This is a genomic window from Pseudomonas sp. P7548 (assembly GCF_013386585.1).
Taxonomy (GTDB): domain Bacteria; phylum Pseudomonadota; class Gammaproteobacteria; order Pseudomonadales; family Pseudomonadaceae; genus Aquipseudomonas.
Map to the genome: position 1 here is coordinate 1 of NZ_JACARO010000022.1, position 57671 is coordinate 57671.

The following is a 57671-nucleotide window of genomic DNA, read 5'->3' on the forward strand; positions in this document are numbered from 1 at the left end:
CCCCCTTCGGGCACAGGATGAAAATCCGGATACTGCTCTCGCCAAGGAGCCCAGAAACCCGGCGCATGGCGCGCGCGATAGCCGCCATAACCGAGCCAATGCAGTTGCATGCCAAAGGCTTTCAGATCGAGAACGGTGGGGGTGTCTTGCGGGTGGCCGCGCAGCAGGCCGACAGTGGGAAACCCAAAGCGTTTCCCCGCTGCCGCCACGGCGTGCAGATGATTGGAGTAAGCGCCGCCCAAGCTGATAAGGCCGCTGGCGGCTTGCGCCTGGGCCAGGTGCCCGGTGAGCTTGAACCACTTGTTGCCGCTGATCAGCGGATCGATGCGGTCCAGGCGCAGCACCGCCAGCTCGACACCTCTGAGCCAGTCCAACTGCAAGGGCTCAAGCGGTGCCTGGGGAAGCCAATCGAACGGACCCATCGGGGAACATCTGCATGAAAAAAGGGGCAGTAGTTTAACACCACCCCTCTTCGGCTTTTACAGCTCGGCGGCGAGGCGCGAGCCCTGGTTGATGGCGCGCTTGGCGTCCAGCTCGGCGGCCACGTCGGCACCGCCGATCAGGTGCACGTTCTGGCCGGCGGCAACCAGGCCATCCTGCAGTTCGCGCAGCGGGTCCTGGCCGGCGCAGATGATGATGTTGTCCACCGCCAGCACCTGGGGCTCGCCTTCGGCGCCGATGCGGATATGCAGGCCTTCGTCGTCGATCTTCAGGTATTCGACGCTGTTGAGCATCTGCACCTGTTTGTTCTTGAGGCCGGTGCGGTGGATCCAGCCGGTGGTCTTGCCCAGGCCATCACCCACCTTGGAGGTCTTACGTTGCAGCAAGAACACCTCACGCGCCGGTGCGTGCGGCTGCGGCTTGATGCCGGCCACGCCGCCACGGGCCTGCAGTTGGGTGTCGATGCCCCACTCTTTCCAGAACGCGTCACGGTCCAGGCTGGTGGAGACGCCCTGGTGCACGAGGAACTCCGACACGTCAAAACCGATACCGCCAGCGCCGATCACGGCCACGCGCTTGCCCACGGGCTTGCGCTCCAGGATCACGTCCAGGTAGCTCAGCACCTTGGCGTTCTCGATACCCGGGATCGCCGGCGTTCGCGGGGCAATACCGGTGGCCAGGATGATTTCGTCATACCCACCGGCCGCCAATTGCTCCACATCCACGCGGGTGTTGAGGCACAGCTCGACATGGGTAGTCTGCAATTTGCGCTTGAAATACCGCAAGGTTTCAAAGAACTCCTCCTTGCCCGGCACGCGCTTGGCGATGTTGAACTGGCCGCCGATTTCGCTGGCCGAATCGAACAACGTCACCTGGTGACCGCGCTCCGCTGCCACCGTCGCCGCCGCCAGGCCCGCAGGCCCCGCACCGACCACCGCGATTTTCTTGATCTGCTTGACCGGCAGGTAGTTCAGCTCGGTCTCGTAGCACGCCCGAGGGTTGACCAGGCAGGTGGTCAGCTTGCCGCCGAAGGTGTGGTCCAGGCAGGCCTGGTTGCAGCCGATGCAGGTGTTGATTTCATCGGCACGCCCGGCCGCCGCCTTGTTGACGAACGCCGGGTCGGCGAGGAACGGCCGCGCCATGGACACCATGTCGGCGTCGCCCTCGGCGAGGATCTGCTCGGCGATTTCCGGGGTGTTGATACGGTTGGTGGTGATCAAAGGGATCTGCACCGCACCGCGCAACTTGGCGGTGACTTTGCTGAATGCGCCACGCGGCACCTTGGTGGCGATGGTCGGGATTCGCGCTTCGTGCCAGCCGATGCCGGTGTTGATGATCGTCGCGCCGGCGCCCTCGATGGCCTTGGCCAACTGCACGATCTCTTCCCAGGTGCTGCCACCCTCCACCAGGTCGAGCATCGACAGGCGGAAAATGATGATGAAATTCGGGCCCACGGCCTCGCGCACGCGGCGCACGATTTCCACCGCCAGGCGCATGCGATTTTCGTAGCTGCCGCCCCAACGGTCGGTGCGATGGTTGGTGTGGGCGGCGAGGAACTGGTTAATGAAATAGCCTTCGGAGCCCATGATTTCGACGCCGTCGTACTCGGCCACCTGGGCCAGCAACGAGCAGGTGACGAAATCCTGGATCTGCTTCTCGATGCCCTCCTCGTCCAGCTCCTTGGGCTTGAACGGGTTGATCGGCGCCTGGATCGCGCTGGGCGCCACCTGCTTGGGGCTGTAGGCATAACGGCCGGCGTGGAGGATCTGCATGCAGATCGTGCCGCCTGCCTCGTGCACGGCCTGGGTCACGATCTTGTGCTTCTGCGCTTCTGCGTCGGTGGTGAGCTTGGCCGCACCGGCGTACACCCCGCCCTCATCGTTCGGGCCAATGCCACCGGTGACCATCAGGCCGACTCCGCCACGGGCGCGCTCGGCAAAGTAGGCGGCCATGCGTTCGAAACCACCGGGTTTTTCTTCCAGGCCGGTGTGCATCGAGCCCATCAGGGTACGGTTGCGCAGGGTGGTGAAACCCAGGTCCAACGGGGCCAGCAGGTGCGGATAGGCAGCAGCGGTCATGGTCAAGCTCCACAACGGATCATCACGGGACGTGACAGGCTCGAATGGCCTGCCATCGGTTTATGTCCCACAGACTAAGAGGCGCTGGACGACGGCTCAATGACTGAAACTGACAAGTTATTGATCCAAATGCACAGCGCCCCTTGGCAAGCCCTGCCATGGGCCCTACCCTAGTCGGCGAACCCTATACACGGTCTGTTGTCTGTTGCCCCATGCGTAAACTTCTTGCCTTCACCGTCACCATGGCCCTGGTTGCCGCCGTCGCCGCGTATCTGGTCTGGACCCAGGAGCGCCCCGTGGCGCATTACCTGTCGGACCTGCGCATTACCCTGGCCGTGAATGAAGGCCTACCGGCCGATCGGGGCAACTTGCTGGGCATCCAGCCGGAGCTGTTCCCGGCCGACTACCAGAGCCTTGAACGCTTGCACCTGAAGCTCGCGGCTTATCTGCAAAAGGCCCGGGACCAGGGGCTGATCAATCAGAAAACCATCGTGGTGCTGCCCGAGCACATCGGCACCTGGCTGATGCTCAGCGGCGAGAAAAACGAGCTGTACCAGGCCACCCACCTTAAAGATGCAATGAACTGGCTGTCGGCCAGCAACCCGTTCCTGTTTGCCCGTGCCTGGATCGGCGCCACCGGCGATAACCGTACCGACGACGCCTACCTGCGCATGAAGGCCAAGGGCATGGCCCGCGACTACCAGGCGCTGTTCGGCGGCCTGGCCAAGGAATTTGGCGTGACCCTGGTGGCCGGCTCCATCGCTTTGCCCAACCCAAGTGTTCAAGACGGCCAACTGCATGTGGGCCATGGCGCGCTGTACAACGCCAGCCTGGTGTTCGGTACCGACGGCCTGCCCGTTGGCCAGCCGCAGCGCCAGCTCTACCCGATCTACGACGAGCGCGGGTTTATCGAACCGGGTGATGAAAACATCGTCAGCGTGGTCGATACGCCGGCCGGTCGCCTGGGCGTGCTGATTGGCAGCGACAGCTGGTATCCGGACAACTACCGCAAGCTCAACGAGCAAGGCGCGCAATTGGTGGCAGTGCCGGCGTTCGTCACCGGCCGCGACACCTGGGACCGCCCGTGGCGCGGCTTCAAGAGTGTCTCGACCCCCACCGAAATCAGCCTCAAGCCCGAGGAACTCAGCGAAGGCGAAGCCTGGCGCCGCCTGACCCTGATCAGCCAACAGCCGGTCAGCCAAGCCACCGCCGGCATGAGCGTGTTCCTGCGCGGACAATTCTGGGACCTGGGCACCGCCGGCCACAGCTTCCTGAGCAGCAACGGGCAAGTCACCGCCGACAGCGGCACCCGTGGCGCACGCTTGCTGAATATCTGGTTGTGACACCGTGAAGCCCGTACGCCTGGGGGATCTGTCGGTCGGCTTCGTGCAGGCCCTGGCCGATGCCGTCCACAGCCATGGCCTGGACCCACAACCGCTGCTGCTGCAATACGGCCTCGACCCGGCGCGCCTCGCCGAAGCCGGCGCGCGTTTGTCGATCCCGCGCTACATGCGCCTGGGCCATGCGGCCATCCAGCTCACCGGCGCTCCCAGCCTGGGTTTGCGCATGGGCCAGCTCAGCCGCCTGAGCCAGGCTGGCCTGGCGGGTGTAACGGCCGCCCAGGCGCCCAACGTGCGGGAGGCGGCACGTGCCCTGACCCGTTTCGAGGCGTTGTACGGCTCCAACTATCGCGGGCAATCGAGCTTTCATGAGGATGCCGAAGGCGCCTGGCTGCGCTTCTATTCCATCAGCCCCTACAACGCCTACAACCGCTTTGTGGTGGACTCGATCATCGCCGGCTGGCTAAACCAGTTGTCGAGCCTGGCCCAGCAGCCAGTGCAGGCACAGCGCATTGATATCGAGTTTGAAGCGCCAGACTACAGCGAAGACTACAGCGTGCTGGGCGATGGTCCGCTGCACTTCGGTGCCGAGGCCAACCAACTGCGCCTCAGCCAGCACACCCTGGCCATGCGCAACCCCCAGCACTGCCCCAGTACCTGGCAGATGCTGCTGCAATTATGTGAACGGGAATTGGAGCAGTTGACCCGCACCCGCAGCCTGCGCGAGCGCATTATCCGGTTGCTCGGGCCGATGCTCAATGGCGGCCGGGAACCCGACCTGGAAGAGGTGGCGGCACGCTTGAAGCTGCCAACCTGGACGCTGCGCCGCAAACTGGCCGAAGAAGGCACTCAGTTTCGCGCAATTCTCAACGATACCCGCCGCGACCTGGCCATGACCTACATTCGCGACACGGAACTGGCGTTCGGCGAGATCGCCTACTTGCTCGGCTTTGCCTCGGCCCAGGCGTTTCAACGGGCGTTCAGGCGGTGGAACAACCAGACCCCAGGGGAATTTCGCCGCAGTCAGCGGCATTCCGCCTGAAGTCGGTCTTACAGCTCGGTGGCGTCGTCGGCTGGATCCAGTGGATCCATTTCAAACGCGTGGTACTCCAGCAGCTCTTCTTGGTAATCGTCCATGGTGGACTCCTTTTCAGGTTGAAAGCGGTTGCAGATAAATGACCTGCAAACCCAGCCTAAAGTGCCGTGATGACGAAAAAATGTCGACGCCATGACGTTCCTGCACTTCAAGAATAAACGTAGCAGCGTTGGGATGATTTAGCACTCGCGATTTGAGGCGCTATTGCAATCATTGCAATTGCAATCGTATGAGTTTTTCCTTTAGGGTATGAGCATCCACCATCAGGGGCTCGACCCATGCCCGCTTCAACCGCGCTTTCGGCGCTGCTCTGCATCGATGCATTGAATGCTGCCGGGCAGCCGCGCAACTCACCGCTGTCTACCGTCATGGCCATGGCCAATACGTTGGAGTCCAGCCGTCATGCCTGGGTGATTCGCGGCCAGTCACACTCACGCCGTGCGAACAGTTGGCCGGTTTGGTTCGGGCGCAACACCGCGGAAAAACCGCTGTTGTACCTGCACAGTGCCGCGTCTTCTGCGCAGTTGTGCGCACTCTCGGACCAGACGGCGCGGCGTGGCATCCTGTGCAATAGCATCGAGAACCAACTCTCAACCTGGCCCAAAGGCGCACAACCTTCACTGCCGTTGTGGCTCTCTACCCATCCCCATTGCACCCCGTATGACCCGGCTTGCGCAGAAGAAGCCCGCGCGATTGTGCTGGAAGGGCTGCGCCGGCTGTATGTCGACGGCATGCCCGGTTTTTATTACCTGGCGCTGCATGACCATGAGTACTCCATGCCGCTCACTGCCCGGCAGCGCAAGGGCGCACTCAAGGGGATGTACCGGATCACGCCTGACGGCCCGGCTGAGGTGCGACTGCTCGGCGCCGGCCGGGCGCTGGAAGCGGTGATGCACGCTGCGCAATTGCTCAAACAGGATTGGAATATTTCGGCGCAGGTGTGGAGTTGCCCCAGCTATACCCGCCTGGCCCGCGAAGCGGCGGCGGCCGAGCGGTGGAACCGCTTGCATCCTACAGCGCCCAGGCAGGGCTGCCATTTGCGCGATTGCCTTGGTGACAGCCAGGGTCCAGTGATAGCCGTGACCGGCTACCCGCAGGCGATTGTCGATCAGTTGGCCGGGTATGTGGATGCCCGGTTTGTCGCGCTGGGCGCGGGGACGGTACAGGTGTCGGCGCCGAGCCGGTATTGGATCGTGGTGTCGGCGCTTCGGGCGCTGGCGAATGAAGGGTGCATTGATCTTCAGCAGGTGGAAACAGCGATGGCCCGGTATCCCCTCGAATGAACTGGAATGCGGTTAATTGTGGGAGCTGGCTTGCCTGCTCCCACAGTGGATCTCCACCGGGGTCAGGATTTGCGCCGGGTCCTGGGCTGCACACCTGCCTCCATCGCCAACCCCGCCGTGCGCTCCAGGGTGTCGGCAAACAGCTGGCGCTGCTCCGGCTCGATCTGCGAGAGAAACAGCTCATCCACGGTGCTTTCGTAGATCTTCCACATCTTTTTACGCAACACCCGGCCAGCGTCGGTGATCGAGGCAAACGCCGCACGGCCATCACCCTCGGAACGTGAACGCACCACCAGGCCGTCCTTTTCCAGGCGGTCTACCAGCCGGGTCAGGTTATAGCGCTCGATCGCCAGCACATCGGCCAATTCGTGCATGCGGCGGGTGCCGTCGGGGCCGCTTTCCAGGCCCCACAAGGCGTCATACCAGGCATAGGGCGGCAGGCCAGCCTCGGCCAGGCGGCGTTCGATCTCACGGATGACCGTCCTGTGGGCCCTGACAAAACGAAACCAGACATCAGGCTCTTTCGACGACATGCAACACCATCCGGGGGTTTTCAAGAAGGTTGCAATAGTACCTCATCCCGCGCTAGATTCCGGCATGTAGTTGCAATTGCAATTACTTTTGCAGCACTCCCACAAAGAGCCTGCCGCTTGAAATCTGCCTACCCTGGAGCCGCACATGACCACGAATCACGCAGTAAGACCGGACAACGATCCACAGGAAACCCGCGAATGGCTGGAGTCCATCGAATCGGTGCTGTCCACCGAAGGCCGCCCGCGTGCGCACTACCTGATTGATCAGTTGCTGGATTTCGACGTAGCGCGGCATGGCGACTTCCACGGGCGGGTGACCACGCCCTACGTCAACACCATCGCGCTCGAACGCCAACTGCCCTACCCCGGCAACCTGGCCATCGAGCGCCGTACCAACGCGTTTATCCGCTGGAACGCCATGGCCATGGTGTTGCGCGCTGGCAAACACTCAGGCGTGGGTGGGCATATCGCGACCTACGCGTCAGCCGCCGTGCTGTACGACGTAGGCTTTGACCATTTCTTCCGTGGCCGCACCGACACGTTCGACGGCGACCTGGTGTATATCCAGGGCCACTCCTCCCCAGGCATTTACGGACGCGCGTACCTTGAGGGGCGCATCAGCGAGGCACAGCTGGATAACTTCCGCCGCGAAGCCGGTGGCGAGGGCTTGTCGTCCTACCCTCACCCTCGGCTGATGCCGGACTTCTGGCAGTTCCCCACCGTGTCCATGGGCCTGGGGCCGATCACTGCGGCGTACCAGGCGCGCTTCATGCGCTACCTGGAACTGCGTGCGCTCAAGCCGCACCAGGGCCGCAAGGTGTGGGCCTTCCTCGGTGACGGCGAAATGGACCAGCCGGAATCCCTGGCCGCCATCTCCCTGGCCGGGCGCGAGAAACTCGACAACCTGATCTTCGTGGTCAACTGCAACCTGCAACGCCTGGACGGCCCCGTGCGCGGCAATGCCAAGGTGATCCAGGAGTTCGAAAGCCTGTACCGCGCCGCCGGCTGGAATGTGATCAAGGTGATCTGGGGCGGCGGCTGGGATGCGCTGCTGGAAAAGGACAAGAGCGGCCTGCTGCGCCAACGCATGATGGAATGCGTCGACGGCGACTATCAGAACTACAAGTCGCAGAACGGCGCTTATGTGCGCGAACATTTCTTCGGCAAATACCCCGAGTTGCTGGCACTGGTCGCCGATATGTCCGACGACGATATCTGGAAGCTCTCACGGGGCGGGCATGACCCGGACAAGGTCTACAACGCCTACGCGGCTGCCATGCGCCACAAAGGCCAGCCGACGGTGATCCTGGCGAAAACGGTCAAGGGCTTCGGCATGGGCGAAGCCGGCGAAGGCCAGAACATCAACCACCAGCTCAAGAAGATGGGCGCCGACGCCGTCAGGGCCTTTCGCGACCGCTTCGACCTGGACGTGGCGGACGACCAGCTCGACCAGATCCCCTACCTCAAGCCAGCGCCCGACAGCGAAGAAGCGCGCTACTTCGCGGCACGCCGCCAGGCGTTGGGTGGCTACGTACCGGCGCGTCATAGCGCCGTCGAGCCGTTGCAGATTCCCGAACTGAGCGCGTTCACCACCCAACTCAAGGACACCGGCGAACGCGCGATCTCCACCACCATGGCGTTTGTGCGCATCCTCGGCACCCTGCTCAAAGACCCCAGCCTGGGCAAGCTGATCGTGCCCATCGTGCCGGATGAATCGCGTACCTTCGGCATGGAAAGCCTGTTCCGCCAGATCGGCATCCATTCTGCCGTCGGCCAGCTCTACACCCCACAAGACGCCGGGCAACTGAGCTACTACAAAGAGAGCAAAGACGGGCAGATCATGCAGGAAGGCCTGAACGAGTCCGGCGCCATTTCCTCGTGGATCGCAGCGAGTACGTCCTACAGCAACCACGGCCTGATGACCGTGCCGTTCTACATTTTCTATTCGATGTTCGGCTTCCAGCGTGTCGGCGACCTGGCCTGGGCGGCCGGTGACGCACGGGCCCGTGGCTTCCTGCTGGGGGCCACGGCCGGGCGTACCACGCTGATGGGCGAAGGCTTGCAGCATGACGACGGCCACAGCCATATCCTGTCGTCGGTGATTCCGTGCTGCGTGTCCTATGACCCGACCTATGCCTACGAGCTGGCGGTGATCATTCGCGAAGGCATGCGGCGCATGTACGTCGAACAGGAGGACATTTACTACTACATCACCCTGCTCAACGAGAACTACCCACACCCGGCCATGCCCGAAGGTGTCGAGGAAGGCATCCTCAAGGGTATGTACAGGCTGACAGCCAGCCAACAGCCACAGGTGCAGTTGATGGGCAGCGGCTCGATTCTGCGGGAGGTGATCGCCGCCGCCGAATTGCTCGAAAAGGATTTTGCCGTACGCAGCAATGTGTGGAGCGTGACCAGCCTTACCGAGTTACGCCGTGACGGGCACCAGGTGGAACGTTGGAACCTGCTGCACCCGCACAGCGAGCCGCGTGCGAGTTACGTGGAGCAGTGCCTGGCCGGCCAGCCTGGGCCGGTGGTGGTGGCGACGGACTACATGAAGCTGTTCGTCGACCAGATTCGCCCCTTCGTCAACGGCCGCCGATTTGTGGCGCTGGGCACCGACGGTTTCGGGCAATCAGACACCCGGGAAACCTTGCGCGCGTTCTTTGAAGTGGACCGGCACTTCATCGTGCTGGCGGCGCTGAAGGCCCTGGCGGATGACGGCGTGATTGGCCGGGATAAGGTGGGTGAAGCCATCAGCCGCTACGGGATCGACGTCGACAAGGCCGACCCCGTAGCGGTCTGAGTCACTGCCCAGGCGTTGGCAGGGGCGGAATCGCTTCTGTCGGCGCCGGCAGGCTTGGATTGGTCGGCGCGGGTGCCGGAGCAGGCTCCTCGTGAGGCACCACGGGTGCCGGCTCGGCAGGCGGCACCACGGGCTCGGACGCAGCAGGAGCAGCCGGTGCGGCGGGTTCTTCCTTCGGCGCCTCGACCTTCTCGGCAACTGGAGCAGCCTTGGGTTCCGGCACGCCCAGGTCGGCCTTGGGCTTCTCGGGAATATGTTCGGCCTGCTTCACTTCCTGCGGCAGGAACACATCCACCAGGGCGAAGTAACGTTCGTAGAACTTCGGCGCGGAGACAGTCTCGCTCGCCACTTTCACCATCGAATCATCGGTGGAGCCGATCGGCATCGACACCGACCCCAACACGCCGACGCCCAGGCTCGCGGAGTTGTTGACCTTCTTCAGGGCATAACGGTCCTGCAGGGCGTTGGCAAACATCGTCGAGTGATTGTTGCCCTTGCCATCATTGGCGCACACCACGTTGAAACTGATCTGCAGGTGGGTTTCGCCGGTCTGCTGGAAGCTCTTGTTACCCACCACCAACTTCGGATCGCTGCTGGTGATGATGTAACCCTGGCTCAACAGCGCACGACGCGCCGCCTCACAGGCAGCCGCATCGCTGACCGGGTAATCACGGGAGAACGTGCCGGAGTCGTCGAAATTCTCATGTTCATAAATAGCGGTCTTGGGTGACGAGCAGCCCGCGGCGCCCGCCAGCACCAGCGCCAACCCGAGGTTACGCAAGTGAAATGATGTCGACATCGAAAATCCTGAGAAAAACAGTCCGGCCGGTATTGTGCAACAGAACGAGGCCTTGGCGCGCGGATTCCTGTCGGTAAAACGTCACAGACCTACGCACCGGTGCCTGCAGGAAATAACCCTGCGCACATATGCTCAATAAACACGCGCAGTTTGACCGAGGCATGACGGCTGGAGGGCCAGAGCATCCAGAAGCTGCCGCGATGTTCCAGGTAATCGTCCAGTACCCGCTGCAGGCGCCCCTCCGCCACGGCTTGCTTGACCATATAGTCCGGCAGGCAGGCGATGCCCAAGCCTTCGTGTACTACATGGTTGAGTGACTCGACGGTGGTACTGACCAACGGCGCGCGCAACACCGGCTCTGCGGCGCCAGGCTCGAGGCGCAAGGGCCAGGGCTCCAGTTTGCCGGTCGCGCAGAACTTGTGGCGCAGGCAGGCATGGCTGTTCAAATCCTGGGGCTGCTGCGGCATGCCGTGCTCACGAAAGTAGGCCGGGGTGCCCACCAGCACCAATTGATAGTGCCCCAGGTGACGGGCCATCAGTCGGGAGTCTTCGGGCTTGCCGGTGCGAATCACCGCATCGAACCCTTCTTCGATCACGTCCACCATGCGGTCAGAGAAATCCACATCCAGTTCGATCTGCGGATAGGCGCGCATGAAATCGCTGAGTACCGGCATCAACAGGCCGCGCACTTGCGGCACGCTGATGCGCAATTTGCCGCGGGGTGTGGCGCTGGCCTCCGTGAGCTCACGCTCGGCAGCCTCGACCTCTGCCAGGATGCGCCGCGAGCGCTCCAGGAACAACGCGCCCTCCCCGGTCAGGGTGATGCTGCGCGTGCTGCGATGAAACAAACGCACACCCAAGCGTTCTTCCATACGCGCGATGGTTTTGCCGATGGCCGAGGACGACACACCCAGCACACGCCCGGCGACGGTAAAACTGCGAGTCTCGGCCACCTGCACGAAGACCGAAAGGCTGCCCAGACTGTCCATGACAGGGTCCTTATTGATTGCGGACATCGGCGTCCGATAAGTTCGGAACCTTAGCCTGTTTTTCCGTTGACCACAGCCCCCTACTCTGCCGCCTTGCCTTTTGCTTGGATAGAGCGCGATGACCTCACTGACCGAATCTCCCGTGACCACCCAGCGGGACACGTTGCCATTGGGCGGCCTGCTCGCCCTGGCGAGCGCCGGGTTTATCACCATCCTCACCGAAGCCATGCCTGCAGGGCTGCTGCCGCAGATGGGCGACGGCCTCGGCGTGTCGCCCGCGCTGGTCGGCCAACTGGTCACCCTGTATGCCCTTGGATCACTGCTGGCGGCCATCCCGTTGACACTGCTGACCCGAAGCTGGCGACGCCGGCCGTTACTGCTGGTGGCCATCGGCGGCTTTGCATTGGTTAACAGCGTCACTGCGCTTTCCAGTCACTACGGGCTGACCCTGGTGGCGCGCTTCTTCGCGGGTGTGTTTGCCGGGCTGCTGTGGGCGCTGCTGGCCGGATATGCCAGCCGGATGGTGGCGCCCCACCTGCAAGGCCGCGCAATTGCGGTAGCGATGCTCGGCGCTCCGTTGGCGCTGTCGCTGGGGGTGCCCGCTGGCACCTTTCTCGGCGCGGCCGTGGGTTGGCGCTTGAGTTTTGCAATCATGACCGGGCTCACGCTACTGCTGCTGATCTGGGCGCGCCTGCAACTTCCGGACTTCGCCGGCGAACAGGCGGGTAAACGCCTGGGACTGCATCAGGTAGTGGCGTTGCCGGGTATTCGTCCGGTGTTGTGGGTGACCTTTACCTACGTGCTGGCGCACAACATTCTCTACACCTACATCGCCCCGCTGCTGGTGCCTGCGGGCATTGCCGCCGATGTCGACCGGGTGCTGCTGGTGTTCGGCCTCGCCGCGTTGTTAAGCATCTGGCTGGCCGGTGTGTTGATTGATCGATGGCTGCGCACGCTGCTGTTGATCAGTTGCACACTGTTTGGCCTGATCGCCTTGGCGCTGGCGTTCTGGATCAAGCAGCCGGTGATCATCTACCTCGCCGTGGCGCTGTGGGGCCTGGCATTCGGCGGGCTGCCGGCCCTGCTGCAAACGGCACTGGCCAAATCGGCCGGCGAGTCGGCGGATGCCGCGCAATCGATGCTGGTGACCGTGTGGAACCTGGGCATTGCAGGTGGCGGGTTGGCGGGCGGTGTGTTGCTGCAGGGCTGGGGCGTCTCGGCCTTTGCCTGGGCGGTGGTGTTGCTGATGTTATTGGCCTTTGCAGGCGCGCTGAAGACCGCGCGACGCCCATAAAAAAGCCCCCGGTCTTTTCAGGCCGGGGGCTTCTTGTTCAGGCGTGCATCAGAACTTCTTGATGTCAGCCTTGGCTTCCAACTGCTTGCGGTACGCCGCGAAGTCTTGCTGGCCAATACGGGAGGCGAGGAAGCGGCGGTATTGCGCTTTCTCTTCGTCCGTAGGAGCAGCCGCTTCGTTGACGCCGTTCAAGCGTACGATCACCAGGCTACCGTCAGCCAGGGTCACGGTGGTGAAGGTCGGCTTGTCCTTGGCCGCAGGCTTGGGCATGCGGAACAGGGCTTGCAGCACGGCCGGGTCAATCGCTTCCTGGTTGCGGGTAGCCGCTTCGGTAACCTTCCAGGCCTGGCCGTCGATCGGCTGGTTCAGCGGGGTCTTGCCATCACGCAGGCTGGCGATCAACTCGTCAGCATGGGTCTTGGCCGCCGCGCTGGCGCGCTCCTTGGTCATCTGGGTGCGGATTGCCGCAGAGACGCTTTCCAGCGGCAGCTGCGTTGGCTTCAAGTGCTCTTTGGCACGCAGCACGATGATGGTTTCCGGGTCCAGCTCGATGGCCGAGCTGTTGGCACCTTCATCCAGCACTTCCGGGCTGAACGCTGCGGTCACCACGGCACGGTTGGCCGCAACACCTTCGCCACCTTCACGGCCGAATGGCGCGGAGGTGTGCACAGTCAGTTTCAGGTCAGCAGCGGGCTGCGCCAGGTCGGAGGCTTCGAATGCCGCGTCTTCCAATTGCTTGGTCGCTTCGACATAACGCTGTTCAACCTGTTGGGTCTTGAGCTCGCGGGTCAGCTTGTCTTTCAGGCTGGCGAACGTTGGCACTTGCGGTGCCTCAACGCCGAGCAACTTGATCAGGTGCCAGCCGAACGAGGTGCGTACCGGTGCCGATACCTGGTCCTTGTTCAAGGCATACAGGGCAGTTTCGAAGTCCGGGTCGTAGACGCCAGGGCCGGCAAAACCGAGGTCACCGCCATTGTTGGCCGAACCCGGGTCCTGGGAGAATTCCTTGGCCAGGGCTTCGAACTTCTCACCCTTGGCCAGGCGTGCCTGGATCTCTTCGATCTTGGCCTTGGCTTGCGCCTCGGTGACCTTGTCGTTGACTTCAATCAGGATGTGCGCGGCACGACGCTGTTCAGCGAGGTTGGCGGTTTCTTTCTGATAGGCCGCTTGCAGTTCATCGTCCTTGACGGTGACCTGGTCGAAGAAGGAAGACTTCTTCAGCTCCAGATAGTCGATGACCACCTGGTCCGGGGTCATAAACTCTTTGGCGTGCTGGTCGTAGTAAGCCTTGACCTCATCGTCGGTGAGTTTCACCGCGGCAGGGTTGGCCTTGAGATTGACGGTAGCGAAATCGCGGGTCTGTTTTTCCAGACGGGCGAATGCAAGCACTTCGGCGTCAGTCACAAAACCACTGCCGGCGATGCCTGCGCGAACCTGGCCGATCAGCATTTCCTGGGTCATCATCTGACGGAACTGCATACGGCTGTAACCCAGCTGACGGATCACCTGGTCAAAGCGTTCGGCGTTGAACTTGCCGTCCACCTGGAATTCCGGAGTCTGCAGGATCACCTGGTCCAGTGCCGCTTCAGAGAAGCCGAACTTGGAATCCGCCGCGCCTTGCAGCAACAGTTTGCGATCGATCAGGCCCTTGAGGGCCGCGTCGCGCAGCAACTTTTCGTCCAGCAGGGAGGCATCGAAATCCTTGCCCAGCTGTTGCATCAGCTGACGGCGTTGCATATCGACAGCGTTGCTCAGTTCGGTCTGGGTGATCTCTTCACCGTTGACCTTGGCCACGTCCTGCTTGTTGTTGGTCGAAGCCTGGAAAATGGCCTCGATACCGGTAAACGCCATCAATGCGACGATGATCCCGATAATGGTCTTGGCAATCCAGCCTTGTGAATTGTCCCTGATATTCTGCAGCATGCGTCCCCCAGAAACGGTTGAACTTCAAAAATTAGGCAACCGTGGAGCGTGGGTAGAGTCCGGATAGAAGAAAGGCGCATCCGAGGATGCGCCTTCTCGTAACTGGCGGAGCGGACGGGGGTTTGAACCCACACCCCCGGCGTGGCGACCCGATGGATACTTGGGTCAGCTGCCGCTCCGCTGCCAGGCCGGACCTTCGTCCGACCCGGGTAGGTAAGGCTTGAGCGAAGCTTAGTTAACGGCTTCTTTCAGGGCTTTACCGGCTTTGAAACCTGGTTTCTTGGCAGCAGCGATTTGCAGTGCTTTGCCAGTCTGTGGGTTACGGCCAGTGCGAGCTGGGCGATCAGTCACAGAGAAAGTACCGAAGCCTACCAGTACCACGGAGTCGCCGGCCTTCAGAGCGCCAGTGACGGATTCGATTACTGCATCCAGCGCACGGCCAGCAGCAGCTTTCGGGATATCAGCGGATGCAGCGATAGCATCAATCAGTTCCGACTTGTTCACTCTAAGTCCCCTTATATATCTATTGAGTATGATTCTAAGTTTTTTGGTGAAAGCAAAAACCAGTGCTGAATGGCCTACAGACACTTAAGAGCCGCTTTATAACAAGGGCTCTAAAAAGCTGTCAAGGAAGCCACCAGGCTTAATCGCATTAATGCGTGCTAATTCTTTCCTTGGAATCAGACTCGCGTTTTTCGTCCTTTGTGACTATCTCCGGAGCCACATCCGGCAAGGGCTCCGGCGCGTATTGCAGCGCAATTTGCAGGACCTCGTCAATCCATTTAACCGGTTTAATCTGAAGATCCTGCTTGATGTTGTCAGGAATTTCCTTCAAGTCGCGAACATTCTCTTCCGGAATGATCACGGTCTTGATACCGCCCCGATGTGCAGCCAGCAATTTCTCTTTCAAACCACCGATCGCCAGTACCTGACCACGCAGGGTAATTTCACCCGTCATGGCCACGTCAGCGCGTACCGGAATGCCGGTCAATGCCGACACCAGGGCCGTGCACATGCCTACGCCAGCGCTAGGGCCGTCTTTCGGGGTAGCCCCTTCCGGCATGTGGATGTGAGTGTCGTGCTTCTCGTGGAAGTCCAGGGGGATCCCCAGGCTCTTCGCGCGGCTGCGCACCACGGTCTGCGCGGCGGTAATGGATTCGACCATCACATCACCCAGTGAACCGGTCTTGATCAGTTGGCCTTTGCCAGGGATCACTGCCGCTTCGATAGTCAGCAATTCGCCGCCCACCTGGGTCCACGCCAGGCCAGTGACCTGCCCTACCTGATCCTGCTGTTCGGCCAGGCCGTAGCGGAATTTGCGCACGCCAAGGAAGTGCTCCAGCGAGTCGGCTGTCACCTTCACCGAGAAGCGTTTTTCCAGTGCGTGTTCCTTGACCGCCTTGCGGCAGATTTTCGCGATCTGGCGCTCCAGGCCCCGTACACCGGCCTCACGGGTGTAGTAGCGCACGATGTCGCGAATGGTCTCGACCTCAAATTCGATCTCGCCCTTCTTCAGGCCATTGGCCGAAATCTGCTTGGGCGCGAGGTATTTGACGGCGATGTTGATCTTCTCGTCTTCGGTGTAACCCGGCAGACGAATCACCTCCATCCGGTCCAGCAGTGCTGGCGGAATGTTCATGGAGTTGGAGGTGCACAGGAACATCACGTCGGAAAGGTCGTAGTCGACTTCCAGGTAATGGTCGTTGAAATTGTGGTTCTGCTCAGGATCGAGCACTTCCAGCAACGCCGACGCTGGATCGCCACGCATGTCGCTGCCCATCTTGTCGATTTCATCGAGCAGGAACAGCGGGTTGCGCACGCCAACCTTTGTCATCTTTTGAATCAATCTTCCTGGCATCGAACCGATGTAAGTACGGCGATGACCACGAATTTCCGCTTCATCACGCACACCACCCAGGGCCATGCGCACGAATTTGCGGTTGGTGGCGTTGGCAATGGACTCGGCCAGGGAAGTTTTACCCACACCCGGCGGACCCACCAGGCACAATACCGGGCCACGAATCTTCTTCACGCGCTTTTGCACGGCGAGGTATTCGAGGATGCGTTCTTTGACTTCTTCAAGGCCGTAGTGATCGGCGTCGAGAATATCCTCGGCACGCGCCAGGTCCAGGCGCACCTTGGTCTGGGCCTTCCACGGCACCTGCACCAGCCAGTCGATGTAGGAGCGCACCACGGTGGCTTCGGCCGACATCGGCGACATTTGCTTGAGCTTATTCAGCTCGGCGGTGGCCTTGGTCAGGGCGTCTTTGGGCAGGCCCGCGGCATCGATGCGCTTTTTCAGCTCTTCGATTTCGTTGTGGCCTTCCTCGCTGTCGCCGAGTTCCTTCTGAATGGCCTTCATCTGCTCATTCAGGTAGTACTCGCGCTGGCTGCGTTCCATTTGTTTCTTGACGCGACCACGGATGCGCTTCTCAACCTGCAGCAGGTCGATTTCGGCATCCAGCAAGGCCAGCACGTGCTCGACACGGGCCGACAGGTCGATGATTTCGAGGATGTCTTGCTTCTGCTCGATCTTCAGCGCCATGTGCGCGGCCATGGTGTCGACCAGGCGGCTTGGTTCATCGATGCTGTTGAGGGAGGACAGGACTTCAGCCGGGACTTTCTTGCCCAACTGCACATACTGCTCGAACTGCGAGAGCAGGCTGCGAACAAACACTTCGGATTCGCGCTCAGGGGCTTCGACTTCGTCGATCAGCGCCACCTCGGCGCGCAGGTGGCCATCCACCTCCATGAAACGCTCCACGGCGCCCCGCTGCTCGCCTTCTACCAGCACCTTGACGGTGCCATCAGGCAGCTTGAGCAATTGCAGGACAGTGGCAATGGTGCCGACGCGATACAAGGCGTCTTCGCCTGGATCATCATCAGCAGGATTCTTCTGGGCCAACAGCAGGATCTGCTTGTCGCCCGTCATCGCGGCCTCGAGGGCTTCGATAGACTTCTCGCGCCCCACGAACAGCGGGATAACCATGTGCGGATAGACGACGACATCACGCAACGGCAGGAGAGGCAATTCGATGGTGGTCTTCATGATTTCGCCTCTATGACAGATGAAAAATAAGCTTGAAACCAAGATGGGGGCTGCATGCAAAAAAAACAAGCGCAATGCCAGCAGTTAAACGCATGAATCAACGCTAATTAAAAAACCGCCCCAAAAAACAAGGGGCCCCGAAAGGCCCCTTGCTTGCTCTGCGACTGCAAAACGCTTACGCGTCCGGTGCAGCCTTGGCAGCCGGCTCACTGTTTTCGTAGATATACAGTGGCTTGGACTTGCCTTCTATAACGCTTTCGTCGATCACCACTTTACTCACCTCGGACTGCGAGGGGATTTCGTACATGGTGTCGAGCAAAACGCCTTCGAGGATCGAACGCAGGCCACGTGCACCGGTCTTGCGCTCCAGCGCCCGCTTGGCCACGGACTTCAGGGCGTCGGTGCGGAACTCGAGGTCCACGCCTTCCATCTCGAACAGCTTGGCATATTGCTTGGTCAGGGCGTTTTTCGGCTCGGTGAGGATCTGGATCAAAGCCGCCTCATCCAATTCGTCCAACGTGGCCAGGACCGGCAGACGGCCAACGAATTCCGGGATCAGACCGAACTTGACCAGATCGTCAGGCTCGACTTCACGCAGGGACTCGCCCACCTTCTTGCCTTCTTCCTTGCTGCGCACTTCGGCACTGAAGCCGATGCCACCCCGGGTGGAGCGCTGCTGGATAACTTTTTCCAGACCCGAGAACGCACCGCCACAGATGAACAGGATGTTGCGTGTATCAACCTGAAGGAATTCCTGCTGCGGGTGCTTGCGGCCGCCTTGTGGCGGTACGGAAGCGACCGTGCCTTCGATCAGTTTCAACAGGGCTTGCTGCACGCCTTCACCGGAAACGTCCCGGGTGATCGACGGGTTGTCGGACTTGCGCGAGATCTTGTCGATTTCGTCGATGTAGACAATACCCATCTGGGCCTTCTCTACGTCGTAGTCGCACTTCTGCAGCAGCTTCTGAATGATGTTCTCGACGTCCTCACCCACGTAGCCAGCCTCGGTGAGGGTGGTGGCGTCGGCGATGGTAAACGGAACGTTCAGCAGGCGAGCGAGGGTTTCTGCAAGCAGGGTTTTACCCGAGCCTGTAGGACCGATCAGCAAGATGTTGCTCTTGCCGAGTTCAACTTCGTCGCCTTTCTTGTCACGCTGGTTCAGGCGCTTGTAGTGGTTGTACACCGCTACGGCCAGAACCTTCTTTGCACGCTCTTGACCAATGACATACTGGTCAAGGATGCCGCTGATTTCTTTAGGCGAAGGCAATTTATGCGCACTGCTCTCGGCCTGGGCTTCCTGCACCTCCTCACGGATGATGTCATTGCACAGGTCGACGCACTCGTCGCAGATAAACACCGAGGGGCCGGCAATCAATTTGCGTACTTCATGCTGGCTTTTGCCGCAGAAGGAGCAATAGAGCAGCTTGCCGTTGTCCTCGCCGTTGCGGGTGTCAGTCATTCGTTCGATCCAAATCCGATAGGCTTGCAACACAAGATGAAGGCTTATGCGGGCTTTTTCAAGCCCGCCAGTGGTCGGACACGCCGACCAGCCCTATTTTGAGCGGCTTATATTAAGCGGGGCGCTGGGTAATCACTTCATCGATCAGGCCGTATGCCTTGGCAGCTTCGGCACTCATGAAGTTGTCGCGATTGGTGTCGCGCTCGATTTCTTCCAGGGTGCGCCCGCTGTGCTTGGCCATCAATGTATTGAGGCGCTCGCGGATGAACAGGATTTCCTTGGCGTGGATCTCGATGTCCGACGCCTGCCCCTGGAAACCGCCCAGTGGCTGGTGAATCATCACGCGCGAGTTGGGCAGACAGAAACGCTTGCCTTCGGCACCTGCGGTCAGCAGGAATGCGCCCATGCTGCACGCCTGGCCGATGCAGGTGGTCGACACGTTCGGCTTGATGAACTGCATGGTGTCGTAGATCGACATGCCTGCAGTGACCGAACCGCCTGGGGAGTTGATGTAGAGATGGATGTCCTTGTCCGGGTTTTCGGCTTCAAGGAACAGCAGCTGCGCACAGATCAGGTTGGCCATGTAGTCCTCTACGGGGCCAACCAGAAAGATCACTCGCTCCTTGAGCAGGCGCGAGTAGATGTCGTAGGCGCGTTCGCCACGAGCGGACTGCTCTACAACCATCGGGACCAGGCCGCCAGCGGCCTGGATATCAGAGTTCTGCTGAATATAGGAATTACGGAACATGCTCTGCAGTTACTCCCAAATAGTCATGTCTTGAAAACGCATAAGCCAGCGCGAGGCTGGCTTATGGTTGAATTTCCAACGAGTTGGACAATCAGTCGGCTTGTGCTGCTTCCGCCGGTTTGACTGCTTCTTCGTAAGAGACCGCTTTATCGGTCACCTTAGCCTTCTGCAGAACAGTATCCACAACTTGTTCTTCCAGCACAACCGAACGTACTTCGTTCAGTTGCTGGTCGTTCTTGTAGTACCAAGCCACGACCTGCTCAGGCTCCTGATAGGCCGAAGCCATTTCCTGGATCATTTCGCGAACGCGATCTTCGTCAGGCTTGAGGTCGAATTGCTTGACCACTTCAGCCACGACCAGGCCCAGCACAACGCGGCGCTTGGCTTGCTCTTCGAACAGCTCGGCCGGCAGTTGGTCAGGCTTGATGTTGCCACCGAACTGCTGAACCGCTTGAACGCGCAGGCGATCCACTTCGTTGGACAGCAGGGCCTTAGGCACTTCGATCGGGTTGGCGGCCAGCAGACCGTCCATGACCTGGTTCTTGACCTTGGACTTGATGGCCTGGCGCAGCTCGCGCTCCATGTTCTTGCGAACTTCGGTGCGGAAGCCTTCGATACCGGTTTCCTTGATGCCGAATTGAGCGAAGAACTCTTCGTTCAGCTCAGGCAGCTTAGGCTCGGAAACGCTGTTGACGGTCACGGTGAACTCGGCGGCTTTGCCAGCCAGGTCCAGGTTCTGGTAGTCAGCTGGGAAAGTCAGGTTCAGAACGCGCTCTTCGCCGGCTTTGGCGCCAAGCAGGCCGTCTTCGAAGCCAGGGATCATGCGGTTGGAACCCAGCACCAGTTGAGTGCCCTTGGCGGAGCCGCCAGCGAATGCTTCGCCGTCAACCTTGCCAACGAAATCGATGTTCAGCTGGTCTTCGTTCTGGGCAGCACGGTCGGCCACTTCAAAACGGGTGTTCTGCTTGCGCAGGATTTCCAGCATGTTGTCCAGGTCCGAATCAGCTACGTCAGCGCTCAGGCGCTCTACGGCGATACCGTCGAAACCGGCAACTTCGAACTCTGGGAACACTTCGAATACGGCAACGTATTCCAGGTCCTTGCCAGCTTCCAGGGACTTAGGCTCGATCGAAGGCGAGCCAGCCGGGTTCAGCTTCTGCTCGACAACGGCTTCGTAGAAGGAAGCCTGGATCACGTCACCAATCGCTTCCTGGCGCGCATCGGCACCGAAACGGCGCTTGATTTCGGTCATTGGCACTTTGCCTGGACGGAAACCAGCGATCTTGGCCTTTTGGGCAGTCTGCTGCAGACGCTTGTTGACCGCAGTCTCAATACGCTCTGCCGGAACGGTGATGCTCAGGCGGCGCTCGATGGCAGTAGTATTTTCAACAGAAACTTGCATGGATATTCCTCGTTGCACAGACGTTAGCCGGCCGTTTCCGACCCCAGAATCAAGGGCATGCATTCTAGTGGGTCAAACTCAAGAAGTCACCCTACTGAAAACGGGTAGAAAAACAGCAGGCCATTTATAGGTTCAAGTGCACGCATGCACCTCATCCCGTTAGCAAATACAGCTCATCACGCCAGGGCTCTGCCTCAACCCTTCTATATATAGAAGAGCCTGGAAACACGCCCCTGGCCGCTGGACTTGCACGCAAGGCCAGCGGGTACGGCGGCAGCATCGAGACACACAAATACGACGAAGCGCCCTACCCTGAAAACTCGAAACACTTAAACAAAAACGGCACAGCCCCGTTTCCAGGTACTGTGCCGTCTTCGCTATTAAATAGCTGTACTGATCCGGAAATAGCCCTGAATCAGTTCCACACGCTCAAAACCGGCAACGATTCTAACGCCAAGGCATTGAGAATGCTTGTTTTTTTCTGGACGTCAATCACCACCTGACAGGAATCCAGGCCCATACAAGGACATTCCCACCTCTGTAAGCACGACAGAGCCTTTTCGGGACGCAAAAAAAAGCGCCAGATCATTGACCTGGCGCTTTTCCGAATATGGGGTGGACGATGGGGATCGAACCCACGACAACAGGAGTCACAATCCTGTGCTCTACCAACTGAGCTACGCCCACCATATTGCATCAACAAAGAACTCGAACAGCTTCCTTGTCTGGCCCTACCCTGCCCGAAGGCCAAGTAAAGCTTGATTGGTGCGGATGAAGAGACTCGAACTCTTACGCCTCGCGGCGCTGGAACCTAAATCCAGTGTGTCTACCAATTCCACCACATCCGCGCTTGAAGCTCTTAAAGCAAAGGCGCCAGATGTTTAATCTGGCGCCTTTCGAAATATGGGGTGGACGATGGGGATCGAACCCACGACAACAGGAGTCACAATCCTGTGCTCTACCAACTGAGCTACGCCCACCATATTGCGCTACTTGTGCCAAAGCTGCCTAATGGCGCACCCGGCAGGACTCGAACCTGCGACCATCCGCTTAGAAGGCGGATGCTCTATCCAGCTGAGCTACGGGCGCCTTATTAATCTGTACTCTTGGAGGATTACAAACTAAGTGCTTCCAGCCTTGCAGAACAACCATTCTGCTCGACCTTCTTAACCAGTGCTAGGCTGTGCCCGACAAGTGCGACGAATAGTATAGAGGGCCTGGAAACCCGTCAAATCTTTTTTGAAAAAAATTCATTTTATTTAAGGGGTTAGGGCAATTTGCTGACCAAGCGCCTTTGCCCTCACGTCCTGGCATGCGAGAATGCGCGCACTTTTCTTCCCCCTCTCGATGGTTAATCACGCGTAATGACTGCACAACTTATCGACGGCAAATCAATCGCCGCCAGCCTGCGCCAGCAGATCGCCAAACGCGTCACCGAGCGTAGCCAGCAAGGCCTGCGTACGCCCGGCCTCGCGGTGATCCTGGTCGGCAGCGATCCTGCCTCTCAGGTTTATGTCTCGCACAAGCGTAAAGACTGTGAAGAGGTCGGCTTTATCTCCAAGGCTTACGACTTGCCTTCCGAGACCACCCAACAGGCCCTCACCGACCTGATCGACGGCCTCAACGATGACCCGGCCATCGACGGCATCCTGCTGCAACTGCCGCTGCCCGAACACCTGGACGCCTCCAAGCTGCTGGAGCGCATTCGCCCCGACAAAGACGTGGACGGCTTCCACCCTTATAACGTCGGCCGCCTGGCCCAGCGTATCCCGCTGCTGCGCCCGTGCACCCCTAAAGGCATCATGACCTTGCTGGAAAGCACCGGTGTCGACCTCTACGGTCTCGACGCCGTCGTGGTCGGCGCCTCCAACATCGTCGGTCGCCCAATGGCCATGGAGCTGCTGCTGGCCGGCTGCACCGTGACCGTCACCCACCGCTTCACCAAGGACCTGGCGGGCCACGTCGGCCGCGCTGACCTGGTGGTCGTGGCCGCCGGCAAGCCGGGCCTGGTCAAGGGTGAGTGGATCAAGGAAGGCGCCATCGTGATCGACGTGGGCATCAACCGCCAGGAAGACGGCAAGCTGGTTGGCGACGTGGTGTACGAAACTGCCCTGCCCCGTGCCGGCTGGATCACGCCGGTACCCGGCGGCGTTGGCCCGATGACCCGTGCCTGCCTGCTGGAAAACACCCTGTATGCCGCAGAGACCCTGCACGGTTAATAACCAGGCGTACTGAAAAAGCCCTGCCTTATCGCAGGGCTTTTTATTGCCCGCAGGAAACCCTGTTTTTTCTTAGTTTTTAAGAACTTTCGTCCGGTTCTAGAAGAACATTCGACAGTTTCTGATCCATACTCCTAAAATGTAACGGCATTTATCAAAAACCCGTTCCCGAACGGTATTTCCTTACTTTTTTAGCGAGTTCATCCGCGTGAAAATTCGTCTCTCTCTCGTCAGCCTATTTTTTGCGTTTACAGGCACCTTTGCACACGCCGCCGAAACCACCCTGGCGCCGCGTGATACTTCCAAACTGCAAATCGCCTCCGGCAGCGCCATGCTCGTGGACCTGCAGACCAACAAGGTTATCTATTCCAGCAACCCGGATGTGGTGGTGCCCATCGCCTCGGTGAGCAAATTGATGACGGGCCTGGTGGTGCTGGACGCCAAGCAGAACATGGATGAGTACATCGACATCAACATCAAGGACACGCCGGAAATGAAAGGCGTGTTCTCCCGCGTGAAAATCGGCAGCGAAATGCCGCGCAAGGAAATGCTGCTGATCGCCCTGATGTCCTCGGAAAACCGCGCCGCCGCCAGCCTCGCCCACCACTACCCGGGCGGCTACCCGGCGTTTATCGCGGCGATGAACGCCAAGGCCAAGGCGCTGGGCATGACCAGCACCCACTACGTGGAGCCCACCGGCCTGTCGATCCACAACGTGTCCACCGCCCGCGACTTGAGCAAGCTGCTGGCCGCTGCGCGCCACTATCCGCTGTTGAGCCAGTTGAGCACCACCAAGGAAAAAACCGTGTCGTTCCGCAAACCCAACTACACCTTGGGTTTCTCCAACACCGACCACCTGATCAACCGCGCCAACTGGGACATCAAGCTGACCAAGACCGGTTTCACCAACCAGGCCGGCCACTGCCTGGTGCTGGTGACCAGCATGGGTAACCGCCCGGTGTCGTTGGTGATCCTGGATGCTTTCGGCAAGTTCACTCACTTCGCCGACGCTGGCCGCATCCGCAATTGGGTCGAGACTGGCAAGAGCGGCTCGGTGCCTGACGTAGCATTGCGCTACAAGGCCGACAAGAACCTGAAGAACCGTCCTAACGCTGCAGAAGTGCGCCGCTAAACCCGCTACCTCCCTGTGTGAACACGGGTTTATGTGGGAGCGGGCTTGCTCGCAAAGGCGGAGTGTCAGTCACCGAAAGTAGCGATTGATCCACCGCGTTCGCGAGCAAGCCCGCTCCCACAGGGGTTTGCGACGCTCTGTTGTTTACTTTTTCTCCGCCAACACCTTCAGCGCCTGCGCCGCCGCCTGCTCCTGCCCAGCCTGCGCCGTCGCATTGGCCGCATCACGCCAACGCTGTGCATCCACATTGGCCGGCAACTGGCTCGGGCGCTGGGTCAAGATCCCCCAGTTACCCGCACTCTTCCACGCCGATTCGAAGTCGCTGAAGCTCATCAACAGCCGCCGGTCCATGCCCGATCGCAGCAGCACGGTACTCTTCTGCTGGTTGAACCCCACCACCACGACGTAGCGCGTCCCCGACCAGAAGCTCGAATTGATCCGCGCCATCACCGGGTAACCCGCCGCCACCTGCGCCAGCACCGCCGTCAGCTTGGCATCCACCGGGTACACCATCAGCCCGTACTCGCGCGCCAGCACCTGCATGGTGCGCTCAAGGTTCGCCTCGCCGCCCGGCAAGTGCAGCGGTTTATCCAACAACCCCGGTGTCATGACAATGCCTTGTTGCGACAGCATGCTGGCTAAAGCCGAGGGGCCGCTCTGGTAAGCCTCGCTGCGAAAGGTCGGCACGCCATTGAGTTCGACACGCTCCGGCAGGCCCGCCAGTTTCGACGGCTGCCCGGAACAGGCGCCCAACCCCAGCGCGCAGGCCAGCAACAAGGATGTTTGAAGGTTCGACCGTAACCGCAATTTTCTACTCGCTTGATCAGCTTCCGGTAAGGGCCTTGATCATAGGGCGCCGAGCCACGCCGGTATAGCCCAAGGCCTTAGTAAAACACGCGGGATAGAGCAAAGAAGTTGGACGGACTCGACCATTGGTCAATAGCGGGCAACCGCCAGGTGACTAGACTGTCCATTGAGAAGACTGTGTGTGCCCCGCAGGGGGCGAAAGGAGGCCCGAATGAGCCTTGCAACAACGATTTTCCTATTGATCTGCGGTTGGCTGGCGGTTGCCGGCGCCATGTTGTGGGGGGTCATGCGCGTGACCCGTCGGCACCATCACCCCCACGTCAAACCGGCTGCACCGGCCCAGCCCCATAAGGCTGCGGTGCACCACGCCTAGCCAGGCATGCAACTGAAGTCCTGCGTCGCAGCCACTTCCTTGCCGTGCCCATCTTTGAGGGAGGCGCGCACGGTGGTGCCCAGGCTGGATTCCACCAGGGTGTAGTGCTCACCCGCCTTGAAATGCTTGTAGTCGACCCGACCCTGGCAGTCCTGCTGGTTGTCGTCGCCTGGCTCTTCTTCGAACAGTGTCACGTCCAGGCGATGCTCGCCCGGGGTCACTTCAAAAAAGCGCCCATCATCCACGCGCTTGCCATCCACGCGCTCGGCCATCAGGTCATTCGGTGCTTCTTCCTTCAAACCAATCCAGGCTTCGCTCGGGTCAGCCTTGGGAAGGGGGCCGGCGCAGGCCGACAACAACAGGACAGCACCCAGGGCAGGGATCAACAACAACGGTTTAAGTGACATGGCAGGGCTCCAAAAGGACATCGATAAACGCGGTGGACGGCACTCAACGGTGTCGCGTCCGATGGGTTACAAGCTTGAGGAGCCACCCTTTGTAGAACAAATGAATACATATGAAACGATCTTCAGCCCTTAACTAAATGTTCCTTCACCTCGCTGAAAGGCGCGTGTTAGGTGGGTCGGGCAAGACTGCCGGGGTTTGCAATCCTGCTCCAATGGAGGTTCACGCATGCTCGGGCTGGTAAAGACCGCACTGCAAAAGCCGTACACGTTTATCGTGTTGGCCATATTCATCTGCATCATCGGGCCGATGGCGGCCCTGCGAACCCCTACGGATGTTTTCCCCGATATCGGCATCCCCGTGGTCGCCGTGGTCTGGCAGTACAACGGCCTGTCGCCGGACGCCATGGCCGGTCGGGTGATCTACACCTACGAACGCTCCCTGAGCACCACCGTCAACGACATCGAACACATCGAATCGCAATCGCTGCCCGGCATGGGCATCGTCAAGATCTTCTTCCAACCCGGCGTGGATATCCGCACCGCCAACGCCCAAGTGACGGCCGTTTCACAAACCGTCCTCAAGCAGATGCCACCGGGCATCACGCCGCCGCTGATCCTCAACTACAGCGCCTCCACCGTGCCGATCCTGCAGATGGCGTTCTCCAGCCCCAGCCTGTCGGAAGCCAAGATCCGCGACCTGGTGCAGAACAACATCCGCCTGCCCCTGAGCGCCCTGCCCGGCCTCGCGATGCCCACGCCCATGGGCGGCAAGCAACGCCAGATCACCCTGGACCTCGACCCGCAGGCGCTCGCAGCCAAAGGCTTGTCGGCGCAGGACGTGGGCAACGCACTCGCGCTGCAGAACCAGATCATCCCGGTGGGCACCGCCAAACTCGGCCCCAACGAATACACGATCCTGCTCAACAACAGCCCCAAGGCCATCGATGAACTCAACGACCTGCCGATCAAGACCGTCGACGGTGCGCTGATCACCATCGGCCAGGTGGCCCACGTGCGTGACGGTTCGCCACCGCAGACCAACATCGTGCGCGTCGACGGCCACCGCGCCGTGCTGATGCCGGCGCTGAAAAACGGCAGCATCTCCACCCTGTCGATCATCGACGGCATCCGCCAGATGCTGCCGCGCATCAACGAAACCCTGCCGCCGTCGCTGAAGACCTCGCTGCTGGGTGACGCCTCGGTGTTCGTGAAAGAATCGGTCGGCAGCGTGGCCCAGGAAGGCATCATCGCCGCCCTGCTGACCAGTGCGATGATCCTGCTGTTCCTCGGCAGCTGGCGGTCGACGCTGATCATCGCCGCCTCGATTCCCCTGGCCGTGCTCTCGGCCATCGCCCTGCTGGCCGCCACCGGGCAAACCCTCAACGTCATGACCCTCGGCGGGTTGGCGCTGGCGGTGGGGATTCTGGTGGACGACGCCACGGTGACCATCGAAAACATCAACTGGCACCTGGAACAAGGCAAGGCGGTGAAAACCGCAATCCTCGACGGCGCCGCGCAGATCGTCGGCCCGGCGTTCGTCTCGCTGCTGTGCATCTGCATCGTGTTCGTGCCGATGTTCCTGCTGCAAGGCATCGCCGGCTACCTGTTCCGGCCGATGGCCCTGGCGGTGATCTTTGCCATGGCCAGCTCGTTCATCCTGTCGCGTACGCTGGTGCCAACCCTGGCGATGTTCCTGCTCAAGCCCCATGTGCCGGAGCAAGGGCCGGGGCATCACCCGGAAGATGAGTTCATCAACCATCACGAGGGCGAGCAGCACACCAAACCGCGCAACGCTGTGCTGCAAGCGGTGCTGAATTTCCAGCAGGGTTTCGAGCGCCACTTCTCGAATATCCGCGACACCTACCACGGCCTGCTGACCTTGGCGCTGGCCCACCGCAAGCGCTTTATCGTCGGGTTCCTGGGCTGCGTGCTTGCCTCGTTCCTGCTGCTGCCAAGCCTGGGGCAGGACTTCTTCCCAGCCACCGACGCCGGCGCCCTCGCCCTGCACGTGCGCCTGCCACTCGGCACGCGCATCGAAGAAAGCGCGGCCGCCTTCGACCGCATTGAAGCGCGGATCCGCGAAGTGATCCCGGCCGAAGAACTCGACACCATCGTCGACAACATCGGCATTCCCCTCAGCGGCATCGACATGGCCTACAGCAGCAGCGGCACCATCGGCCCGCAGGACGGCGACATCCAGGTCACCTTGAAAAAAGACCATGCACCGACTGCCGACTACGTGAAGAAACTGCGCGAAGCCCTGCCCGAAAGCTTCCCCGGCAGCCACTTCGCCTTCCTACCCGCCGACATCAGCAGCCAGATCCTCAACTTCGGCGCACCCGCCCCGCTGGACGTAAAAATCTCCGGGCGCAGCGATGAAGAAAACCGCGCCTACGCGGTGGAACTGGAGCGTCGCCTGCAACACGTACCGGGCATCGCCGACCTGCGCATCCAGCAGTCCACTGGCTACCCGTCACTGCAAGTGAACGTGGACCGCATGCGCGCCAATGGCCTGGGCATCACCGAGCGTGACGTGACCAACAGCATGGTCGCTTCCCTCGCCGGCAGCTCCCAAGTGGCACCGACCTTCTGGCTCAACCCGGCCAACGGCGTGTCGTACTCGATCGTCGCCGCCACCCCGCAATACCGCCTCGACAGCCTGCCGACCCTGGAAGCCTTGCCGGTGACCGGTGCCGATGGCCAGTCGCAGATCCTCGGCGGCGTGGCCACCATCTCGCGGGTGCAGAGCCCGGCGGTGGTGACCCACTACAACATCGAACCGACCCTGGACCTGTACGCCAACGTGCAAGGCCGTGACTTGGGCGGCGTCGCCCGCGACGTGCAAAAAGTGCTGGATGACACCGCCTCGATGCGCCCCAAAGGCGCAGTGATCAGCCTGCACGGGCAGATCGATGCGCTGCATGAAGCCTTCAGCGGCCTGAGCTTCGGCCTGCTCGGTGCGGTGGTGCTGATCTACCTGCTGATCGTGGTCAACTTCCAGTCCTGGGCCGACCCGTTTGTGATCATCACCGCACTGCCCGCTGCATTGGCTGGCATCGTGTGGATGCTGTTCCTCAGTGGTACATCGTTGTCAGTGCCGGCCCTCACCGGGGCCATCCTGTGCATGGGCGTGGCCACGGCCAACTCGATCCTGGTGGTGAGCTTCTGCCGTGAGCGCCTGGCCGAACACGGCGACGCACTGAAGGCTGCGATGGAAGCCGGCTATACGCGCTTTCGCCCGGTGTGCATGACCGCCCTGGCCATGATCATCGGCATGCTGCCACTGGCGATTTCCCAAGAACAAAACGCCCCCCTCGGCCGGGCGGTGATCGGTGGCTTGATCTTCGCCACCGTCGCCACCCTGCTGTTTGTTCCCGTGGTCTTCAGCCTGGTCCACGGGCGTCATCCTACTCGCGCTGTTGCTGGAGAAACTTCACATGTCGTCTGATCACAAACCCTCGCGCAAGCGTCTGATGCTCATGGGTGTCGGCGGCCTGACTCTGGCCGCCCTGTTGGTCGCCAACGGCCTGCACGCCCGCACGATGCACGAACAATCGGTGACCGCCTGGACGGAAACGGCCGCCATCCCCCAGGTGATGGTGTTCCAGCCCAAGCAAAATGCGGCCGGTGACACGCTGCGCTTGCCGGCGCACCTGGAAGCCTGGAGCAAGGCGCCGATCCACGCCCGGGTCAGCGGCTACCTCAAGGACTGGAAAGCCGACATCGGCACCCAGGTCAAAGCCGGGCAAGTCCTCGCCGAAATCGACAGCCCTGACCTGGACCAGCAACTGGCGCAAACCCACGCCCGGCTGATGCAGGAACAAGCCAATGCGCGCCTGGCACAAACCACCGCCACGCGCTGGCAAAACCTGTTGGCCAGCCATTCAGTGTCGCGCCAGGAGGCCGATGAAAAGACCTCCAACGCCGCCGCGGCCAAAGCCAATGCCGAAGCCGCCGCTGCCGACTACGCACGGTTGTCGGCACTGGAAAGCTACAAGACCATCCGCGCGCCATTCGCCGGCACCATCACCGCGCGCAACACCGATATCGGCCAGTTGATCAAGGCCGATACCGACAGCGACCCGGAGCTGTTCAACATCGCCGACACCCACCAACTGCGCCTGTACGTGCCGGTGCCGCAGAACTATGCAGCAGTGATCCACCCGGGCCTCGAAGCTGAGCTGACCGTGCCCGAGCACCCGGGCGAGCTCTTCAAGGCGCGCCTGATCGGCGACTCCACTGCCATCGACCGCCGCTCCGGCACCCTGCTCGCGCAGTTCGTGGCCGACAACCCCAACGGTGAGTTACTGCCCGGTGACTACGCCGAAGCCACCTTGCCGATCCCGGCCGACACCCATGGCGTGAGCATCCCGGCCAGCGCGCTGATCTTCCGCGCCCAAGGCACCCAAGTGGCGGTACTGGACGCGCAGAACCACGTGCACCTGCAAAACATCCACATCGGCCTCGACCTCGGCGAACGCCTGGTGATCGACCAGGGCCTCAAGCCCGCCGACCGCATCGTCGACAACCCGCCCGATGCCCTGCGCGAAGGTGACCCGGTGCAACTGGCCGATGCCGCAGGAGGTGCGCATGCGCCCAAGGCTTAAGCCCCTCGCGGCCCTGATGCTGCTGGCGCTGCAAGGCTGCTCGATGGCGCCCACCTACACGGTGCCAAGCGTGGACCTGCCCGCCGGCTATCGCGAACAGACCAGCGACGGCCCGTGGCACAGCGCGCAGCCGTCCGACCAGTTGGCACCCGAATGGTGGAAGCTCTACAACGACCCGCGCCTGAGCGCGTTGCAACAACAGCTGCTCAAAGCCAACCCCGACCTGGCCGCAGCGTTGGCGCACTTTGATGCGTCCCAGGCCTACGCCAGCCAGCTGCATGCCGGCTTGTTCCCGCAGCTCACCGCCAGCGCGCAACCCCTGCGCCAGCGGCAATCGGACACGCGACCGTTGCGTGGCAGCACGCAGCCGTCGGTGTACAACAGCAACACCGCCGGGTTTTCGTTGAGCTATGACCTGGACCTGTGGGGCAAAATCCGCAACCAGGTGGCAGCCGGTGATGCCCAGGCGCAAGCGTCTGGCGATGACCTGGCCGTGGCGCGTTTGAGCCTGCAGCATCAGTTGGCGACCTTGTACGTGCAGCTCAACGGCCTGGATGCCCAGGCGCGGATTCTCAACAGCTCACTGGACGATTTCAGCCAGGCATTGCAACTGACCCGCAGCCGCTACGAAGGCCAGATTGCCTCGGAGCTGGACCTGACCCGCGCGCAAAACCAGCTGGCCGAAGCCAAGGCTCAACTGGATGAAGTACGCGGCCAGCGCAACCTGACGGAGCATGCGATTGGCGAACTGGTGGGGGTAGCCGCCAGCACCTTCACGCTGCCGCCAAGCCAGCAATTAATCGCGTTGCCCGGCATTCCATCGCAGCTGCCGAGCCACCTGCTGCAACGGCGCCCGGACATTGCTGCGGCTGAACGCCGGGTGTTTGCCGCCAACGCCAACATCGGCGTGGCCAAGGCGGCGTGGTACCCGGATTTTAGTTTGACCGGGTTGATTGGTGGGCAGACGCAGGGGGTCGGCAACCTGTTTTCGGCGGGTAATCGTTATTGGGCGCTGGGGCCGTTGGTCAATTTGCCGATCTTCGATGGCGGCCGTTTGAGCGCTAATGAGCGCCAGGCCAAAGCCGAATTCGAAGAAGCTTCGGCGCAGTACCGCAGCCATGTGTTGAAAGCCATCCGCGAGGTGGAAGATAACCTGGCGCAACTGCGAGATCTGCAGCAGGAAGCCCAGGATGAACAAGCCGCGGCGGATGCGGCGCAGCACACCCAGGCGCTGGCGATGAACAGTTACCAGGCGGGGGCAGTGAGTTACCTGGATGTGGTGACCGCGCAGACGGCCGCGTTGCAGGCACAGCGCACGTTGCAAGCGGTGCAGACGCGGCAGTTGCAAGCCAGCGTCGGCTTAGTCACAGCGCTGGGCGGTGGCTGGCAACCCGGCGCCTGATCTAACGCCTTCGCGGGCAAGCCCGCTCCCACATTTGATCGGGTTCACACCGTTCAATGTGGGAGCTGGCTTGTCGGGTCGCCGCATCGCTGCGATGACGGTATTTCAGGCAGCGAGCTTGCCACTGGCAATCGCGGCGGACGCAGCAACCATCGCCCGCAACAACACTGCACACCCCGCCGCCAGATCATCCGGCGCAGCATTCTCGATTTCGTTATGGCTGATGCCGCCCTCGCATGGCACAAAAATCATCCCCGCCGGGCCCAGTTCGGCCACGAAAATCGCGTCGTGCCCTGCCCCGCTGACGATGTCCATGTTCGACAGGCCCAGCCCATTCGCCGCATCGCGCACCGCCTCCACGCAGCCTTTATCGAAGTACAACGGCGGGAAATCCGCTGTGGGCTCCATCTCAAAACTCAAGCCATGTTTGGCGCAGGTCTCATCGATCACCTTGCGCACCTGGGCAATCATCGAGTCCAAACGTGCCGGTTCCAAGTGACGGAAATCCAGGGTCATGCGCACTTCGCCAGGGATGACATTGCGCGACCCCGGGTACGCCTGCAGGCACCCGACGGTGCCACACGCATGCGGCTGATGGCCCAGCGCCGCCGCATTCACCGCGGCCACCACCGCCGCCGCGCCCACCAGGGCATCCTTGCGCAGGTGCATCGGGGTGGGTCCCGCGTGGGCTTCCACGCCGCGCAGTCTCAGGTCGAACCACTTCTGGCCCAGCGCCCCCAGCACCACGCCGATGGTTTTCTGTTCATCCTCAAGGATCGGGCCTTGCTCGATATGCGCCTCGAAGTAAGCACCGACTTTGTGCCCGCTGACGGCGCGCGTTCCCGCATAGCCAATCGCATTCAACGCATCGCCCACGCTGACGCCGTCAGCATCGACCTTGGCCAGGGTATCGGCCAGGGTGAATTTTCCGGCAAACACCCCCGAGCCCATCATGCACGGCGGGAAACGCGAACCCTCTTCATTGGTCCACACCACCACTTCCAGCGGCGCCTCGGTTTCCACGTTGAGGTCGTTGAGGGTGCGCAGCACTTCCACGCCGGCCAGCACACCGAAGCAGCCGTCGAACTTGCCACCGGTGGGCTGAGTGTCGATATGGCTGCCGGTCATCACCGGTGGCAGGTTGGGATTGCGCCCGGGGCGACGGGCAAAAATATTGCCGATACCGTCGACGGTGACCGTGCAGCCCGCCGCTTCGCACCATTGCACGAACAGGTCGCGGGCCTTGCGGTCGAGGTCGGTAAGGGCCAGGCGACACACGCCGCCCTTGGGCGTGGCACCGAGCTTGGCCAGGTCCATCAGGGACTGCCACAAACGGTCGCGGTTGATGTGCTGATGGGTGGATTTCAGAACGTCGAGGGCAGCGTTCATGGGGATCTCCTCAGGCTACATTTTTATAGGTTGAACGAGCGTAACTCGATCAAAAATGTGGGAGCGGGCTTGCTCGCGAAAGCGGTCTTTCAGGCAACACTTTCGATAACTGATGCACCGCATTCGCGAGCAAGCCCGCTCCCACATGTGGATTGCATTCCACTTCGGTTACAGCGGGGATTTGGCGGTCACTGGACGGGCCGCACGCTTGGCATTCAGCCCGTAATACATCAAGCCGCCCAATGCCGAACCGGTGAACCAGCCATAGCTGTAGAACCAACTGAACGCATCACTGCCCAGGGATAGCAACGTCAGCACCACCGGCACGCCGAAGGCAATGAAGCCGCTCCAGTTCCACGCCGGGTACACGTCATCGCGGTACAAACCGGCCAGGTCCAGTTGCTGTTTGCGGGTGATGAAATAGTCCACCACCATGATCCCGGCGATGGGTCCCAGCAGGCTGGAGTAGCCCAGCAACCAGTTGGAATACACGGTCTCCAGGCTCACGTCGGACACGATCAGCCCAAGCTTTTTCAGCAGCTCATGGGCCATCAGCGCCAGCCCCACCAGCCCGGTGAGGATCACCGCCGTGGTGCGGTTGATCAGCTTCGGCGCGATGTTCTGGAAGTCGTTGGTGGGCGAGACAATGTTCGCCGCGGTGTTGGTGGACAAGGTGGCGATGATGATCAGCGCCATGGCAATGGCCACCCACACCGGGCTCTGGATATGCCCGATCAGCGTCACCGGGTCGGACACGCTCACGCCCACCAGTTTCACCGACGCGGCGGTCATGATCACGCCGAGGGCGGCGAACAGGAACATGGTCAGCGGCAGGCCGAAAATCTGCCCGAGGATCTGGTCTTTCTGGCTTTTCGCATAACGACTGAAGTCCGGAATATTCAGCGACAGGGTGGCCCAGAAACCGACCATGGCGGTGAGGCCGGCCATGAAGTAACCGGTGAGGCTCGCGCCTTCGGGACGCTTGGGCGGGATCGCCATCAACTCGCTGATGGACACATTGGGCATCGCCCACACCAGCAGGCCGATGCCCACCGCCACCAGCAGCGGTGCCGAGAGGGTTTCCAGGCGCTTGATCGACTCGGCGCCACGCAGCACCACCCACAGGTTCAGCGTCCAGAAGATCATGAAGCCGATCACCTCGCCGGTGCCGCCGAGGGACTTCCAGCCCTCGAAGATCGAGCCCAGGAACAGGTGGATCGCCAGCCCGCCGAACATCGTCTGGATGCCCAACCAGCCACAAGCCACCAGCGCGCGGATCAGGCACGGCACGTTGGAGCCGAGGATGCCAAAAGAGGACCGCAACAACACCGGGAACGGAATGCCGTACTTGGTGCCGGGGAAGGCGTTGAGGGTCAACGGGATCAGCACCACGATGTTCGCGAGCAAGATCGCCATCAGCGCCTCGCCCACCGACAAGCCGAAATACGCCGTGAGCACCCCGCCCAAGGTGTAGGTGGGCACGCAGATCGACATGCCGACCCACAGGGCGGTGATGTGCCATTTGTTCCAGGTTCGTTCGTGCACCTTGGTCGGTGCCATGTCGTGGTTGTAGCGAGGGCTGTCGAGGACGTCGGGGCCGGCGTCGAGTTCGTACAGGCCGTTGCGCTCAATGACTTGCGATCTGTTCTGTTGCATGGCCGCTCCACGGTTTTTTCGAATTATTTTTGCTCACCCAACGCATCACGCCAGGTGGCCGGAGTACCTCGTAAACAACATGACATCACAGGCCCGGCCAGCCGCCACTGCACTCAATAACCGTGCCGACAACCGTTACCGAAACCGCACCGCTTATATAACGTACTGATGTTTATCAGCTTTCCGATTGGGCCCTGGGTACTTGCTGCGTGACTCAGGCTAAATCACGCGAAAGTTATCCGAACTGTCAGGACTCAATCTGGTGCAACACAATTATTTTTATTTCCCATGCCCGTCAAGGGGCATGTCTCAAGCGTCTGATTTGCAATAAGAAATGTTGCTCAATTTAAGAACCTGTCAAGTGCGTCAAAATGGTGAGACAGCGCTTCATTTTGGTGAAAATCATTTTTAATCCTTACAAATCAATACTTTGAATACGATATAAGCTTATAAAAAATCTTCTTGCCCAATCGAAAAACTCGGGCTAGTTTCTATTCCTGTCACCGATGACAGGAATTAACCGACCATCGGTAAGCAGCATTACAACACTTAGAACTGGCACAAGCCGGTCAAGCCTGTGAGGAACTCGACATGTCGCTGTTGATCCGTGGCGCCACCGTTATTACCCATGATGAAAGTTACCGCGCCGATGTTTTATGCGCAGGCGGTCTAATTCGGGCTATTGGTACGAACCTGGATATTCCCGCCGGCACTGAAGTACTCGATGGCAGCGGCCAATACCTGATGCCGGGCGGCATCGATCCCCACACCCATATGCAACTGCCCTTCATGGGCACCGTGGCCAGCGAAGACTTTTTCAGTGGCACCGCCGCTGGCCTGGCCGGTGGCACTACCTCGATCATCGACTTTGTGATCCCCAACCCGCAGCAGTCGTTGCTGGAGGCGTTTCATCAATGGCGCGGCTGGGCGCAAAAGTCCGCCTCCGACTACGGTTTTCACGTGGCGATCACCTGGTGGAGCGAGCAGGTGCGCGAGGAAATGGCCGAGCTGGTCAGCCACCACGGCATCAACAGCTTCAAGCATTTCATGGCCTACAAGAACGCGATCATGGCGGCCGACGACACCCTGGTGGCTAGCTTCGAACGCTGCCTAGAACTGGGCGCCGTGCCCACCGTGCACGCAGAAAACGGCGAGCTGGTGTATCACCTGCAACGCAAGCTGATGGCCCAGGGCATCACCGGGCCGGAAGCGCACCCGTTGTCGCGTCCCTCGCAAGTTGAGGGCGAAGCGGCCAGCCGGGCGATCCGCATTGCCGAGACCATCGGCACCCCGCTGTACCTGGTGCATGTGTCGACCAAGGAAGCGCTGGATGAAATCACCTACGCCCGCAGCAAAGGCCAGCCGGTCTATGGCGAAGTGCTCGCCGGCCACCTGCTGCTGGACGACAGCGTGTACCAGCACCCCGACTGGCAGACCGCAGCGGGCTATGTGATGAGCCCGCCGTTCCGCCCGCGCGGGCACCAGGAAGCGCTGTGGCATGGCCTGCAATCGGGCAACCTGCACACCACCGCCACCGACCATTGCTGCTTCTGCGCCGAACAAAAAGCCGCTGGCCGGGACGACTTCAGCAAGATCCCCAACGGCACGGCAGGTATCGAAGACCGCATGGCCGTGTTGTGGGACGAAGGCGTCAACAGCGGGCGCTTGTCGATGCAGGAGTTCGTCGCCCTGACCTCCACCAACACCGCCAAGATCTTCAACCTCTACCCCCGCAAAGGTGCGATCCGCGTCGGCGCCGATGCCGACCTGGTGCTGTGGGACCCCGAGGGTACGCGGACCATTTCCGCCAAGACCCACCACCAGCAAGTCGACTTCAACATCTTCGAAGGCAAGACCGTGCGCGGCGTGCCGAGCCACACCATCAGCCAGGGCAAACTGGTGTGGGCCGACGGTGACCTGCGTGCCGAACGCGGGGCCGGGCGGTATGTGGAGCGGCCGGCGTATCCGGCGGTGTTTGAGCAGTTGAGCAAGCGGGCTGAGCTTTCCAGGCCCGTGGCTGTAAACCGCTGATACCGCATTCGCGAGCAAGCCCGCTCCCACATTCGACCGCGTTCCCCCAGACAAAATGGGGTCGAATGTGGGAGCGGGCTTGCTCGCGAAGAGGCCAGTACAGGCAACAAAAAATGCCCACTTAGAGGCAATCCAAAAAAAACCGTGAGGCCAAACCCGTGATCCAGACCCTGACCCACCTCCCCCATCCCCATGAAGACGGGGCAACGCTCGCCAGCCACTTCACCGACCTGGCGCCGCCGCTCAACGCGCGCCAGGCCCAACTGGAAGCCTCGCGCTGCCTGTATTGCTACGACGCGCCGTGTGTGAACGCATGCCCCAGCGAGATCGACATCCCGTCGTTCATCCGCAACATCCACACCGAAAACATCCAAGGCGCCGCGCAGAAGATCCTCTCGGCCAACATCCTCGGCGGCAGTTGTGCGCGGGTGTGCCCCACCGAAATCCTCTGCCAGCAAGCCTGTGTGCGTAACAACGCCGAAGAATGCGCCCCGGTGCTGATCGGCCTGTTGCAGCGCTACGCGGTGGACAACGCACACTTCACCGAGCATCCGTTTCATCGCGCCGCGTCGACCGGCAAGCGCATCGCAGTGATCGGCGCCGGGCCTGCGGGCCTGGCCTGTGCCCACCGCAGTGCGATGCACGGCCATGACGTGGTGATCTTCGAAGCCCGGGAAAAAGCCGGTGGCCTGAATGAATACGGGATCGCCAAGTACAAGCTGGTGGATGACTTCGCCCAGAAGGAGCTGGATTTCCTGCTGCAGATTGGCGGCATCGAGATTCGCCATGGCCAACGCCTGGGCGACCACCTCACCTTGAGCGAACTGCACCAGCAGTTCGACGCGGTGTTCCTCGGCCTCGGCCTGGCCGCCAGCAAACAGCTCGGCCTGCCCCATGAGGACGCCCCCGGCTTGCTCGCCGCCACCGACTACATCCGTGAACTGCGCCAGGCCGATGACCTCACGCAACTGCCCCTGGCCGACCGCTGCATCGTGCTCGGTGCCGGCAACACCGCCATCGACATGGCCGTGCAGATGGCCCGCCTCGGCGCCCGCGACGTCAACCTGGTGTACCGCCGTGGCCTGGCGGACATGGGCGCCACCCACCATGAACAGGAGATCGCCAAGGCCAACCAGGTCCGCCTGCTGACTTGGGCGCAACCCGAAGAAGTGTTGCTGGACGACCATGGCCATGTGCGCGGCATGCGTTTCTTGCGCACGCGCATGGAAAACGGCCGCCTGCACCCCACGGGCGAAACCTTCGAGTTGGCCGCCGATGCGATCTTCAAGGCCATCGGCCAGGGCTTCGACAACGCGGTACTGCACGACCCGCTGGCCCAGCAGCTGCACCGCGTGGGCGAGCGGATCTTCGTCGATGAGCACCTGCAAACCAGCGTTCCAGGGGTGTACGCCGGAGGCGATTGCGTCAGCCTCGGCCAGGACCTCACCGTGCAGGCGGTGCAACACGGCAAGCTGGCCGCCGAGGCCATGCACGCCCAACTCATGCTGACTGTGGAGGCTGCGTAATGGCCGATCTCTCGATTGTATTTGCCGGTATCAAAGCCCCCAACCCCTTCTGGCTGGCCTCTGCGCCGCCCACCGACAAGGCCTACAACGTGGTGCGCGCCTTCGAAGCCGGCTGGGGCGGCGTGGTGTGGAAAACCCTCGGTGAAGACCCGGCGGCGGTCAACGTGTCGTCACGCTATTCAGCCCATTACGGCGCCAACCGTGAAGTGCTGGGCATCAACAACATCGAGCTGATCACCGACCGCTCCCTGGAGATCAACCTGCGGGAAATCACCCAGGTGAAAAAGGATTGGCCGGACCGCGCACTGATCGTGTCGCTGATGGTGCCGTGCGTAGAGGAATCGTGGAAAAACATCCTGCCCCTGGTGGAAGCCACCGGTTGCGATGGCATCGAGCTGAACTTCGGTTGCCCCCATGGCATGCCCGAGCGCGGCATGGGCGCGGCGGTTGGCCAGGTGCCGGAGTATGTGGAACAGGTAACACGCTGGTGCAAGACCTATTGCTCACTGCCGGTGATCGTCAAGCTCACGCCGAACATCACCGATATCCGCGTGGCCGCGCGGGCGGCGTATCGCGGTGGGGCGGATGCGGTGTCGCTGATCAACACCATCAACTCCATCACCAGCGTCGACCTGGAGCGCATGGTCGCCCTGCCGGTGGTCGGCACCCAAAGCACCCACGGCGGCTATTGCGGCTCAGCGGTCAAGCCGATCGCGCTGAACATGGTCGCCGAAATCGCCCGCGACCCGCAGACCCAGGGCCTGCCGATTTGCGGCATTGGCGGCATCGGCAACTGGCGCGATGCGGCGGAATTCGTCGCACTGGGTTGCGGCGCGGTGCAGGTGTGCACGGCGGCGATGCTGCATGGGTTCCGGATTGTCGAGGAGATGAAGGATGGGTTGTCGCGGTGGATGGACAGTCAGGGTTACAACAACCTGCAGGCATTTTCCGGGCGGGCGGTGGGCAACACCACAGACTGGAAGTACCTGGATATCAACTACCAGGTGATCGCCAAGATCGACCAGGAAGCCTGTATTGGTTGTGGGCGTTGCCATATCGCCTGTGAAGACACCTCACACCAGGCCATCGAAAGCGTGAAATTGGCGGATGGCACGCACAAATATGAGGTGATCGATGAGGAATGCGTGGGTTGCAACCTGTGCCAGATCACCTGCCCGGTGGCGGACTGTATCGAGATGGTGCCGATGGACACCGGCAAGCCGTTTTTGAATTGGACGCAGGACCCTAGGAATCCCTACCGGGAGGCGGTGTAGCCCTTTAGACCGCCTTCGCGAGCAAGCCCGCTCCCACATTCGACTGCATTCCTCCCTCTATAACGCGGTCAACTGTGGGAGCGGGCTTGCTCGCGAAGGGGCTCTTAGGTCCACCACAAAAATCAAGGCTCCAACCCAATCCCCCGCAAGATCACACTCGTCACCGTCTGTATCGCCTTCTCGAACTGCATGTCCGACAACGGCTGGTGGTCATTCAGGATCTTCACCTGGTGATCGAAGTCGGCATAGTGCTGGGTCGATGCCCAGATCATATACAGCAGGCTCGACGGCTCCACCGGCAGGATGCGTTTGTCCTCCACCCACTGGCGAATCTTCGCTTCCTTCATCTTGGCCCAGTCGTACAGGCTTTCATCCAGCGCCTCACCGAGCGTCGGCGCGCCATGGATGATCTCGTTGGCCCAGACTTTGGATCCATACGGCCGCGTGCGCGAACGCTGCATCTTGGCGCGGATGTAACTGCTGAGCACCACCCGTGGGTCATCGAAGGTTTCGAAACTCAGGGCGTCCTGCTTCCATACTTCCAGCAAGTCGAACAGCACCGCGCTGTACAGTTCGCTCTTGGTGGTGAAGTAGTAATGCAGGTTGGAACGAGGCAGTTGCACTTCTTCGGCAATGTCGGCCATGGCGGTGCTGCCATAGCCTTTTTCGGCGAAGATTTTCTCCGCCGCCAGCAGGATTTTCTCGACGTTGACTCGACGAATTCCGATCTTGTGATTACCCATAAAGGCTGCAAACCCACTCACTGTCTATGGACGCTTCAAACGGCACGTGCGCCATCACATCATGAACAGACACATTAGGCCACACACCTGCTGCCCCAACTTCGGCTTACGCAGCCGATTGCCCGGACATGCCGTTGATCGACAGATCGACTTTTGCGGCGCAAAGGCTGCAGTTTTCCTCGGCGTCCTGCCTTGTGAACGGGCTATGATCGGCACATCTGAACCGGACCCCTGACCTATGGCCGTTGACCTGCAAGCCCTCTATCCAAAATTGATTCACCTGATGCTGGACACGGTCTTCGTGGTCGAAAGCAACAACCACATCGTATTTGTGAGCGATGCCTGTGAAGCATTGCTCGGTTACCGTGCCGACGAACTGACCGGCACCCTCATCACCGACTACATGCACCCTGAGGACCTGGCGCGCACCCGGGCCTCCATCGTGCGGGTCATGAACGGCAAACCCCATGTCGACTTCCGCAACCGCTATATCCGCAAGGACGGCGGTGTCGTGCACATCCTGTGGGCCGCCTTCTGGTCCGAAGAAGTGGGGGCACGGATCGGCGTTGCACGGGACGTCACGGCCCTCACCCAGGCCGAGGAGGAACTGCGTTTCCTCGCCCATCACGACCCGCTGACGGCGCTGACCAACCGCTCGCTGTTCAATGACGGGCTGGACACGGCCCTTCAGGCCGCGCAACGGCAAAACAGCACCCTGGCGTTGCTGTTTCTGGACGTCAACGACTTCAAGGGCATCAACGACGTGCATGGCCATGGCGTGGGCGATCGGGTGCTCTGCGTGATTGCACGACGGTTGGAACGCTGTGTGCGTGAGGGCGACCTGGTGGCGCGGATGGGCGGGGATGAATTTACGGTGCTGCTGACGGATATCCAGTCCCAGGACGCCGTTTACGCGAAAGTGACCCAGATCCTCGCGGTCATGGCAGAACCGTTGGGCGCAGGCTTCGAAGGGGTCAAGATGCCGTCCTGCAGCATCGGCGTGGCGTTTTATCCAGCGGACGGTGAGGACGCCGATACGCTGCTCAGCCATGCAGACGGTGACATGTACCAGACAAAACGGCGCAGGCTTGCGGCGGAGTGAAGAGCCGCGTGCAAGCCAGGTGAAACTTCCTGTACGAGCCTTTCCCCTGGAAATCGGATTGGTTAGGATCGCGATCCCAATGAAGGATCACTGCCATGACTATTCGACCTCGCGTGGCCGCCGACGACCCAGTGCTGGGAGCACTGTGGGAGCGCTCGGTGCGAGCCACCCATGACTTCCTCCCCGAGGATGACATTCAACGCTTGCTGCCTCTGGTGCGTGATACGTACCTGCCCATGCCCGCCCTCGACGTGTGGGTGTATGAAGACAGCGCCGGCGTCGCCGGTTTTATCGGCACCGGTGGGCACAATGTGGAGATGCTCTTCATCGAGCCTGCGCGCCGTGGCCAGGGTATTGGCCGCCAGCTGCTGGACCACGCCCGCGCCCGCCACGACACCCTGACGGTGGACGTCAACGAACAGAACCCCCAGGCCGTGGGGTTCTACCTGCACTATGGTTTCATCCAGGTCGCGCGTTCGCCGCTGGATGGCGAAGGCAAGCCCTTTCCCTTGCTGCACTTGGCGTTACCGACTCTCTCACCTGAAGGTGCTGAACCATGCTGATCAAGAAAACCCTCACCACTGCCGCGCTGCTCGCCTCCCTGCTGGGAGCCTCGGCAGCGTTCGCCCACGCTCACCTCAAGAGCGCCACCCCTGCCGCCGACAGCACCGTCGCCGCCCCGGCCGACCTGCGCCTGATCTTCAGCGAAGGCGTCGAAGCCACGTTCACCAAGGTCTCCCTGAGCAAGGACGGCACCGAAATCGCCATCAAGGGCCTGGAAACGCCGGACGCCGACAAGAAAGTCTTGGTGGTGACACCGGCCGCCCCGCTGGCTGCCGGCAACTACAAAGTGGTGTGGAACGCTGTCTCGGTCGACACCCACAAGAGCAACGGTGAATACAGCTTCAAGGTCGGCCAATAACCCATGGCGACCCTGCTGGTGCTGTGTCGCTTCCTGCATTTCATCGTCGTGTTGCTGATGTTCGGGGCCTGTGTCTTCAGGCCCTGGCTGCTCGGCGCTGAACCGCAGCCGGCACTGGACCGGCGCCTGCTGCGCATCACCCGCGCCCTGGCCTGGGTCGGGCTGTTTTCTGGCGTAGCGTGGCTACTGTTGATCACCGCCAGCATGGCGGGCAGTTGGGACGCGGCCTTGCAACCGGCCACCGTGCAGTTGGTGCTGGGCAAAACCTTCTTCGGCCAGGTGTGGGCCTGGCACCTGCTGTTCAACCTGCTGCTGGTGCTGGCGCTGATCACACCCTGGCCTGCGCTGCGCCTGCCGTTGATCGCCCTGCTGCTGGTGACACTCGCCCCGGTGGGGCATGGCGCCATGCTCGACGGGCTCAGCGGGCAACTGCTGATCCTCAACCAGGTGGTACACCTGGCGTGTGTCGGCACGTGGCTGGGCGGCCTGCTGGTGCTGGTGTTGATCCTGCGCCAACCGCAGGGCCACCGGCTGGAGCCGATCCTTCGGCGCTTCAGCGGCGTGGGGTATGGCGTGGTCGTCGGGTTGCTGGTGACCGGCCTGATCAACGTGCGCGTGCTGACCGGGCAACTGTGGCCGACGCCTTTGTTCAGTGGGTTTGCCTTGATTCTGCTGATCAAGGTGATGCTGGTGTTGGGGATGCTTGCCCTGGCGTTGCTCAATCGCCTGCGCATCGAACGTTGCGGGGAGCGCCTGGGCAGTTTGAGAGCCAGCGTGATGCTGGAATGGGCGCTGGGTATTGGTGCAGTGGCCGCGGTTTCCTTGCTCGGTACCCTGCCGCCGATGGTCATGGCGGGTTAAAAATCCACGTTGAAATGCCATCACTGTGGGAGCTGCGGTGCGACGGTTCGACTTGCCTGCGAAGGCGGTATGTCTGGCGACTAGGATCGAGTGCATATCCGTTATTTAGGTAACGGCTGATATGGGTTCCGCTCTTACAGCGGGTCACTTTTGGAAAGAGCCGGGATGCCGGCCCAGCCAAAAGTAACCAAAAGGCTCTTGCCCCACCACTCGGCACCTCGCCTAGGCTCGGTGTTCCCTCACTCCGGCCAGCGTGGTTAACGGGGCGCCTAAGATCAAAATCAAGATCAAAAGCAAGAGCACGGCGGCCTGAAAGCCGACCTGAGTGGTTGGATCAAAAGCAGGTACGTGTAGGAGCTGGCTTGCCGGCGATGCAGGCAACTCGGTGAATCAGGCATACCCGGTTGAGGCCATCGCAGCGGTGCGGCGATCCGACAAGCCAGCTCCCACAGAAACCGTGCGCGCGTTTTGATCCGTGCGGCCATAGTCATCGTATAACTTCTGCTTGACACCCCACGAAAACCCCGTAAATATCCGCGCAATGTTGTACGACGACGTACGACAAATAATAAAAACAACAAATAAAAGGGAGTTTCACTGTGAGTCCATTCGCCCGCAATTCCTCCTCGCGTATCGGCCTTCTCGGTCTCGGCAGCCTGGTTTGCACCCTACCCCTGACCACCCACGCCGACGGTTTTATCGACGACGCCACGGCCACGCTCAACCTGCGCAATGCCTACTTCAATCGCAACTTCACCAACCCCACCTACCCCCAGGCCAAGGCCCAGGAGTGGACGCAAAACTTCATCCTCGACGCCCGCTCCGGCTTCACCCAGGGCACGGTCGGGTTTGGCCTGGATGTGCTGGGCCTGTACTCGCAGAAACTCGATGGCGGCAAAGGCACCGGTGGCACCCAATTGTTGCCGATCCACGATGATGGGCGCCCGGCCGACAACTTCGGGCGCTTGGGCGTGGCGCTGAAGACCCGGCTGTCGAAGACCGAATTGAAAGTCGGTGAATGGATGCCGGTGCTGCCGATCCTGCGCTCCGATGACGGCCGTTCCCTGCCACAGACCTTCCGGGGTGGCCAAGTCACTTCCAACGAAATCGCCGGCCTGACCCTCTACGGCGGGCAGTTTCGCGGCAACAGCCCGCGCAACGACGCGAGCATGGAAGACCTGTTCATGAACGGCAAAGCCGCCTTCACCTCCGACCGCTTCAACTTCGGCGGCGGTGAATACAGCTTCAATAACAAGCGCACCCAGGTGGGCGTGTGGTACGCCGAGCTTTCCGACATCTACCAGCAACGCTATTTCAACCTGACCCACAGCCAGCCAGTCGGTGACTGGACCCTGGGCGCCAACCTCGGTTACTTCACCGGCAAGGAAGACGGACGCGCCCTGGCGGGTGATCTCGACAACAAAACCTTTTCCGCGCTGCTCTCGGCCAAATACAAGGGCAATGCCTTTTACGTGGGCCTGCAGAAACTCACCGGCGACAGCGTGTGGATGAAGGTCAACGGCACCAGCGGCGGCACGCTGGCCAACGACAGCTATAACGCCAGCTACGACAACGCCAAGGAAAAATCCTGGCAGGTGCGCCATGATTTCAACTTCGTGGTGCTGGGCATTCCCGGGCTGACCATGATGAACCGCTACATCAGCGGCAGTAACGTGCACACCGGGGCGATCACCGATGGCAAGGAATGGGGCCGTGAATCGGAGCTGGCCTATACCATCCAAAGCGGTACGCTGAAGGACCTGAACCTGCGCTGGAGGAATTCGTCGCTGCGCCGGGACTTCAGCAACAATGAATTTGATGAGAACCGGCTGTTTATCAGCTACCCCCTCTCTCTGCTTTAACGCTTGGCAACGATCTATCAACCGCTGCGAAACCCATGTGGGAGGGGGCTTGCCCCCGATGACAGAGTGTCAGTCAACAGATCGTCCCACTGATCCACCGCCATCGGGGGCAAGCCCCCTCCCACATTTGAATGTCATGCAGAGGTAGGAGCGTTGACAACGTGGGGGATCCGTAAGGATACTTTGGCAAAGTCATACGACAACCTACAACAATAATGGAACGCCCATGACCACCACGACTACTGCACCCGTTCCCTTCAACCGCCTGCTGCTGACCGGCGCTGCCGGTGGCCTGGGTAAAGTCCTGCGCGAACGCCTGCGCCCTTATGCCCAGGTGCTGCGCCTCTCGGACATCGCCGCCATGGCCCCCGCAGCCGGCGCCCATGAAGAAGTGCACACCTGCGACCTCTCCGACAAACAAGCCGTGCACCACCTGGTGGAAGGCGTCGACGCGATCCTGCACTTCGGAGGCGTGTCGGTGGAGCGCCCGTTCGAGGAGATCCTCGGCGCCAATATCAGCGGCATCTTCCACATTTACGAAGCTGCCCGCCGCCATGGCGTCAAGCGCGTGATCTTTGCCAGCTCCAACCATGTGATCGGCTTTCACAAGCAAGGCGAAATCCTCGACGCCCATTCGCCACGCCGCCCAGACAGCTACTACGGCCTCTCCAAGTCCTACGGCGAAGACATGGCCAGCTTCTATTTCGATCGCTACGGCATCCAGACCGTGAGCATCCGCATCGGCTCTTCGTTCCCGGAACCGCAGAACCGCCGCATGATGCACACCTGGTTGAGTTTCGATGACCTCACCCAACTGCTCGAACGCGCGCTGTACACGCCAGACGTCGGCCACACCGTGGTCTACGGCATGTCGGATAACCTAGACACCTGGTGGGACAACCGCTACGCCGCCCACTTGGGCTATGCCCCCAAGGACAACTCCGAAGTGTTCCGCGCACAGGTCGAAACCCAGCCACCGGTGGCCGCCGATGACCCGGCCAAGGTCTACCAGGGCGGCGCCTTCTGCGCGGCCGGCCCGTTCGGCGATTGAGCCATGAGTGCAGAACTGATCGTCGACGCCCGCAACGCGGTGGGCGAATGCCCGGTGTGGGTGCCTGAAGAAAACGCGCTGTACTGGGTGGACATCCCCAACGGCGGCCTGCAACGCTGGAGCGCCGCCACTGGGCATATTGCCGCCTGGAAAGCCCCGCAGATGCTCGCCTGCATTGCCCGTACGCAAACGGGCAATTGGGTGGCCGGGATGGAAAGCGGCTTTTTCCAACTCACGCCGCACAACGATGGCAGCCTCGACACCACCCTGTTGGCCAACGTGCAGCACCCACGCGCCGACATGCGCCTGAACGATGGGCGCTGCGATCGCCAGGGCCGGTTCTGGGCCGGCAGCATGGTGTTGAACATGGGCTTGAACGCGGCCGAAGGCACCCTGTATCGCTATGCCAGCGGCACCGCGCCCCATGCGCAACTGGGCGGGTTCATCACCCTCAACGGCCTGGCGTTCAGCCCGGATGGGCGCACGCTGTACGTGTCGGACTCGCACCCGCTGGTGCAACAGATCTGGGCATTCGACTACGACATCGACACCGGCACGCCGTCCAACCGCCGTGTGTTCGTGGACATGCATGCCTACCCTGGCCGCCCCGACGGCGCAGCGGTGGACGCCGAGGGTTGCTACTGGATCTGCGCCAACGACGCCGGCTTGATCCATCGCTTCACTCCCGACGGTCGCCTCGACCGCTCCCTGGCCGTGCCGGTGAAAAAACCCACTATGTGCGCCTTTGGTGGCAGCCGCCTGGACACCCTGTTCGTCACCTCGATCCGTGATGACCAGAGCGAGCAGTCCGTGTCCGGCGGCGTTTTCGCCCTCAACCCGGGCGTGCAAGGCCTGGCAGAACCGACCTTCGCGCTTTAGGTGGAATGCCGATGCTGATCGAACTCGAAGACGCCCTCACCCACCTCACCCTGGCCCCGGCCGTGGGCGGCAGTATCGTCAACTGGCGGGTGCGCGCCACCGGGCAGCCGTTGTTGCGCCACAGTGGCCAGCAGGCGCTGGACACCGGCTTGCCGGGCAAGCTGGGGTGCTACCCGTTGGCGCCCTGGTCCAACCGGATTGCCGAAGGCGGTTTTGATAACCCGGACGGTTGGCTTGCATTGACGCCTAACAGTCCGCTCGACCCATTGCCGATTCATGGCTCTGCCTGGCAACAGGCGTGGCAGGTGGTCAGCCAGGCCGCCGATGAAGTGGTGTTGGCGGTGGAGTGCGACACGCCATTCGCCTATCGCGCCGAGCAACGGTTTCGGTTGGAGGGTGGCGAACTGATCATCGCATTACGCGTGACCCATCTGGCGGCACAGCCTGCGTGGCATGGTTTGGGATTGCATCCTTACTTGCCGCGCAAACCGGGGACACGGCTGCAGGCAAAGGCGTCACACGTGTGGATGAGTGATGCGTCCAAGCTGCCCACAGGGCTGGCACCGGTGCCTGCCGAGTGGGATTTCCGGCAGTTGAAGGGTTTACCCGAAGGCTTGGTGGACAACGGCTTTTGCCAGTGGGACGGCCACTGCGTGATCGAACAGCCGGAGCTGGGCTACACCCTGGAATGCCAAGCCGAAGGCAGCGACTACTTTTTACTGTACTGCCCACCGGGGCTGGAGTTCTTCTGCATCGAACCGGTGAGCCATCCCGTGAATGCCCACCACCTGCCCGGCAGACCCGGCTTGAAACTGCTGGAACAAGGCCAGTCCAGCCACCTCAACTTCACCCTGAAATACAGCCCCTTGTAGGAATCGGTGTTTGTGGCGAGGGAGCTTGCTCCCGTTGGGTTGCGAAGCAGCCCCAAAAAGCGTGCGGGCGCTTCGCACCCGAGCGGGAGCAAGCTCCCTCGCCACATCAAGCAATCAGCGGTTTGATCCAAAGGGGATCAAGGCGGGCTGTTCTTCAGGCGCCCCGCCGTGTCGATACTCACCACCACCGACAACCCCGGCCGCAACCGTTCGCTCTCGGCCTGGTCCGGATCTACCGTGATCCTCACCGGCACCCGCTGGGCGATCTTCACAAAGTTGCCAGTGGCATTGTCCGCCTGCAACAGACTGAACTCAGAACCTGTGGCCGGGGAAATGTGCTGCACCGTGCCGTGGAATTTGCGGTGGTTCAGCGCATCCACCGTGAAGGTCACCGGTTGGCCGACCTGCACGTTGTCCATCTGGGTTTCCTTCATGTTGGCGATCACCCACAACTGCGGCGGCACCAGCGCCATCAACTGCGCGCCGGAGTTGACGTAGGCCCCCAGGCGCACGCCGATCTGCCCTAGTTGGCCGTCACGGGGTGCGGTGATGCGCGTGTTGGACAGGTCGATCCGCGCCAGCTCCACCGCCGCATCGGCGCTGGCGACGGCCGCTTCCAGGGAGCCGCGATTGACGATCACTGTTTGCAAGTCCTGCTGCGCGATTTCCAGGTTTGCCTGGGCCTGGGCCACGGCGGCGATGGTCTGCGCGTTGGCCGCACGGGTCACGTCCAGCTCGCGCTTGGACACCGAGCCGTCACTGATCAGCTCTTCATTGCGGCGCAAGTCGGCAGTACTTTTGCGCGACTGCGCCTGGCTGTCGGCCAAGGCAGCCTGGCGCAATTTGATCGTGGCTTCGGCGCTGTTGCGCTGCTGCACCACATTGGCCAAGGCGGCCTTTTGCACCGCCAGTTGTGCCAGCGCCTGGTCGAGGCGCTGTTTGTAGATGCGGTCATCCAGGCGCACCAACAGGTCGCCGGCCTTCACGTACTGGAAGTCCTGCACCGGCACTTCGAACACATAGCCGCTCAGTTGCGGCCCGATGATCGTGACCTGACCGCGCACCAGGGCGTTCTCGGTGGTTTCCACCGCGCTGCTGAACGGCGGCAGCTGCCAGGCGTACAGCACGATCAGCACGCCGACGACGGCAATGGCGGCAAAGCCCAGGGACGAAAGAATGCGTACCCGCAACGGCCGCAGCTCGGTGGGCACGGCGCCGGGGGGCGTGCTGCCTTCCGGAGTGGCGGCAATGGCGGTGGTGGTCGTGGTGGAAGGTTCGGTCATGAAGGTGCGCCGCTGGGTTGAACGGGAGTGGCTGCTCGGGTGGTGCTCATCAGCCACAAGCTGCGGATAAAGATCCAGATCATGGTGAGTATCGCGATGATCGCGATCAACATGAAGACATCGTTGTAGGCCATCACGTTCGCTTCACGGGTGGCGGCCGTGGCCAGGCTGCGAATGCCCATGAGGTTGCGCAGCTCGGGATCGGCGATGATGCCGCCGTAGGCCGAGCCGCCACTGTTCACCCGCGCGGCCACACGCGGGTCGAGCAGGGTCAGGTGTTCGACGATCATGCTGGAGTGGAATTTCTCCCGCACAATCTGGAAAGTGCCCAGCAACGCCGCGCCGATCAAGCCGCCGAGGTTCTGGCAAATGCCGAACATCACCGAAAAACTCACCAGATTGCGCGGGTTGGTCAGCACGTTTTTCGTACCCAGCACCATCGTCGGCCCGAGAAAGAAAGTCCCGCCGAAGCCTAGCAGGAACTGGCTGATATACAGGTTTTCCGGGCGGGTCAGGTTGCTGGAAAAACTGTCCATCACCGACCCCACCGCCATCAGCGCCAGGGAGATCACCAACGGCATCAACAGGTGCGCCGGGTTGATGGTCAACGCGCTCACGGCCAGCCCGGCAATCGCCCCGGCCAGCATCACCACGTACAGCGTGTGCATCTGCTGGTAGCTCATGTTCAGCATCTGCATGAAGCCCACCGCGCCGGTGGACTGCTCGGACAGCACCATGCGAATCAGGATCACCGCCAGCGCCAGCCGAATCATCACCCCGCTGCCAAGCCAACGGGTCATCAGCATCGGGTTGCTGCGGTTATGCTCGATGGCCAGGCCGGCCATGATCAGCACCAGGGAACAGGCCGACGCCACGCCGATCCACGGGGCTTCGAGCCACCAGTCGATACGCCCCAGGGACAACACCGCGCACAACAGCGCCACGCCGGTGGCGAGCAAGGCGAAAGTGAGGAAGTCGAGTTTTTCAAAGGTCTTGAAGCGGTCGCCCGGCGGCAACTTGAGCAGGAACACGCAGCCCAGGCAGATCAGCGCCATGCCCAGTTCGAACAGGTACAAGCCGCGCCATTCGGCGATTTGCAGCAGGTCTTCGGAGAACAGCCGGGCCAAAGGCAACGCCAACTGCGCCGTGCCCAGGCCCAGCACCAGCGCCTTCAGGCGCCACTTGGCCGGGAACGCCTGGATCATGTAGTACAAGCCCAGGGAACTGAGCGCCGCGCCCACCATGCCGTGAGCGGCACGCACCGCGATGGCCGAACTCAGGTCGTTGACGAACAAGTGGCCGAAGGTCACCAGGGCATACAGCACCAGGAACACCTCGGTGAATGCACGCAGGCCGAACTGCTGGCGAAACTTCACCAGCAGCAGGTTCATGCACACGTTGGTCATCACATAGGCGGCGGGCAGCCAGGCCATTTCGGCAGTGGTCGCGCCCAGGGCGCCTTGCAGGTATTGCAGGTTGGCAATCACCAGCGCGTTGCCCAAGCCCCCGGTGATTGCCACCAGCACGCCCACCATCGCGAACAGCCAGCGCTTGTGCGTGGGGTGCAACGGCGTCGACGGCGAACCGGGCAGGCTCGGGCGCTCGTGGGGTTCCCAGGCGTGGGGGGTGTATTTGTCCATTTGCAGATCTAGATATCCAAGGCTGGCGATCAGTGTACAGGTAGGAGCCGGCTTGCCGGCGATGACAGTTTTAAGAACAACAATGTTCTCCAGGGCCTCATCGCCGACAAGCCGGCTCCTACAGGGGGGTGATCGTTTTCAAGTGATCAGCGCCAGCCAGAGGGTGGGATCAGAGAGCGGCCTTGATCAACATGCCCGCCGCCACCAGCACACACAGGCCGGCAAAGCCGACTTGCAGGGTGCGCGTGGGGATCAACGCGCACAGGCGCCGACCGGCGAGCATGCCGACGATGCTGGCGCCAATGAACATCCACCCCACCGGTTCGATGCGCACACCGGCATGGAACGCGCCCGCCACACCGATCAACGAGATCAGGCTGATCACCATCAACGAGGTGGCGACAATGCCGCGCATCTGCACGTCGGTGAGCTGCTTGAATGCCGGCACGATCAGAAAGCCCCCGCCCACGCCGAGCAGGCCCGACACGGCACCGGTCACGGCGCCGAGCGCCGCCAGGGTGGCCGTGCATTTGGCGGTCCAGGCCAGGCGCCCGGTCTGCTGGTTGAGCATGCAGTTCTTCTGCCCCCAGGACGCGGCGCCATGGTCACTGGGCCCGGCCTCGGTCTTTTCGCGCTGCAACATGCGCCAGGCCACCAGCACCATCAGCGCGCTGAACAGGCCCATCAGCAGGTATTCCGGCAATTGGTGAGCGAAAAACACCCCCACCGGCGAAAACAACCCGCCCAACACCGCGATCAGCAACGCCGCGCGATAGCGCACCAGGCCATGGCGCAAGCCGTCGACGGCCCCCACCGCTGCCGCCGCACCCACGGCGAGCAGCGACACCGGTGCGGCCTGGGTCATGCTCAGGCCCAAGCCCAGCACCAGCGCCGGCACGCCGAGGATGCCGCCGCCGGCACCGGTCAGGCCCATGACCAGGCCCATCAAGATACCCAACACACTGGCCAGCAGCATTCAGTCCACCTTGCTCAGGCGGGTCAGCCACTCGCGGCCCTTGAGCATGCCGTTCCAGTAGAACCACGGCAGCAGCGTCGCCTTGAGGAACCACATCGAACGGCGTGCCTGGGTCGGGTCCAGAGGGAAAGTCGGCAGCAGCTTGCCACCATAGCCGAACTCGGCCAGCACCACCTTGCCCTTCTCCACCGTCAGCGGGCAGGAGCCATAACCGTCGTACTTGAGGGGCAGCGGCGCCTGTTTGCGCAGGGCCAGCAGGTTTTCGGCGACCACCACGATCTGCTTGCGCACGGCGGCGGCGGTCTTGGCGTTGGTGGTGCCGCACACATCGCCCAGGCCGAAGATATGCGGGTAACGCAGGTGCTGCAGGCTGTGGGGGTTGACCTCGCACCAGCCGGCCGCGTCGGCCAATGCACTGTGGCGGATGAAGTCCGGGGAAACCTGCGGCGGGACCACGTGCAGCAGGTCGAAGCTTTTCTCTTGAACAGTGACGTTGCCCTCGGCGTCCTTCACCTCGAACCAGGCCCTGCGCGCCGGGCCGTCGACCTTGACCAGGTTGGCATTGAACACCAGGCGGGCGTTGTACTTTTCAACGTACTTCATCAACGGCGGCACAAAGGTCGGCACGCCGAACAGCGCGGCACCCGCCAGGTTGAATTCGACATCGATGTTGTTCAGGACGCCCTGCTTGAGCCAGTGATCGCAGGAGAGGTACAGCGCCTTTTGCGGCGCGCCCGCGCATTTGATCGGCATGGCCGGCTGGGTGAAGATCGCCTTGCCACCCTTGAGCTGCTGCACCAATTGCCAGGTGTAGGCGGCGTGTTCGTAACTGTAGTTGGAGGTGACGCCGTTGCGCCCGAGGGTGTCCTGCAGGCCCTCGATTTTCTCCCAGGCCAGGCGCAGGCCCGGGCACACCACCAGGTTTTTCCAGCTGACGCGCTGGCCGCTGTCGAGCACCAACGTCTGCTCATCGGCCAGGATTTCGGTGACCGCGGCCTGTATCCAGGTCACGCCGTTGGGCAGCACATCCGCCAATGGGCGACGGGTCTTCTTCACGTCGTAGGCGCCACCACCCACTAACGTCCAGGCGGGCTGGTAGCTGTGGTGGTCGCTGGGTTCGATGAGGGTGATGTTCAGGTGGGGGTCGCGCTTGAGCAGGCTGGCCAGCAGGCCGATGCCTGCCGAGCCGCCGCCGATGACTACGATGTCGCCACTGATGGTTGGGCCCCAGTGTTGGTCGGTCATGGTCTATCGCCTTTTTTATTCAATGCACACAAGGGTCGCTGCCGGATGGCGTCACGCCCAGCTTTTAATCACCGCGCCGCAGTACAGGCCGGACAGGGTCTTCATCACTTGAATCACTTCATGGCTGGCCAGCCCGTAGAAGATGTATTTGCCTTCCCGACGGGTGGCGACCAACCCTTCGTCGCGCAGGATGCCCAACTGTTGGGACAGTGTGGGCTGGCGCACGCCGGTCATGGTTTCCAGCTCGCCGACGTTGCGCTCGCCCTGGGTCAACTGGCAGAGGATCAACAAACGGTCTTCATTGGCCAGCGCCTTGAGCAAGGAACAGGCCTTGGACGCCGACGCGCGCAGTTGGGCGACTTCGCCTTCACTCAGAGTAGATTCCATTTGCCTCGGGTCCTTTTTGTCACTTAAGCTCAAAACATTATGTGTAAACGTAAACTGATTGTAACGACTTTTTTCTTCAATTGGGGACAGCCGCCATGCCCGCGTTGATTCACGCTTTTTTGGACGAGGCATCGTCGACCTACACCTACATCATCTATGAAGCCGACGGCGGCCCCTGTGCCATCGTCGACTCGGTGCTCAACTACGACCCGGCTTCCGGGCGTACCGACACGGCCCAGGCCGACAAGGTCATCGCCTTTGTCCGTGAACATCACTTGCAGGTGCAATGGCTGCTGGAAACCCACGCTCACGCCGACCACCTGTCTGCCGCACCGTATTTGCGGCGCACCCTGGGCGGCAAGATTGCCATCGGACAGTCCATCAGCACCGTGCAGGGTGTGTTCAAGAACCTGTTCAACCTGGAGCCTGAATTTCGCGTGGATGGCTCGCAGTTCGATCACTTGTTTGCGCCGGATGAGGTGTTTCATATCGGCAACCTGAAGGCCCAGGCGCTGCATGTGCCCGGGCATACGCCGGCCGACATGGCTTACTTGATCGACGACCGGTTGATCCTGGTGGGTGACACGCTGTTCATGCCGGATGTGGGCACGGCGCGCTGTGACTTCCCGGGCGGCGATGCGCGGCAGCTGTATGCGTCAATGCGAAAGTTGCTGGCGTTCCCGTTGGAAACCGAACTGTACGTTTGCCATGACTACCCGCCCGAAGGCCGCACGGCGAAATGCCTGACCACTGTTGCGGAACAACGCGCGGGGAATATCCACGTGCATGACGGTGTGAATGAAGCAGCGTTTGTCGAAATGCGTACCCAACGGGACGCCGGGTTGGGCATGCCGACGCTGTTGCTGCCGGCGATCCAGGTGAATGTGCGGGCGGGAAATATGCCGCCGGCGGAAGACAACGGCGTCGTCTACCTCAAAATCCCCCTCAACAGGCTCTGACATGCTGAATTTGTAGTGAGCGGGCTTGCCCCGCTCACTACAAAGCAAGGCACGTCACTGACCTAGATTGATGCCATTGGCCGGCAACGGCAGCGCCGTTTTATAGCGCACCTGCTTCAACGCAAAGCTCGACCGAATATTCGCCACCCCCGGCACCTTGGTCAAAAAGTCCATCATGAACCGCTCCAGCGACTGGATCGTCGGCACCAGCACCCGGATCAGGTAGTCCGGGTCGCCCGCCATCAGGTAGCACTCCATCACTTCCGGCCGGTCGGCAATTGCGCCTTCGAATTGCTGCAGCGCCAGCTCGTTCTGTTTCTCCAGGCTGACATGGATGAATACGTTGACGTGCAGCCCGAGCAGGTCGGCGTCGAGCAAGGTGACCTGGTCACGGATCAGCCCCAATTCCTCCATCGCCTTCACCCGGTTGAAACACGGCGTGGGCGACAGGTTCACCGAACGCGCCAGGTCGGCGTTGGTGATGCGGGCGTTCTCCTGCAGGGCGTTGAGAATGCCGATATCGGTACGGTCCAGTTTGCGCATGAGACAAAATCACCTGTTTATTATGTTTATGCAGTTTTTTTATCCGCAAATGATCCTGAGCGCAATGAAACACAGATAAATATTCTTCTACGCCCCGCCTATGATTGTTGTAGGACAAGATTTCCCTTACCCAGGGACTGACTGTCAGCTAGCGCGCCCACTACAAGAAATTCACAAGATAGAGCGTAGAAAGCCATGACCCAGCAGTACGAACCACTGCGCCTGCACGTTCCCGAACCCTCGGGCCGCCCAGGCTGCAAGACCGACTTCACGTACCTGCGCCTGACCGACGCTGGTACCGTGCGCAAACCCGCCATCGACGTAGAACCCGCCGACACCGCCGACCTGGCCAAGGGCCTGATCCGCGTGCTCGACGACCAGGGCCAGGCCCTGGGGCCGTGGGCCGAAGGCGTCTGCGTCGAGATCATGCGCCGCGGCATGCGCGCCATGCTCAAGACGCGCATCTTCGACAACCGCATGGTGGTCGCCCAGCGCCAGAAAAAAATGTCGTTCTACATGCAGAGCCTGGGCGAAGAAGCCATCGGCAGCGCCCAGGCCCTGGCCTTGAACATCGACGACATGTGCTTTCCCACCTACCGCCAGCAAAGCATCCTGATGGCCCGCGACGTGCCGCTGGTGGACCTGATCTGCCAGTTGCTGTCCAACGAGCGCGACCCGCTCAAGGGGCGTCAGTTGCCGATCATGTATTCGGTCAAGGACGCCGGCTTCTTCACTATTTCCGGCAACCTCGCCACCCAATTCGTACAAGGCGTGGGCTGGGGCATGGCCTCGGCGATCAAGGGCGATACCAAGATCGCCTCGGCCTGGATCGGCGACGGCGCCACTGCTGAATCCGACTTCCACACCGCCCTCACCTTCGCCCACGTGTACCGTGCGCCGGTGATCCTCAACGTGGTCAACAACCAGTGGGCCATCTCCACCTTCCAGGCCATTGCCGGTGGTGAAGCCACCACCTTCGCCGGACGCGGCGTCGGTTGCGGCATCGCCTCCCTGCGCGTGGACGGCAACGACTTTATCGCGGTGTACGCAGCCTCCGCCTGGGCCGCCGAGCGTGCGCGCCGCAACCTGGGCCCGACACTGATCGAGTGGGTCACCTACCGCGCCGGCCCGCATTCAACCTCCGATGATCCGTCCAAGTACCGCCCCGCCGACGACTGGAGTCACTTCCCCTTGGGCGACCCGATTGCGCGCCTCAAGCAGCACCTGATCAAGATTGGCCAGTGGTCCGAAGAGGAACACGCGGCGGTCAGTGCCGAACTGGAAGCCGAAGTGATCGCCGCGCAGAAAGAAGCCGAACAGTACGGCACCCTGGCCGGTGGCCAGATTCCAAGCGCCGCGACCATGTTCGAAGACGTCTATAAAGAGATGCCGGAGCACTTGAAGCGCCAGCGTCAAGAGTTGGGGATCTGACATGAACGATCACAACAACAGTATTGAAGTGGAAACCGCCATGACCACCACCACCATGACCATGATCCAGGCCCTGCGCTCGGCCATGGATGTGATGCTCGAACGTGACGACAACGTGGTGGTGTTCGGCCAGGACGTGGGTTACTTCGGCGGCGTGTTCCGTTGCACCGAAGGCTTGCAGAACAAGTACGGCAGCTCGCGGGTATTCGACGCCCCGATCTCCGAAAGCGGCATCGTCGGCGTCGCCGTAGGCATGGGCGCCTATGGCCTGCGCCCGGTGGCCGAAATCCAGTTTGCCGACTACGTCTACCCCGCCACCGACCAGATCATCTCCGAAGCGGCGCGCCTGCGTTATCGCTCGGCCGGCCAGTTCACCGCGCCGCTGACCATGCGCATGCCCTGCGGCGGCGGCATCTACGGCGGCCAGACCCACAGCCAGAGCATTGAGGCGGTGTTTACCCAAGTCTGCGGCCTGCGCACCGTCATGCCGTCGAACCCCTATGACGCCAAGGGCCTGCTGATCGCCTCCATCGAAAACGATGACCCGGTGATCTTCCTGGAGCCCAAGCGCCTGTACAACGGCCCGTTCGACGGCCACCACGACCGGCCGGTAACGCCCTGGTCGAAACACCCGCAAGCCCAAGTCCCGGACGGCTACTACACCGTGCCGCTGGACGTGGCCGCCATCGTGCGCCCAGGCTCAGCCGTGACCGTGCTGACCTACGGCACCACCGTGTATGTGTCGCAAGTGGCGGCCGAAGAAACCGGCATCGACGCCGAGGTCATCGACCTGCGCAGCCTGTGGCCGCTGGACCTGGACACCATCGTCAAGTCGGTGAAAAAGACCGGCCG

At 61.4% G+C, this 57671-nt stretch carries 47 protein-coding genes, 4 tRNA genes and 1 pseudogene (1 of these 52 running past the window's edge); 25 read left to right on the plus strand and 27 right to left on the minus strand.

Annotated elements, in window-relative coordinates; genetic code table 11:
- Together HX803_RS12015 and HX803_RS12020 are read right to left on the minus strand one after the other, a co-directional pair.
- Window positions 1-422 (minus strand): annotated as a pseudogene (locus HX803_RS12015) (1-aminocyclopropane-1-carboxylate deaminase); the annotation flags it as partial.
- Window positions 423-479: 57 nt separating this feature from the next.
- Window positions 480-2519: an NADPH-dependent 2,4-dienoyl-CoA reductase gene (locus tag HX803_RS12020; protein WP_178920823.1), complete on the minus strand. Its 2040-nt coding sequence runs from the start codon at window positions 2517-2519 to the stop codon at window positions 480-482.
- Window positions 2520-2731: 212 nt separating this feature from the next.
- Here HX803_RS12020 and HX803_RS12025 point away from each other — a divergent pair, with 212 nt between their 5' ends.
- Together HX803_RS12025 and HX803_RS12030 are read left to right on the plus strand one after the other, a co-directional pair.
- Window positions 2732-3862 (plus strand): carbon-nitrogen hydrolase family protein, encoded by a 1131-nt coding sequence (locus HX803_RS12025; protein WP_178920825.1) that lies wholly within the window; start codon window positions 2732-2734, stop codon window positions 3860-3862.
- Between the two features lie 4 nt (window positions 3863-3866).
- A complete protein-coding gene (locus HX803_RS12030) occupies window positions 3867-4901 on the plus strand; it encodes an AraC family transcriptional regulator (protein WP_178920827.1) in 1035 nt (344 codons plus the stop codon).
- 8 nt (window positions 4902-4909) lie between these two features.
- Here the strand turns inward: HX803_RS12030 and HX803_RS12035 are convergent, their stop codons facing one another.
- Window positions 4910-5089: a hypothetical protein gene (locus HX803_RS12035; RefSeq protein WP_176998793.1), complete on the minus strand. Its 180-nt coding sequence runs from the start codon at window positions 5087-5089 to the stop codon at window positions 4910-4912.
- A gap of 144 nt (window positions 5090-5233) precedes the next feature.
- Here HX803_RS12035 and HX803_RS12040 point away from each other — a divergent pair, with 144 nt between their 5' ends.
- A complete protein-coding gene (locus tag HX803_RS12040; protein ID WP_178920829.1) occupies window positions 5234-6238 on the plus strand; it encodes a pyruvate dehydrogenase in 1005 nt (334 codons plus the stop codon).
- Between the two features lie 62 nt (window positions 6239-6300).
- On the opposite strand, the gene HX803_RS12045 is transcribed toward HX803_RS12040, so the two are convergent.
- Entirely contained in the window at window positions 6301-6771 is a 471-nt protein-coding gene (locus tag HX803_RS12045) for a MarR family winged helix-turn-helix transcriptional regulator (protein ID WP_178920831.1), read from the minus strand.
- 145 nt (window positions 6772-6916) lie between these two features.
- Here HX803_RS12045 and aceE point away from each other — a divergent pair, with 145 nt between their 5' ends.
- Window positions 6917-9577 carry a pyruvate dehydrogenase (acetyl-transferring), homodimeric type gene (aceE, locus tag HX803_RS12050; RefSeq protein ID WP_178920833.1) on the plus strand — a complete coding sequence of 887 codons (2661 nt, stop codon included), beginning with the start codon at window positions 6917-6919 and terminating at the stop codon, window positions 9575-9577.
- Between the two features lies 1 nt (window position 9578).
- On the opposite strand, the gene HX803_RS12055 is transcribed toward aceE, so the two are convergent.
- On the minus strand, window positions 9579-10376 hold the full coding sequence (locus tag HX803_RS12055) for a DUF2242 domain-containing protein (protein WP_178920835.1): 798 nt from the start codon (window positions 10374-10376) through the stop codon (window positions 9579-9581).
- Window positions 10377-10465: 89 nt separating this feature from the next.
- Window positions 10466-11365 carry a LysR substrate-binding domain-containing protein gene (locus HX803_RS12060; RefSeq protein WP_178920837.1) on the minus strand — a complete coding sequence of 300 codons (900 nt, stop codon included), beginning with the start codon at window positions 11363-11365 and terminating at the stop codon, window positions 10466-10468.
- 118 nt (window positions 11366-11483) lie between these two features.
- Between HX803_RS12060 and HX803_RS12065 the strand changes: the two genes are divergently transcribed.
- The gene (locus HX803_RS12065; RefSeq protein WP_178920839.1) at window positions 11484-12659 is read left to right on the plus strand and encodes an MFS transporter; all 1176 of its coding nucleotides are present in this window, start codon (window positions 11484-11486) and stop codon (window positions 12657-12659) included.
- Window positions 12660-12707: 48 nt separating this feature from the next.
- On the opposite strand, the gene HX803_RS12070 is transcribed toward HX803_RS12065, so the two are convergent.
- From HX803_RS12070 to HX803_RS12115, 10 genes are all read right to left on the minus strand, one after another.
- Window positions 12708-14582: a SurA N-terminal domain-containing protein gene (locus HX803_RS12070; protein ID WP_178920841.1), complete on the minus strand. Its 1875-nt coding sequence runs from the start codon at window positions 14580-14582 to the stop codon at window positions 12708-12710.
- 231 nt (window positions 14583-14813) lie between these two features.
- Window positions 14814-15086: an HU family DNA-binding protein gene (locus tag HX803_RS12075; protein WP_003174819.1), complete on the minus strand. Its 273-nt coding sequence runs from the start codon at window positions 15084-15086 to the stop codon at window positions 14814-14816.
- Window positions 15087-15234: 148 nt separating this feature from the next.
- Window positions 15235-17631, minus strand: coding sequence for an endopeptidase La (gene lon / locus HX803_RS12080; RefSeq protein WP_178920843.1), 2397 nt, complete (start codon window positions 17629-17631; stop codon window positions 15235-15237).
- Window positions 17632-17806: 175 nt separating this feature from the next.
- Entirely contained in the window at window positions 17807-19090 is a 1284-nt protein-coding gene (clpX, locus tag HX803_RS12085; RefSeq protein WP_010209414.1) for an ATP-dependent Clp protease ATP-binding subunit ClpX, read from the minus strand.
- A 112-nt stretch (window positions 19091-19202) separates the two neighbouring features.
- A complete protein-coding gene (clpP, locus tag HX803_RS12090) occupies window positions 19203-19838 on the minus strand; it encodes an ATP-dependent Clp endopeptidase proteolytic subunit ClpP (RefSeq protein WP_017129550.1) in 636 nt (211 codons plus the stop codon).
- Window positions 19839-19929: 91 nt separating this feature from the next.
- Entirely contained in the window at window positions 19930-21240 is a 1311-nt protein-coding gene (gene tig, locus HX803_RS12095; protein WP_178920845.1) for a trigger factor, read from the minus strand.
- A 611-nt stretch (window positions 21241-21851) separates the two neighbouring features.
- Window positions 21852-21927 (minus strand) — tRNA-His (locus HX803_RS12100).
- Window positions 21928-22003: 76 nt separating this feature from the next.
- Window positions 22004-22088 (minus strand) — tRNA-Leu (locus tag HX803_RS12105).
- 56 nt (window positions 22089-22144) lie between these two features.
- Window positions 22145-22220 (minus strand) — tRNA-His (locus HX803_RS12110).
- A 32-nt stretch (window positions 22221-22252) separates the two neighbouring features.
- A tRNA-Arg gene (locus HX803_RS12115) sits at window positions 22253-22329 on the minus strand.
- 275 nt (window positions 22330-22604) lie between these two features.
- Between HX803_RS12115 and folD the strand changes: the two genes are divergently transcribed.
- Complete coding sequence (folD, locus tag HX803_RS12120) at window positions 22605-23459, plus strand: bifunctional methylenetetrahydrofolate dehydrogenase/methenyltetrahydrofolate cyclohydrolase FolD (RefSeq protein WP_178920847.1); 855 nt, start codon at window positions 22605-22607, stop codon at window positions 23457-23459.
- A 208-nt stretch (window positions 23460-23667) separates the two neighbouring features.
- The gene (gene pbpG / locus HX803_RS12125) at window positions 23668-24591 is read left to right on the plus strand and encodes a D-alanyl-D-alanine endopeptidase (protein WP_178920849.1); all 924 of its coding nucleotides are present in this window, start codon (window positions 23668-23670) and stop codon (window positions 24589-24591) included.
- 144 nt (window positions 24592-24735) lie between these two features.
- Here the strand turns inward: pbpG and HX803_RS12130 are convergent, their stop codons facing one another.
- Window positions 24736-25398, minus strand: coding sequence for a peptidase C39 family protein (locus HX803_RS12130; RefSeq protein ID WP_178920851.1), 663 nt, complete (start codon window positions 25396-25398; stop codon window positions 24736-24738).
- A gap of 211 nt (window positions 25399-25609) precedes the next feature.
- Here HX803_RS12130 and HX803_RS12135 point away from each other — a divergent pair, with 211 nt between their 5' ends.
- Window positions 25610-25771, plus strand: coding sequence for a hypothetical protein (locus HX803_RS12135; protein ID WP_178920853.1), 162 nt, complete (start codon window positions 25610-25612; stop codon window positions 25769-25771).
- On the opposite strand, the gene HX803_RS12140 is transcribed toward HX803_RS12135, so the two are convergent.
- Window positions 25768-26178: a hypothetical protein gene (locus HX803_RS12140; RefSeq protein WP_178920856.1), complete on the minus strand. Its 411-nt coding sequence runs from the start codon at window positions 26176-26178 to the stop codon at window positions 25768-25770. The genes HX803_RS12135 and HX803_RS12140 overlap by 4 nt on opposite strands.
- Before the next feature lie 226 nt (window positions 26179-26404).
- Between HX803_RS12140 and HX803_RS12145 the strand changes: the two genes are divergently transcribed.
- Genes HX803_RS12145 through HX803_RS12155 form a run of 3 tightly spaced genes read left to right on the plus strand, consistent with a single transcriptional unit; the run spans window position 26405 to window position 32187 of the window.
- Window positions 26405-29626, plus strand: coding sequence for an efflux RND transporter permease subunit (locus HX803_RS12145; RefSeq protein ID WP_178920858.1), 3222 nt, complete (start codon window positions 26405-26407; stop codon window positions 29624-29626).
- A complete protein-coding gene (locus HX803_RS12150) occupies window positions 29616-30785 on the plus strand; it encodes an efflux RND transporter periplasmic adaptor subunit (RefSeq protein ID WP_178920860.1) in 1170 nt (389 codons plus the stop codon). The genes HX803_RS12145 and HX803_RS12150 overlap by 11 nt, the downstream gene beginning before the upstream one ends.
- Entirely contained in the window at window positions 30769-32187 is a 1419-nt protein-coding gene (locus HX803_RS12155; RefSeq protein ID WP_178920862.1) for an efflux transporter outer membrane subunit, read from the plus strand. Before HX803_RS12150 ends, HX803_RS12155 begins: the two co-directional genes overlap by 17 nt.
- Before the next feature lie 105 nt (window positions 32188-32292).
- Here HX803_RS12155 and HX803_RS12160 read toward each other — a convergent pair whose 3' ends face one another.
- Both HX803_RS12160 and HX803_RS12165 read right to left on the minus strand, forming a co-directional pair.
- Complete coding sequence (locus HX803_RS12160; RefSeq protein WP_178920863.1) at window positions 32293-33576, minus strand: Zn-dependent hydrolase; 1284 nt, start codon at window positions 33574-33576, stop codon at window positions 32293-32295.
- A gap of 168 nt (window positions 33577-33744) precedes the next feature.
- Entirely contained in the window at window positions 33745-35232 is a 1488-nt protein-coding gene (locus HX803_RS12165) for an NCS1 family nucleobase:cation symporter-1 (protein ID WP_178920864.1), read from the minus strand.
- Window positions 35233-35823: 591 nt separating this feature from the next.
- Here HX803_RS12165 and hydA point away from each other — a divergent pair.
- The 3 genes from hydA to preA all read left to right on the plus strand — a co-directional run bounded on the left by hydA (window position 35824) and on the right by preA (window position 40063).
- The gene (hydA, locus tag HX803_RS12170; protein ID WP_178920865.1) at window positions 35824-37263 is read left to right on the plus strand and encodes a dihydropyrimidinase; all 1440 of its coding nucleotides are present in this window, start codon (window positions 35824-35826) and stop codon (window positions 37261-37263) included.
- A gap of 158 nt (window positions 37264-37421) precedes the next feature.
- Window positions 37422-38789, plus strand: a complete 1368-nt coding sequence (locus HX803_RS12175; protein WP_178920866.1) for an NAD(P)-dependent oxidoreductase — start codon at window positions 37422-37424, stop codon at window positions 38787-38789.
- Entirely contained in the window at window positions 38789-40063 is a 1275-nt protein-coding gene (gene preA / locus HX803_RS12180) for an NAD-dependent dihydropyrimidine dehydrogenase subunit PreA (RefSeq protein WP_178920867.1), read from the plus strand. Before HX803_RS12175 ends, preA begins: the two co-directional genes overlap by 1 nt.
- Before the next feature lie 122 nt (window positions 40064-40185).
- On the opposite strand, the gene HX803_RS12185 is transcribed toward preA, so the two are convergent.
- Window positions 40186-40806, minus strand: a complete 621-nt coding sequence (locus HX803_RS12185; protein ID WP_025854871.1) for a TetR/AcrR family transcriptional regulator — start codon at window positions 40804-40806, stop codon at window positions 40186-40188.
- 238 nt (window positions 40807-41044) lie between these two features.
- Here HX803_RS12185 and HX803_RS12190 point away from each other — a divergent pair, with 238 nt between their 5' ends.
- The 8 genes from HX803_RS12190 to HX803_RS12225 all read left to right on the plus strand — a co-directional run bounded on the left by HX803_RS12190 (window position 41045) and on the right by HX803_RS12225 (window position 48355).
- Window positions 41045-41908 carry a sensor domain-containing diguanylate cyclase gene (locus HX803_RS12190; RefSeq protein WP_178920868.1) on the plus strand — a complete coding sequence of 288 codons (864 nt, stop codon included), beginning with the start codon at window positions 41045-41047 and terminating at the stop codon, window positions 41906-41908.
- 95 nt (window positions 41909-42003) lie between these two features.
- Window positions 42004-42471: a GNAT family N-acetyltransferase gene (locus HX803_RS12195; RefSeq protein WP_178920869.1), complete on the plus strand. Its 468-nt coding sequence runs from the start codon at window positions 42004-42006 to the stop codon at window positions 42469-42471.
- On the plus strand, window positions 42465-42830 hold the full coding sequence (gene copC / locus HX803_RS12200; protein ID WP_178920870.1) for a copper homeostasis periplasmic binding protein CopC: 366 nt from the start codon (window positions 42465-42467) through the stop codon (window positions 42828-42830). Before HX803_RS12195 ends, copC begins: the two co-directional genes overlap by 7 nt.
- A gap of 3 nt (window positions 42831-42833) precedes the next feature.
- Complete coding sequence (copD, locus tag HX803_RS12205) at window positions 42834-43691, plus strand: copper homeostasis membrane protein CopD (protein ID WP_178920872.1); 858 nt, start codon at window positions 42834-42836, stop codon at window positions 43689-43691.
- A 599-nt stretch (window positions 43692-44290) separates the two neighbouring features.
- Complete coding sequence (locus HX803_RS12210) at window positions 44291-45553, plus strand: OprD family porin (RefSeq protein ID WP_178920874.1); 1263 nt, start codon at window positions 44291-44293, stop codon at window positions 45551-45553.
- A gap of 226 nt (window positions 45554-45779) precedes the next feature.
- The gene (locus tag HX803_RS12215; protein ID WP_178920876.1) at window positions 45780-46604 is read left to right on the plus strand and encodes an NAD(P)-dependent oxidoreductase; all 825 of its coding nucleotides are present in this window, start codon (window positions 45780-45782) and stop codon (window positions 46602-46604) included.
- A gap of 3 nt (window positions 46605-46607) precedes the next feature.
- The gene (locus HX803_RS12220; RefSeq protein ID WP_178920878.1) at window positions 46608-47483 is read left to right on the plus strand and encodes an SMP-30/gluconolactonase/LRE family protein; all 876 of its coding nucleotides are present in this window, start codon (window positions 46608-46610) and stop codon (window positions 47481-47483) included.
- 11 nt (window positions 47484-47494) lie between these two features.
- Window positions 47495-48355 (plus strand): aldose 1-epimerase, encoded by an 861-nt coding sequence (locus HX803_RS12225; RefSeq protein WP_178920880.1) that lies wholly within the window; start codon window positions 47495-47497, stop codon window positions 48353-48355.
- A 137-nt stretch (window positions 48356-48492) separates the two neighbouring features.
- Here HX803_RS12225 and HX803_RS12230 read toward each other — a convergent pair whose 3' ends face one another.
- The 5 genes from HX803_RS12230 to HX803_RS12250 all read right to left on the minus strand — a co-directional run bounded on the left by HX803_RS12230 (window position 48493) and on the right by HX803_RS12250 (window position 53886).
- Entirely contained in the window at window positions 48493-49638 is a 1146-nt protein-coding gene (locus tag HX803_RS12230; RefSeq protein WP_178920882.1) for an HlyD family secretion protein, read from the minus strand.
- The gene (locus HX803_RS12235) at window positions 49635-51278 is read right to left on the minus strand and encodes an MFS transporter (RefSeq protein WP_178920884.1); all 1644 of its coding nucleotides are present in this window, start codon (window positions 51276-51278) and stop codon (window positions 49635-49637) included. Before HX803_RS12235 ends, HX803_RS12230 begins: the two co-directional genes overlap by 4 nt.
- 169 nt (window positions 51279-51447) lie before the next feature.
- Entirely contained in the window at window positions 51448-52254 is an 807-nt protein-coding gene (locus tag HX803_RS12240) for a sulfite exporter TauE/SafE family protein (RefSeq protein WP_178920886.1), read from the minus strand.
- A complete protein-coding gene (locus HX803_RS12245; protein ID WP_178920888.1) occupies window positions 52255-53499 on the minus strand; it encodes an FAD/NAD(P)-binding oxidoreductase in 1245 nt (414 codons plus the stop codon).
- A 51-nt stretch (window positions 53500-53550) separates the two neighbouring features.
- The gene (locus HX803_RS12250; protein ID WP_017136253.1) at window positions 53551-53886 is read right to left on the minus strand and encodes a helix-turn-helix transcriptional regulator; all 336 of its coding nucleotides are present in this window, start codon (window positions 53884-53886) and stop codon (window positions 53551-53553) included.
- Window positions 53887-53981: 95 nt separating this feature from the next.
- Here HX803_RS12250 and HX803_RS12255 point away from each other — a divergent pair, with 95 nt between their 5' ends.
- Complete coding sequence (locus HX803_RS12255; RefSeq protein WP_178920890.1) at window positions 53982-54845, plus strand: MBL fold metallo-hydrolase; 864 nt, start codon at window positions 53982-53984, stop codon at window positions 54843-54845.
- A gap of 54 nt (window positions 54846-54899) precedes the next feature.
- On the opposite strand, the gene bkdR is transcribed toward HX803_RS12255, so the two are convergent.
- Window positions 54900-55388 (minus strand): Bkd operon transcriptional regulator BkdR, encoded by a 489-nt coding sequence (gene bkdR, locus HX803_RS12260; protein WP_178920892.1) that lies wholly within the window; start codon window positions 55386-55388, stop codon window positions 54900-54902.
- Window positions 55389-55583: 195 nt separating this feature from the next.
- Between bkdR and HX803_RS12265 the strand changes: the two genes are divergently transcribed.
- Window positions 55584-56819, plus strand: coding sequence for a 3-methyl-2-oxobutanoate dehydrogenase (2-methylpropanoyl-transferring) subunit alpha (locus HX803_RS12265; protein ID WP_178920894.1), 1236 nt, complete (start codon window positions 55584-55586; stop codon window positions 56817-56819).
- Between the two features lies 1 nt (window position 56820).
- On the plus strand, window positions 56821-57671 hold the 5' portion of the coding sequence (locus HX803_RS12270; RefSeq protein WP_176998931.1) for an alpha-ketoacid dehydrogenase subunit beta. It continues 208 nt past the right edge of the window; 851 of the gene's 1059 nt are visible here — the first part of the coding sequence; it begins with the start codon at window positions 56821-56823; its stop codon lies beyond the right edge, outside the window.

Coding starts and splice junctions, on each gene's coding strand:
- HX803_RS12150 (WP_178920860.1), top strand. CDS start 29,616: ATGTCGTCTGATCACAAACCCTCGCGCAAGCGTCTGATGCTCATGGGT.
- HX803_RS12145 (WP_178920858.1), top strand. CDS start 26,405: ATGCTCGGGCTGGTAAAGACCGCACTGCAAAAGCCGTACACGTTTATC.
- bkdR (WP_178920892.1), bottom strand. CDS start 55,388: ATGCGCAAACTGGACCGTACCGATATCGGCATTCTCAACGCCCTGCAG.
- HX803_RS12250 (WP_017136253.1), bottom strand. CDS start 53,886: ATGGAATCTACTCTGAGTGAAGGCGAAGTCGCCCAACTGCGCGCGTCG.
- HX803_RS12035 (WP_176998793.1), bottom strand. CDS start 5,089: ATGGCGTCGACATTTTTTCGTCATCACGGCACTTTAGGCTGGGTTTGC.
- HX803_RS12045 (WP_178920831.1), bottom strand. CDS start 6,771: ATGTCGTCGAAAGAGCCTGATGTCTGGTTTCGTTTTGTCAGGGCCCAC.
- clpP (WP_017129550.1), bottom strand. CDS start 19,838: ATGTTCCGTAATTCCTATATTCAGCAGAACTCTGATATCCAGGCCGCT.
- HX803_RS12135 (WP_178920853.1), top strand. CDS start 25,610: ATGAGCCTTGCAACAACGATTTTCCTATTGATCTGCGGTTGGCTGGCG.
- HX803_RS12025 (WP_178920825.1), top strand. CDS start 2,732: ATGCGTAAACTTCTTGCCTTCACCGTCACCATGGCCCTGGTTGCCGCC.
- HX803_RS12245 (WP_178920888.1), bottom strand. CDS start 53,499: ATGACCGACCAACACTGGGGCCCAACCATCAGTGGCGACATCGTAGTC.
- HX803_RS12265 (WP_178920894.1), top strand. CDS start 55,584: ATGACCCAGCAGTACGAACCACTGCGCCTGCACGTTCCCGAACCCTCG.
- aceE (WP_178920833.1), top strand. CDS start 6,917: ATGACCACGAATCACGCAGTAAGACCGGACAACGATCCACAGGAAACC.
- preA (WP_178920867.1), top strand. CDS start 38,789: ATGGCCGATCTCTCGATTGTATTTGCCGGTATCAAAGCCCCCAACCCC.
- HX803_RS12190 (WP_178920868.1), top strand. CDS start 41,045: ATGGCCGTTGACCTGCAAGCCCTCTATCCAAAATTGATTCACCTGATG.
- HX803_RS12195 (WP_178920869.1), top strand. CDS start 42,004: ATGACTATTCGACCTCGCGTGGCCGCCGACGACCCAGTGCTGGGAGCA.
- HX803_RS12215 (WP_178920876.1), top strand. CDS start 45,780: ATGACCACCACGACTACTGCACCCGTTCCCTTCAACCGCCTGCTGCTG.
- HX803_RS12230 (WP_178920882.1), bottom strand. CDS start 49,638: ATGACCGAACCTTCCACCACGACCACCACCGCCATTGCCGCCACTCCG.
- HX803_RS12225 (WP_178920880.1), top strand. CDS start 47,495: ATGCTGATCGAACTCGAAGACGCCCTCACCCACCTCACCCTGGCCCCG.
- copC (WP_178920870.1), top strand. CDS start 42,465: ATGCTGATCAAGAAAACCCTCACCACTGCCGCGCTGCTCGCCTCCCTG.
- HX803_RS12235 (WP_178920884.1), bottom strand. CDS start 51,278: ATGGACAAATACACCCCCCACGCCTGGGAACCCCACGAGCGCCCGAGC.
- lon (WP_178920843.1), bottom strand. CDS start 17,631: ATGAAGACCACCATCGAATTGCCTCTCCTGCCGTTGCGTGATGTCGTC.
- folD (WP_178920847.1), top strand. CDS start 22,605: ATGACTGCACAACTTATCGACGGCAAATCAATCGCCGCCAGCCTGCGC.
- HX803_RS12020 (WP_178920823.1), bottom strand. CDS start 2,519: ATGACCGCTGCTGCCTATCCGCACCTGCTGGCCCCGTTGGACCTGGGT.
- HX803_RS12255 (WP_178920890.1), top strand. CDS start 53,982: ATGCCCGCGTTGATTCACGCTTTTTTGGACGAGGCATCGTCGACCTAC.
- HX803_RS12155 (WP_178920862.1), top strand. CDS start 30,769: ATGCGCCCAAGGCTTAAGCCCCTCGCGGCCCTGATGCTGCTGGCGCTG.
- HX803_RS12160 (WP_178920863.1), bottom strand. CDS start 33,576: ATGAACGCTGCCCTCGACGTTCTGAAATCCACCCATCAGCACATCAAC.
- HX803_RS12070 (WP_178920841.1), bottom strand. CDS start 14,582: ATGCTGCAGAATATCAGGGACAATTCACAAGGCTGGATTGCCAAGACC.
- HX803_RS12185 (WP_025854871.1), bottom strand. CDS start 40,806: ATGGGTAATCACAAGATCGGAATTCGTCGAGTCAACGTCGAGAAAATC.
- HX803_RS12240 (WP_178920886.1), bottom strand. CDS start 52,254: ATGCTGCTGGCCAGTGTGTTGGGTATCTTGATGGGCCTGGTCATGGGC.
- tig (WP_178920845.1), bottom strand. CDS start 21,240: ATGCAAGTTTCTGTTGAAAATACTACTGCCATCGAGCGCCGCCTGAGC.
- HX803_RS12165 (WP_178920864.1), bottom strand. CDS start 35,232: ATGCAACAGAACAGATCGCAAGTCATTGAGCGCAACGGCCTGTACGAA.
- HX803_RS12060 (WP_178920837.1), bottom strand. CDS start 11,365: ATGGACAGTCTGGGCAGCCTTTCGGTCTTCGTGCAGGTGGCCGAGACT.
- clpX (WP_010209414.1), bottom strand. CDS start 19,090: ATGACTGACACCCGCAACGGCGAGGACAACGGCAAGCTGCTCTATTGC.
- HX803_RS12040 (WP_178920829.1), top strand. CDS start 5,234: ATGCCCGCTTCAACCGCGCTTTCGGCGCTGCTCTGCATCGATGCATTG.
- HX803_RS12220 (WP_178920878.1), top strand. CDS start 46,608: ATGAGTGCAGAACTGATCGTCGACGCCCGCAACGCGGTGGGCGAATGC.
- HX803_RS12055 (WP_178920835.1), bottom strand. CDS start 10,376: ATGTCGACATCATTTCACTTGCGTAACCTCGGGTTGGCGCTGGTGCTG.
- copD (WP_178920872.1), top strand. CDS start 42,834: ATGGCGACCCTGCTGGTGCTGTGTCGCTTCCTGCATTTCATCGTCGTG.
- HX803_RS12140 (WP_178920856.1), bottom strand. CDS start 26,178: ATGTCACTTAAACCGTTGTTGTTGATCCCTGCCCTGGGTGCTGTCCTG.
- hydA (WP_178920865.1), top strand. CDS start 35,824: ATGTCGCTGTTGATCCGTGGCGCCACCGTTATTACCCATGATGAAAGT.
- HX803_RS12065 (WP_178920839.1), top strand. CDS start 11,484: ATGACCTCACTGACCGAATCTCCCGTGACCACCCAGCGGGACACGTTG.